Source organism: Actimicrobium sp. GrIS 1.19 (assembly GCF_035984655.1).
Taxonomy (GTDB): domain Bacteria; phylum Pseudomonadota; class Gammaproteobacteria; order Burkholderiales; family Burkholderiaceae_D; genus Actimicrobium.
The window spans coordinates 56,004-113,674 of the sequence record NZ_JAXCHT010000011.1 but is presented as its reverse complement, the minus strand read 5'-3'; the positions used below and the strand labels follow the sequence as shown (position 1 = coordinate 113,674).

The window sequence follows — 57,671 nt, the reverse complement described above, 5'->3', positions numbered from 1 at the left end:
CGACCAGCAGGGCCATCGTATAGCCGAGTGTCACGTGCAGCAGCCGCCAGCTTTCGCTTTCGGCGGTGAGATACGCCCCGCCAAAACTGAGCACCAGCAGCCAGTGAAACAGCCTGGTCGGGACGTCCCACACCAGGATGGTGCGCTGGTGGGTTTCTGCCGGTGCGGCCTTAGCGGGGGATGCGGACATGCCGTTCATTGAAATCTCCTTGGTCGGATTGGGTGTGGCAGGCAATGCAGTTGGCGGCACTTTTCACTGCGGGTAATTTCCAGGTGGCCGCCGGTACTTCATCGTGCTGCCGCAGGAACCACGATGAACGCGTAATGCGATCGTCGGGCGGCGTTGCCGTCGCGCGCCGGTCGGTGCCAGCGTGGCTCGCGAGCCAGCTCGCAATTTGCTTCGCGGTGGCCGGATCGAGCGACGCATCGGTGCCGAAGTGGCGCGGCAGATTGGCCATCAGCCGCTGCCACGACGCGGCGGGAAGCAGCTCGGGTGGATAGGCGATGTGGCAGGCCGCGCATTCCTGCTGGTACTTCGGCAACAGCGGCAGTGGTTGCGCGCGCCGGTCATTGTCGGCCATGGCGGGCGCCGCGATGCCGACCGTGGTGAGCAAACCGAACAGCAGTCGGGCGATGCCTGCATTCAAGAGATGTGTCATGGCAGTCCTCATGGCGAATTGAAGGGGCGTGGTTGTCATGGCTTCAGCGTGATTAGCCAGGCCAGGATGTCGGCCTTCTCGGCGCCAGTGCATTCACGGCCGATGACGTCGTTGCAGTTACGCCGAAACCACTTTTCGCTCTTGGCCGCGTCGGTGAAGCGCTCGGGATTGGCGGCCGGTGCCATCGGATGGATGGGCTTGCCGGTGGAGGCATGCTTGCCGGCTCCGATGGGCACGGCGCCATGGCAGGAGGCACAACTCCATTCGCGGCCGTGGCGGGTGGTAAAGAGTTGTTGTCCACGGGCCGGGACGGCGGGCGCTCCGGCCTGGGCGGAATACTGCGCGAGCAGTTCCGCCGGTGTGGCGGCATGCACCGGCGCCGCCAGCAGTGCGGAAGCGCACAGCATGAGTGCACACGCTAGCGGTTGAATTAATGGCTTGGAAAACGGCGACAGATGCATGGCACGATCCTCATCGAGTGATGGCTATTTCGTGGGATCGATGATGCGGCTGTTTCCTTAACGTTTTCTTAGCATGCCGCGACTTGCCGGCATGCCAGGCCGCCATGGCGATTATCCGAAGCAGCGATCAGTCTGGCTTGCGATGCAAACTACGGCGCCACCGCCGCGCCCACACCCGCGCCACCAAGCGTGAATGACGCTGTCGCAACGCCCCCGGACGGCACAGCGAACACGGCATCCGCGGCGATCAGGGACAGGCCGCCAAGACCGAGCGCCCACTTCCTGATCTGCGTACGGCGCGATTGCTGCGCTTCCTCCGCGTCGTTCGCGTCGGCCAGTATCTTCGCGCCCTTGCAGGTCTCGACGCGCAGCTTCTCGATGTTGGCCAGCAGCCGTTGCGCCGACAGCGGCTCCCGCAACGCGTCCCTGGAGAGTGCCGCTGCGATCAGGATGTCGGCGCTCGCGCCCGGTGAGGCGCCCGACTTCAGCAGGTATTCCTGCTCCTGCGGCGCGAAGCTGTCCATGAAGAACACCAGGTCATTGGCCAGCTGGCGATGAAACGCGAGGTTCTTGTGCGAGGCCGAGGCCAGCGCCTCGATGTCCTTTTTGAAATTGGGATCCTTGTCCAGCAGGATGATCAGCGTATTGCAGGCCCGGCTGGCAACCGCCGCGACGTCGGCCGGCGAAGGCTTCATCGCCTTGCGCTGGATCTCGAGGATTTCTTCGACTGTCTTGTGCAGGTAGCCGTAGCGCGATTGGGCGTGCGCCGCGCCGGCGACAAGCGCGAGAAGCAAAAGCAGAAGCATGCGAATGGACTTCATCGGATTCTCCTTCAGCGGTCGGGGCAGTAGGGATGGCAAACCGTGTGAATGTGATTTTTCAGCGGTCGGACAATGTCAATTTAGCAGGACTTGCGTCGCTTTGACATGGCTATCGGACGCTGCCCCGCCGTGCCTGCCGGCGGAGTTTCCGCTCGCTCTGCACTGGTAATGCGCGGTATGCCCCACGCTGTCAACGTGCGCAAATTCGTTCGGGCCGCATTTTCGAACGAATCTTGATACCAACCGCATTTCGCGCCGCCGCAACACACGCAGGTGTTGGTATCGCTCTGGCCGGCAGGAAAAATGCAATTGCCGAAGGGTGGTTCGCGGCATAGTGCAGTTAGTTAAAGTTGCTAACTGACAGTTGGCATCAAGGTAATTATGATCAAAAATCAGCTGGCCTTTTACCTGCGTCCTGGTGCGCAAACCGGCAGTCCGTCCGTATCCATCCAGATGATTAAAGCAATCCTTTGGTCGCACTGCACCCAGACAGGCACAGCCATCATCATGCAACCGAGCCCTCAACATCGCATCCTCGTTCTTTCGTCCAGTGAGGCGGACGTCGAGATCCTCAAGCGGGTGCTCAGCAAGGCGCATGACGGTCCGTTCCGCATCGAGTCGGAGAACAGTCTTGCCGCTGGGCTCGCCCGACTCGCCGATGGCGCTATTGATGTCGTGCTGGTTGACCTGACGCTTGCCGATAGCCGTGGTCTCGACACCTTCGACGGCTTGTTCGCCGCGTATCCGCGCACGCCAATCATGACGCTCACTTCGCTTGAAGAAGAGGAAGAAGCAATTGAAGCGGTCACGCGCGGGGCCCAGGGTTATTTGCTGAAAGGGCATTTCGAACGCAATCTGGTGCCGCAGGCGCTGCGCAGCGTGATCATCCGCAAGGAAGTCGAAGAAGCGCTGTACCTGGAAAAAACGCGGGCGGAAATTGCGCTCAATTCCATCAGCGATGCAGTCATCTGCACCGACATCGCGGGACGGGTCAATTACCTCAACGTCGCAGCCGAAACGATGACCGGATGGTCGCGCCAGGACGCGGATGGCCAGCCGATCGCGGCTGTCTTCCGCATCATCAACAGCGTCACGCGCGAGGCCGAGGTCAACCCGGTCGACCTGGTTCTGCAACAAAACGAGGCGATGGGGCTGGCAGCAAATACCGTGATGATCCGGCGCGACGGGGCCGAAGTGCCGATCGAGGATTCGACGTCGCCCATCCATGACTCGAACGGCAAGCTGACGGGCGCGGTGGTGGTGTTTCATGATGTCGGTGCAGCCAAGGCCATGTCGGAGAAAATGGCATACCTGGCGCACCATGATTTCCTCACCGATTTGCCCAACCGGCTCCTGCTCAACGACCGTATTTCGCAGGCGATCACAGCGGCACGGCGACGCGGTACCAAGGTCGCCGTCCTGTTTCTGGATCTCGATAATTTCAAGCACATCAATGATTCGCTTGGCCATGCCACCGGCGACCTGTTGCTGCGGTCAGTGACCCAGCGCCTGAGTGCTTGCGTACGGTCGAGCGACACCGTGAGTCGTCAGGGCGGCGACGAGTTCGTCATTCTGCTGTCGGACTGCAGCGACGAGAGCCACATTGCCAGCACGGCAGAAAAGATCCACGCGGCGCTGTCGCTGCCGCATCTGATTGCCAAGCGCGAGCTGCATGTCAGCACCAGCATGGGCATCAGTGTCTATCCGGCCGATGGCGCCGATGCCGAAGCGTTGATCAAAAGCGCCGATACCGCGATGTACTACGCCAAGGCCAAGGGACGCAACAATCACCAGTTCTTCAGCAACGAGATGAACACGCGTGCCGTCGAGCGGCAATTCATCGAATCGAATTTACGGCGCGCCCTGAAGGAGCAGGAATTCGTCCTGCATTACCAACCCAAGGTGAACCTGGTTACCGGCAAGATCATTGGGGCGGAGGCGCTCCTGCGCTGGCAACATCCGGAGTGGGGCATGCTGCTGCCGGAGCGCTTCGTGGCGATCGCCGAGGATTGCGGCCTGATCGTGCCGCTCGGACAATGGGTCTTGCGCGAAGCCTGCAGCCAGGCCCAGCGCTGGATCGACGCCGGCGTCATGCCGATTTCGATGGCGGTGAACATCTCTGCACTGGAGTTTCGGCAGAAGAGTTTTTTCGAGAATCTGGATGCGATTCTGAAGGAAACCGGGTTGGCGCCCGCATTGCTGCAACTGGAGATCACCGAAGGCGTGCTGATGCACGACGCCAGCGCCAGTGCCGCGATCCTGCAGCAGCTCAAGGACCTCGGTTTGCAACTGGCCATCGACGATTTCGGTACCGGCTATTCGAGCCTGAGCTATCTGAAACAGTTTCCGATTGACGTGCTCAAGATCGACCAGTCGTTCGTGCACGACATTGGCGGCGATGACGACGAAGGCATCATTGCCAGCGCGGTGATCGGCATGGGCAACAGCCTGAAGCTGAGAGTGGTCGCAGAAGGGATCGAAAACCAGAAACAGCTGGCGTTTCTCAAGATGCAAAATTGCGAAGAGGGACAGGGTTTCTTGTTCAGCAAGCCGGTTGATGCCGAGCAGTTCGCGCAGCTGCTTGCTGCCAACGTGGAGCAGGTCGGGTAGTGTTTCGGCAGTGCGCGAGAACCCGGCCGGCACGCTGATCCCGGCCAATCGTCAGGCCGGCGCCGCAGGCCAATCGCACCCGGTTGAGCCGGGATGCGATACTGCCGCAATCCCGTCGCCCGTGTTGTCCACCCATGCCGTTTGCCAAACTCGCCATCCTGCACCAGCGCGCGCCACTGCAGATCCAGCTGATCGATTGCAGCGACGCGCCCGGACTCAGCCTGATCGGGCTGGCCGAGCCACTGCGGCTGGCCGAAAAACTGCTTGGCCCGACGCGCTTGGAATTGCGCGTGGGGCCGCCCGCCAGCGCGACCCTTGCGGCTGATCTGACGCTGCTGGTGGCCGACGGCGTCGGCCTCGCGCCCGATCTGCATGGCGCCGTCGCACTCTGTCGCCAGTCGGTATTCTGGGGTGCGGTCGGCGCGGCCGTGCTGTGGCTGGCCCGCGCCGGCCAGTTCGATGGCGTGCGGGTCGCGTTGCCATGGGCGCTGTACGCCCAGGCCGACGATGAACGTGCCATCCTGACGCCGCAACTGTTCGAACTCGATGGCAACGTGCTGACCTGCTGCGGCGGCAGCGCCAGCGTCGATCTGGCGATGACGCTGATCGCGGCGCTGTTCGGCCCCGAACTTGATGCGACCATTCGCGCCGCACTCTGTATCGACCGCGTGCGCGCGCCGCAGGAACGACAGCGGCTGGCCTTGCAGGAACGCATCGGCGCCGTGCAGCCAAAGCTGGCCGAAGCGCTGGCCCTGATGGAAGCCAACCTGGAGGAGCCGCTCGCTGCCGATGATCTGGCCAGCCTGGTCGGCCTGTCGCGCCGCCAGCTCGATCGCCTGTTCAAGCAGCATCTGGCCAGCGTGCCATCGCGCTATTATCTGGAGCTGCGCCTGCAGCGAGCGCGCCAGTTATTGCTGGAATCGCACCATTCGATCGTGCAGGTCGGGCTGATGTGCGGATTTTCGTCCGGCTCGCATTTTTCGACGGCCTACGGCGCGTTGTTCGGCATCACGCCGCGCCAGCAGCGCCAACGCCAACCGGGTGCTTTGTGAAAATCCATGTCCGATTTTGAAAAGTATTTCGCGCAGCCCTTGCCTATAATCTTCACACCTTGTCCTTGCCGGAGCCGTCCATGAATGCTGTTGATGCCGTTTTCACTTCCCCGCCCGTGTCGCGCCAGACCTTTGATGAAGTCATGGTGCCAACCTATGCGCCCAGCAACGTCGTGCCGGTGCGCGCACTCGGGCTGGATGTCTGGGACCAGGCCGGCAAGCAATATCTGGATTTCACCGCCGGCATTGCCGTCACCAGCCTGGGGCACGCGCATCCGGCGGTGGTCGAGGCGCTGACGGCCCAGGCGCAGCAACTCTGGCATGTCAGCAACGGCTACACCAACGAACCGGTGCTGCGCCTGGCCAGTGCCCTGATCAAGGCGACCTTTGCCGAACGCGCTTTTTTCTGCAATTCCGGCGCCGAAGCCAATGAAGCCGCCTTCAAGCTGGCGCGCAAATACGGGCATGACAAATTCGGCCCGCAGCGCTCGCGCATCCTGTCCTGCCTGAATGCCTTTCACGGCCGCACGCTGTTCACGGTCAGCGTCGGCGGCCAGCCGAAATACACCGAAGGCTTCGAGCCGCTGCCGCCAGCCATCAGCCACATTCCTTTCAATGACATCGCCGCCGCCCGTGCCGCCATGGGCGACGATGTCTGCGCCATCGTGGTCGAACCGGTGCAGGGCGAGGGCGGCGTGATGCCGGCCGATGCGGCCTATCTGCAAGCGCTGCGCGCGTTGTGCGACCAGACCGGCGCGCTGCTGATTTTTGACGAAGTCCAGTGCGGCATGGGACGCACCGGGGCGCTGTTTGCCTACATGCAGTACGGCGTGACGCCGGATATCCTGACCTCGGCCAAGGCGCTCGGCAACGGCTATCCGATTGGCGCAATGCTGACCACCAGCGCGATTGCCGCCACCTTCGTGCCCGGCACCCACGGCACCACCTACGGCGGCAATCCGCTGGCGGCGGCGGTGGCACTGAAGGTGCTGGAGATCATCGACACCCCGGTCTTCCTGACGCGGGTGCAAGAGGCCGGTGCGCTGCTGCGCCGCATGCTCGATGCGCTGGTGGTCGACTATCCGCAGGTGTTTGCCAGCGTGCGCGGGCGCGGGCTGATGCTGGGCATGCTGCTGGCCGACGGTTATCGCGGGCGCGCCAAGGAAATCACGAAATACGCCGAGGCCGAAGGCTTGATGATCCTGATCGCCGGCATGGACGTGTTGCGCTTCGTGCCGGCGCTGACCGTGTCGGACGCGCAGCTCGGCCGCGCTGACCAATTGCTGCGCACCGCGCTCGACAAATTTCTCGCCGCGCCAAAATGACGCCGACCGTGCGCCCGGTGGCGCTGGCCGATATTCCGGCGTTGGTGGCGCTGGCGGCCGGTGCGACCAGCGGCGTGCATACGCTGCCGAAAACACCCGAGGCGATCGAGCGCGCAGTGCGCCATTCGCTGGCCTCGTTTGCGGCGGATGTGGATATGCCGGGCGACGAGTCGTACACCTTCGTGCTGGAAGACAGCGACGATCAGCGCATTCTCGGCAGTGCCGCGCTGGCGGCGTCGGCCGGGGTCAACGGCACCTTCTTTGCGTTTCGCAACGACGTCATGCAGCAGGTCTCGCGCGAGCTCAACATCGGCCACAGCGTGCATGCGCTGACGTTGTGTTCCGGCCTGACCGGGCACTCGCAGCTGGCCAGTTTTTATGTCGCCAGCGATGACGAACAGCATGCCGTGCTGCTGTCGCGCGCGCGCCTGATGTTTGCAGCCAGTGCGCCGCAGCGCTTTGGCGACCGCTTCTTTGCCTCGCTGGCCGGGATCACCGATGATGCCGGCCGCTCGCCGTTCTGGGAAGCGCTCGGACGCAAATTCTTCCAGATGGATTTCCTGGAAGCCGAACGCCTGATCGAAGGCGGCCGCAACCGCAGCCTGATCGTCGAGTTGATGCCGCACTATCCGGTGTATGTGCCACTGTTGCCGGGCGCGGCCCAGGCCGCGATGGGGCAGGTCCATGCGGAGGGCGAATTGCCGTTGCAGATCCTGTCCGACGAAGGCTTCGAAGCCGATGAATTCATCGATATCTTCGACGGCGGCCCGATCCTGCAGGCGCACAAGCATGCGCTGCGGTCGTTTTCGGCGGCCTTGCCACGGCGCGTGAAGGCGGCCGACGGCGGCGCCGGCGAGCCCTCCTATCTGGTTTGCCATGGCGCGCAAAATGCGTTTTGTGCGATTCTGGTCAGCGCTGCAACGCTGGAAACCTCCGACAGCATCGGCCTGTCGGCGCAATCGCAACGCAGTCTGAACGTGGCTGTCGGCGATACCGTTACCTGTGTCAGATTGTGAGGCCCGCGATGCTGGTTGTACGTGCAATTCAGGAGCGTGACCTCGACGCCCTGCTGACGATGGCGACCCAGGTCGGCGGCGGCATGACCACCTTGAAGCCGGACCGGCAGATGCTCGGCAAGCGCGTCGAAGTGGCGTGCGCCTCGTTCGCAGAAACCATCCCGCCGGAGCAGCGCGACTACCTGTTCGTGATGGAAGACACCGGCAACGGCCGATTGGTGGGCGTGTGCGCCATCAAGGCGGCAGTCGGACTGACCGAACCGTTCTATAACTACCGCATTGGCACGCTGGTGCATTCGAGCACCGAGCTCAATGTGTTCTCGCGCATGGATACGCTGTATCTGTCGAATGACCTGACCGGGTGCGCCGAGCTGTGTTCGCTGTTCCTGCATCCCGATTACCGCAGCGGCAGCAACGGCAAGCTGTTGTCGAAGAGCCGCTTCCTGTTCATCGCCCAGTTCCCGCACCTGTTTTCGACCCGGCTGATCGCCGAGATGCGCGGCTTCCAGCAGGCCGATGGCACCTCGCCGTTCTGGGACCACCTGGGCCAGCATTTCTTCCGCATGGACTTCGACCGTGCCGACGAACTGTCGGCGCTCGGCAAGAAATCCTTCATCGCCGAGCTGATGCCGCGCCATCCCTTGTACGTGGCCTACCTGCCGCAGGAAGCCCAGGACGTGATCGGCGTGGTGCATGTCGATACCGCGCCGGCGCGCCGCCTGCTGGAACAGGAAGGCATGTATTACGAGGGCTACGTGGATATCTTCGATGCCGGGCCAGTGCTGCAGGCGCGCGTGTCGGAATTGCGCTCGATGCGCGAAAGCACGCTGGTCACGGTCGACGCCGCCGCGCCGGCCGACAGCGATCCGTTGCTGCTGGTTGCCAGCACCAGCCTGCAGGACTTCCGCGTGGTGGCGGCCCAGGCCGACGTCAGCCAGCAGCGCGTGACGCTGTCCGGCCACAGCCGCACGCTGCTGGGCTGTGCGGTTGGCGATCCGGTGCGCACCATGTCTCTCAATCCTTCCAGAAAATAATCATGCTCAGTCATTTCATCAATGGTCACTGGAGCGCCTCGCAGGGTGCGGCGCTGACAGTCGTCAATCCCGCCAGCGGCGACGCCGTGTGGCACGGCAACCAGGCTGGTGCCGCCGAAATCGATGCCGCCTGCCGCGCGGCGCGCGGTACGTTTGCGGCATGGGCGTTGACGCCGCTGGAACAGCGCTGTGCGATCGCGGCACGCTTTCGCGATCTGCTCAGGCAGCATGCCGAGGCGTTGGCCCGGACCATTTCGCAGGAGGTCGGCAAGCCGCTGTGGGAAGCCCGCACCGAAGTCGCCTCGATGGCCGCCAAGGTGGATATTTCGATCCAGGCCCATACCGCCCGCACCGGCACCGTCAGCGGCCACATTGCCGATGGCGACACGGTGTTGCGGCATCGCCCGCATGGCGTCTTCGGCGTGTTCGGACCGTACAATTTTCCGGGCCATTTGCCGAACGGGCATATCGTGCCGGCGCTAATCGCCGGCAATACGCTGGTGTTCAAGCCGAGTGAGTACGCGCCGCAGACCGCCATCAAGACAGTCGAGCTGTGGCAGCAGGCCGGCTTGCCGGCCGGCGTGCTGAATCTGGTCAATGGCGCGCGCGATACCGGCGCGGCGCTGTCGCAGCATGCAGAACTCGACGGCATCCTGTTCACTGGCAGCTACCAGACCGGCGCGATCCTGCACCGCCAGTTCGCCGGGCAACCGGACAAGATGCTGGCGCTGGAAATGGGTGGCAACAATGCGCTGGTCGTGTGGGATGTGGCCGAGCTGGACGCTGCCGTGCACCATGCGATCTTTTCCGCCTTTGTCAGTGCCGGGCAGCGCTGCACCTGTGCGCGCCGCCTGGTCGTCGAGGACTCGCCGCGCGGCGCCGCCTTCATCGCGCGACTGGTCGAGGTGGCCGGCAAGATTCTGGTCGGCGCGCCCGATGCCGATCCCGCGCCGTTCATGGGTCCGGTGGTGTCGGCCGCAATTGCCGGCAAATTGCTGGCGGCGCAGGCCGACCTGATCGCGCGCGGCGGCACGGCCCTGCTGACGATGCGCCAGTTGCAGGCCGATACCGGCTTGCTGTCGGCCGGGATCATCGATGTGACCGGCGTGGCCGGCCTTCCCGACGAAGAGTTTTTCGGGCCGCTGCTGCAAGTCGTGCGGGTCGCGGACTTCGACGCCGCCATCGCCGCCGCCAATGCCACCAGCTACGGTCTCGCAGCCGGTTTGCTGTCGGACGACGAGATGCTGTGGAAGCGTTTTCTGAACAGCGCACGCGCCGGCATCGTCAACTGGAACCGTCCCACCACCGGCGCCGCCAGCAGCGCACCGTTCGGCGGCATCGGCAACTCCGGCAATCATCGCCCCAGTGCGTATTACGCCGCCGACTATTGCGCCTATCCGGTGGCCTCGATCGAGAATGCGGCGCTGGCGATGCCGGCGCAGCTGTCGCCCGGCCTGACTTTCTGACCACGAAGAGCATCCATGCCAACTGCACGCGAATATAACTTCGATGGCCTGGTCGGGCCGTCGCACAACTACGCCGGACTGTCGTTCGGCAATGTCGCCTCATTCAACAACGTCAAGAGCGTGTCGAATCCGAAGCAGGCCGCGTTGCAGGGTCTGGCCAAGATGCGCGCGCTGGCGCAACGCGGCTTTGCGCAGGCGGTGCTGCCGCCGCAGTTGCGGCCGGATTTCAGGCTGTTGCGCAGCATCGGCTTCACCGGCAGCGATGCCGATGTGCTGGCCCGGGCGTTCCGCGATGCCCCGGCGATCCTGTCGTCGGCCTGGTCGGCCGCGCCGATGTGGAGCGCCAACGCCGCCACCGTGAGTCCGTCGGCCGACACCGGCGATGGCCGCGTGCACTTCACGGTCGCCAATCTCAACAGCAAGCTGCATCGTTCGTATGAACACCTGCAGACCGAGCGCACGCTGCGCGCGCTGTTTTCCGATGCGCGCCATTTCGCGGTGCATCAGGCCTTGCCGGGCACGCCCGCTTTTGGTGACGAAGGCGCCGCCAATCACACCCGCCTGTGTGCCTCGCATGGTGCTGCCGGCGTCGAGATGTTCGTCTATGGCCGTGTCGAATTCAATCCCGAAGCGCCCGCGCCGAAGCGCTTTCCGGCGCGCCAGACGCTCGAAGCGAGCCAGGCCGTGGCGCGCCTGCATGGGCTGCAGCCGCAGCACACCGTGCTGGTCGCGCAGGACCCGGCGGTGATCGACATGGGCGTGTTTCACAGCGATGTCATCGCGGTCGGCAACGGCAACGTGCTGTTCTATCACGAGCAGGCGTTTCTGGATGAGGCCGGCATGCTCGCTGCGCTGCAGCGCGGCATGGCGTCGGTCGGCGCCGAACTGGTGCCGGTGCGGGTCGGTTTTGCGCAGGTGTCGATGGCCGATGCGGTGGCCAGCTATCTGTTCAACAGCCAGTTGCTGAGCAAGCCGGAAGGCGGCATGGCGCTGGTGGTGCCGCAGGAGTGCCGCGAGAATTCGCGCGTGGCGACCTATCTCGACGGGCTGGTCGCCAGCGGTGGCCCGATCGACGAGCTGATCAGTTTTGATTTGCGCCAGAGCATGCGCAATGGCGGCGGTCCGGCCTGCCTGCGCCTGCGCGTGGTGCTCGACGAGGCCGAGGCGGCCGCCATGCACCAGGGCGTCATCATGACCGAAGCGCTGTACGCCGAATTGGTGCAATGGGTCGAGTTGCACTATCGTGATGCACTGGCGCCGGCTGATCTGGCCGACCCGCAGCTGGCGATCGAAGTGCAGACGGCACTCGACGCGCTGACAAAAATTCTTCAGCTGCCGCAACTTTATTCGTTCCAGTAAGACCATAATACGGCGTCCAATCCAGCCCACCGAATGCATCTTACCGAGACAGGAAAGTCATGAAACGCTGCATGCCCGTCGTCACCCTGATCGTTGCACTGATCGCCGGTCTGCTGACCGCCACTGTTACCGAAGCGCGCACGCTAGACCAGATCAAGGCCTCGGGTACCCTGATCGCCGCCACCGAAGGGGCCTACCCGCCATTCAATTTCTACCAGGGCGCCAAACTGACCGGCTTTGAAGTCGAGCTGGCCGAAGCGATGGCCAAGAAGATGGGGCTGAAAATCGAATGGAAGGCGCTGTCGTTTGACGCCCTGCTGGCCGGACTGGGCCAGGACCGCTGGGACATGGTGATTGCCTCGTTCGGCGTCACCGAAGATCGCGCCAAGGCGGTCAGCTTTACCAATCCACACTACTGCAGCGGCGGCGTGATCGTCTCCAAATCAGCTGCGATGAAAGATGCCGCATCGCTGGCCGGTAAAACCGTGGCGGTGCAAACCGGTTCGACCTACATGGCCAATGTGAAGAAGATTGCCGGCGTCAAGGAGGTCAAGAACTTCCCGCAGGATACCGATGCCCGTTCCGCGCTGGTGGCCGGCCGGGTCGATGCCTGGGTCAGCGACCGCTTCGCCGTCAAGACCATGCTGGAAAATAATCCGGCGCTGGGGCTCAAGGCCGGTGGCTACCTGTTCGTCGAACCGATCGCCACTGCCGTCAAGAAAGACAACACGGCGCTGATCGGTGCACTCAACAAGGCGCTGGCCGACGTGATGGCCGATGGTACCTACAAGACGCTGTCGGAAAAATACCTGAAAGAGGACATTCGTTGCAAATGACCACCGGGGTATTGCCGCGCAGCTGGTCGCGCCGCCGCCGCAGCGCGGTGACCATTGCGATCGCATTCATCGGCCTGTTGCTGTTCCTGTGGCTGATGGCGATTCCGATGGCATGGCTGCCGCCGCCGATTGGCGAGGCCGCGCAGCAGTTCGCCGAAGGCGCCCGCGTGACCGTGATGCTGACCGTGGTGTCCGGCCTGATCGGCATCGTGCTCGGCATGCTGGCGGCCCTGGGCAAGTTGTCGGCGCTGTGGCCGTTGCGCTGGATCGCCGGTTTTTATATCTGGGTGATTCGTGGCACGCCATTGCTGGTGCAGGTGCTGTTCGTGTTCCTGGCCTTGCCGGCGATGGCGCCGGGCTTGCAGCTGTCGGATTTCTATTCGGCGGTGGTGGCGTTGTCGCTCAATGCCGGCGCCTACAATGCCGAGGCGATTCGCTCCGGCATCCTGGCGGTCCACAAGGGCCAGAGCGAAGCCGCGCGCTCGCTCGGGCTGTCCGCCTTCCAGACCTTCCGTGATGTGATTTTTCCGCAAAGCATGCGCATCGCCTTGCCGCCGCTGGTCAACAATTTTGTCTCGCTGCTCAAGGATTCCAGCCTGGCCTATGTGATCGGGGTGGTGGAGCTGTCGAACATCGGCAACCGCATTCAATCGGTCACGTTCCAGCCGATCCCGGTGTTTTTGACGGTGGCGGCGATCTACCTGATCCTGACCTCGGTGATGACGCAGATCTCCGGCGCCATTGAACGACAACTCGATGTGGAGCGTCACCATTGAAGGCCGATAGCAAGCAGCCGCTGATCAGCGCCACCGCCGTCAACAAGCACTTCGGGCCGGTGCACGTGATCAAGGACGTCTCGTCCAGTTTTTATCAGGGCGAAGTCGCCGTCATCATCGGCGCGTCCGGTTCCGGCAAGTCGACCTTCCTGCGCATGCTCAACCGGCTGGAGACGCATGACTCCGGTCGCATCGTCATCGACGGCATCGAACTCAACGACAACCTCAAGAACATCGACGCGGTGCGGCGCGAAGTCGGCATGGTGTTCCAGAGCTTCAACCTGTTTCCGCATCTGACCGTGCTCGACAACATCACGCTGGCGCCGCGCCGCCTGCGTGGACTGACACGCGAACAGGCCAATGTGGTGGCGCTGGAATTGCTCGGCAAGGTAGGACTGGCCGGGCATGCGCACAAGTACCCGCACCAGATGTCGGGCGGGCAGCAGCAGCGCGTGGCGATTGCGCGCTCGCTGGCGATGCAGCCGAAAGTAATGTTGTTCGATGAACCGACCAGCGCGCTCGACCCCGAAATGATCAAGGAAGTCCTCGACGTCATGAAGGACCTGGCGCGCTCCGGCATGACCATGATCGTGGTCACGCACGAGATGGGATTTGCGCGCGAGGTGGCCGACCGGGTAATTTTTTTCGAGCACGGCAGAATCCTGCATGAAGCGCCACCCGAGGAATTTTTCGGGAACGCGCACAATGACCGCATACGCGCGTTTCTCGGCCAGATTGCCAACCAGTAATGGTGTGATCACGCAACACCACTACCCCGCACCGGCGGGTTTTTTTTCAAGGTGACGCAACGCAGGCAGCAATCCGAATGGACTGACACAAATCAGGTAAATTCAGCAGCACACGAGGCGCCGCTACCCGCAGCGCCGACGCAGCAGCAACGCCCAACCATTATTCGATTGAGGATGTCATGAAAGAAATCTCGCAGAATCTGCGCAAGCAAACCCTTGCTCTGGTACCGCCCCAGGCCGCCCCGGTGTCTGGACTGATCGAACTCTGGCTGAACTCGCTCGATGAAGAGGATTTGAGCGGCATCGCGCCGGCCAGTCTGGCATCGGCACTGGTCGAGCCGTTCACGCGGGCGCAGCAGCGCATTGTCGACGGTTGCCAGATCGATGTCGGCAGCTACGATGACGGCCGCGGCGGCCAGGCCACTGCGCTGCTGATCGTCAATCCTGATGTGCCGTTCCTGGTCGATTCTTTCGTGATGGCCCTGCGTAAGCTGGGCATTGCCTCACGCTCGGTGCTGAATGCGGTGCTGTCCGTGAAACGCACCGCCAACGGCGAAATCGACCAGCTGGCGTCGGCCAGAACCGGCGCCCCCGCGCTCGAATCATGGGTGCTGTGCCTGCTTTCGGAAGCGCTTGATGCGGCCACGCTGGCGGCGCTGGACAAGGCCATCCACCTGGTCGCGGCCGATGCCGCCACGGTCCATCGCGACGCCGCCGTGCTGGCCGAGCGCATGACCGGCGTGGCCGCACTGGCCGCCGCCAACCGCACCGACGAGGGCAACGAAGTCGCTGCCTTCATCGAATGGGCGCGCGACGGCGGCTTCGAGCCGTTCGGTTACGCCTACTACCGCGCCTTGCCGGGCGAACGCGAGCTGGTGCGCGATCTGGGCAGCCGCAGCGGCCTGCTGCGCGATGTCTCGCACCCGGTCTACGACACCTGCCTGGCCGGCATCCCCGGCGAGTTCGATACGCTGGCCGCCCGCAACGACACGCTGTCGGTGGTCAAGGCCGACGTGCAATCGACGCTGCATCGCGACCTGCATCTGGACTTCATCGGTGTGCGCGATGTCGATACCGAAGGCACCCTCAAGGGCGAGCACTGTTTCATCGGCCTGTTCACCCGCGCCGCCGCCGCCACTGCACTGGGACGGCTGCCGTTCGCGCGCGGCCGAATCAAGCAGGTATTGACGCTGGCCGGGGTGCGCCGCGAGGGGTTTCGCGCTGAAAAATTTCTTGAAATTCTTGAATCGCTGCCACGCACCGAAGCGTTCGAAGCCGATCCAGAGTGGCTGGCCAACCTGTGCACCAGTGTGGTCTCGCTGTACAAGCAACCGCGCACCAAGGTCTTCGCCCGCCGCGACGTGTATGACCGCCACCTGAACGTCATCGTGTATCTGCCCAGCGAACGCTTCAGCGCCGCGCTGGTGAAAACCATCTCGCGCCAGCTGCAGCAGCTCACCGGCGCTTCCGATGTGCGCGCCGACACCCAGGTCAGCGACGGCCCGCTGGCGCGGATCTACCTGATTGCGACCGCGGCGCGCGCCGACATCGATCTGGAAACCGAAATTCGCCAACCGCTGATCGATGCGGTCGAAGGCTGGCACAACCGCTTCGACACACTGGTCGAGAATACCGCTGACGCCGCCAGGCGCAGCGCGCTGCACCGGATGCTGGCAGCCTTGCCGGGCACTTATGTGACGGCCACCGCACCGCAAGTGGCGTACCGCGATCTGCTGAGCCTGCTGCGTGCGTCGCCGGCGGCGGCAGTCAGCGTGCGCATCGAAATCGACACGGCCCACGGCGTGAGCGTGCGACTGTATTCGGTCAACAGCGTGCCTGCGCTGTCGGCGATCCTGCCGGCGCTGCACAATGCCGGTGTCGAAATCGAACGCGAACAGACCTTCCGGATTGCCGTTGGCGAGACCTGCTGGTTCATTACGGAGCTCAGCACCGACGCGGCCAGCGCCGCCAAACTGGCGCGCCCGCAGGTGGCCGACGCAGCGCAGGAATTGTTCGAGGCACTGTTCAACAATGCCGCCGAAGACGGCCGCATGAATGGCCTGGCGATTGAGGCCGGCCTGCGCATGCGTGAAGTGCAGGTGATCCGCGCCTATGCCAGCTATTGGCGTCAGGCCGGCAGCCGCTTCAGCCTGCGCTATATCGCCGACTGCCTGCGCAAGCAACCCGGCCATGTGCGCACGCTGGTCGAAAGCTTCCAGACCCGCTTCAACCCGGCGCTCGATGCCGCGCAACGCGACGCCGGCACGGCCGCACTGGCGACCTTGCGTGCCGATCTGGTCGAGGTCAATCACGCCGACACCGAAGACATCCTGCGCAGCATCGCCGACCTGATGCTGGCCACGCTGCGCACCTCGTATTACCAAACTGCCCAGACCGGCGACACGCTGTTGCTGAAGTTCGATGCCAGTGCGCTGGCGCTGCTGCCGGAGCCGCGTCCGTATCGGGAGATCTTTGTGTTCTCGCGCCGCTTCGAAGGCGTGCATCTGCGCGGCGGGCCGGTCGCGCGCGGTGGCCTGCGCTGGTCCGACCGGATGGAAGACTATCGCACTGAAGTCATGGGGCTGGTCAAGGCACAGATGGTCAAGAACGCCGTCATCGTCCCGGCCGGCGCCAAGGGCGGCTTCGTCTGCAAGATGATGCCGAAAGACGCTGCGCGCGATGTCATCGCGGCCGAAGGCGAAGCGGTGTACCGGCTGTTCATCGCCGGACTGCTCGACCTGACCGACAACCGCGTGCAGGGCGCCATCGTTCCACCGGCCGAGACGGTCTGCTACGACGAACCCGATCCGTATCTGGTGGTGGCGGCCGACAAGGGCACCGCCACCTTCTCCGATATCGCCAACGGCATTGCGGTCAAGCGTGGTTTCTGGCTGGGCGATGCATTCGCCTCGGGCGGCTCGAACGGCTACGACCACAAGAAACTCGGCATTACCGCCAAGGGCGCCTGGGAAGCCGTCAAGCGGCACTTCTATGAAATGGGTCACGACATCAACACCACGCCGATCACCATGGTCGGCGTGGGCGACATGTCCGGCGACGTATTCGGCAACGGCGTGCTGCTGTCGCGCCAACTGAAGCTGGTGGCGGCGTTCGACCATCGTCATGTCTTCATCGACCCGAACCCGAATGTGGTGACCTCCTTTGCCGAACGCACGCGCATGTTTGCGCTGCCGCGCTCGTCGTGGGAAGACTATGACAAGTCGCTGATCTCGGCCGGCGGCGGCGTCTGGCCTCGCAGCGCACGCAGCATCGAGCTGTCGCCCGAGGCGCGCGCCGCGCTCGGTATCGAAGCCGACAGCCTGGCGCCGGAAGCGCTGCTGCACCAGATTCTGCTGGCGCCGGTCGACCTGTTCTACAACGGCGGCATCGGCACCTACATCAAGGCCTCGACCGAAACCCATGAACAGGTCAAGGATCGCGCCAACGACGCCATTCGGGTCAACGGCAATGAACTGCGCTGCAAGGTCGTGGCCGAGGGCGGCAATCTCGGCGCGACGCAAAATGGCCGGATCGAATTCGCCGTCAAGGGCGGCAACATATTCACCGACGCCATCGACAACTCTGCCGGCGTTGATTGCTCCGACCATGAAGTCAACGTCAAGATCTGGCTCGACACCGAAGTCAACGCCGGCTTGCTGACGCCGGCCCGGCGCAACGAGGTGCTGGGCGAAATCACCGATGACATCGAAGCGCTGGTGTTGCGCGACAACACGCTGCAAACCCATCTGCTGACACGCGAAACCCAGGCCCAGAACGATCCGCTGGTGCAGACCGGGTATGCCGCGCTGATCGCCGATCTGGAACAGCAGGGTGTCATCTCGCGCGAACTGGAACAGCTGCCAAGCGAATTCGAACTGTCGCGCCGGCAGGTCGCCGGGATCGGCCTGGCCGCACCGGAACTGGCGGTGGTGATTGCCAACGTCAAGAACCACTACAAGGCCGTGCTGGCGCAGGCGCCGCTGATCGAACAAAGCTGGGCGCGCACATTATTGACGCCGTATTTTCCGGGCGCGCTGGTAGCCAGTCGCAACGGGCTGGCCCATCCGCTGGCCAATGCCATCCTCGCCACGGTGCTGGCCAACGAAGTGGTCAACCGCTGTGGTCCGCTGCTGGTGCCGGCGCTGGCGCGCCTGCATCATGTCAGCCAGACCGAGGTCATCTGCGCCTGGGCGCAAGCCTGGGCAGCGCTCAATCTCGCGCCATTGTTCGGCACGCTCGATCGCCATGCGCTGACGGTGCCGGTGGGCGTGTCGAAGGCGGTCGATCAGCGCACCCGCGCCTTGCAGCGCGCGGTCATGACCGGCGTGCTGTCGGTGCCGGCGGAGCAGCGCAATGCGCCCGGCAGCATGGATGAACTGACGCAGTTGTTCAGTGCTGCCGATGCCGCCATCGGGCTGGGGTCCGGTGCGGCGCAGACGCTGTCCGGACAATCCGGGCTGCCCGCCGATTTTGTCGCGGCGGTGGCGTCGGTCGACGCGCTCGAAGGCGTGGCCAACTTCCTGTTTTCTGCCCTGTCGGTGCCACGTCCGGCCGGCATGAGCCTGCCGGCGTTCCTGCAGGCCGGCATGGCGCTGCGCCAGCAATCGGGTATCGACGTGATGGAGCGCACGCTGATGCAGGCCAGCGGCAATCCGACCCAGGAAGCGCTGCGCGGTCACGCCTTGCAATCGCTGCGTCGGACCCAGCAGCGCTTGCTCACGCAAGTGTTGCCGGAGCTGGGCAACAACGCCGGTCAGGCCATCAGCGCCTTGCTCGGCAAGCTCAACCTGAGCCGGCGCGAGGAAGATGCTTCGCTGGATAATGTCGTGCTGGACGTCTGGTCGATGGCCGACCTGACCGCTGCTGCGGCATGATGCCGAGCGCGTCAGTCGCTGCGCTGGCGGCGGCCGATTTCAGTGCGCTGGCGGCGCGCTTTGCGGCCGCCGGCGTGCCGGTCGCGCTGCCCGGACCCGGCATGCTGCAGCTGGGCGCCGATCCGCAGCGGCTGTCGCTGCTGATCTCGGTCGGCGTGCACGGTGATGAAACCGCGCCGATCGAATTGCTGGCGCAACTGCTGGCGACGCTGGCCGAGACGCCCGGGCAACTGGCGGTCAACCTGCTGGTCGTGGTCGGCAATCCGGCCGCGATTGCGCTGGCCAAACGCTTCATCGACGTCGACCTGAACCGCTTGTTCCGGCGTGATCAGGGCGACCTGGCAACGGCGCGGGAAGCAGCGCGGGCGCACCAGATCATGGCCGCTGCCAGCGCTTTTTTTGCAACTGGCGGCGCGCGCTGGCATCTGGATTTGCATACCGCCATCCGTGCCTCGCGCTACCCGACCTTTGCCATCATTCCCGCCTGCATCGCGCCGCCGCAGCAACGGGCGCTGACCGGCCTGCTGGGCGACGCCGGGATTGCCGCCGTCATCCTCAACCCGACCTCGGCGGGCACCTTCAGTGCATTTACGGCAGAACAGCTGGCGGCCACCAGCGCCACGGTTGAATTGGGGCAGATCGGTTTGCTCGGCGACAATGAACTTGCTGCTTTTGCCCCTGCCGCAGCGACTCTGGCCTTATTGTTGCGCAGCGGCGTGGTCGCCGCCGGCACTGCCACGCCGCTGGTCTTCACGGTGGCGCAGGAAATCATCAAGCACAGCGAGGCGTTTGCCATGAGCTTCGACGGCAGCACGCAAAATTTCACGGCGCTGGCAAAGGATCAGGTCATCGCCACCGATGGCGCCATCGTGTATCGGGTGCAGCATGACGAAGAGCTGGTGGTGTTTCCGAATCCGAACGTGCGGGTCGGTCATCGCGCTGGTCTGATGGTGGTGCAAAAACAGTAACCGGGAACGCTTGAAAAAAGAGGGAGATGCGGGATGCGGACGCGATTTCATCACATGCTCGACAGTGCGCTGGCCGTGCCCGGCATCCGGGACTTGCGCATGCAACGCTTCGATGCCGACTTCAGCCGCGGCAACTACAACGGCACCTGTCGTGGCGTGTATCACAGCTATGCCGAAGCCGCCGCTGCCGCGCCCACCACGCTGCTGCTCGGCTACGACCATGCCGGACCGGCCGGCATGTACCGCGACCGCATCGAACGGGTGTCGCCGGGCGATTATCCAATGATGCTGTGGCTGCAGAAGGCCTTTGCCGCCGGTGTCACGCGCGTGGTGGACCTCGGTGGTCATGTTGGCGTCAGTTACTACGCCTACCAGAAATACCTGGACTATCCCGACGGCCTGCGCTGGCAGGTGTTCGACGTGCCGGCGGTGGCGGCAGCCGGTTGCGAGATTGCGCTGGAGCGTGATCCGTCCGGCCACCTGTCGTTCATCGACAGCTTCGCGCCGGCCGCGCAGGCGGACCTGTTGTTCACGTCGGGTTGCGTGCAGTATCTGGAACAGACGCTGGCCGAGAAACTGGCGGCGCTGCCACGGCAACCGGAATGGTTGCTGGTCAACCTGCTGCCACTGCACGACTCGCTCGCGTACTGGACCGTGCAAAGCATCGGCAAGGCCTTTTGCCCGTGCCGGATTCAGCACAAGGCCAGCTTTTTCAGCGCCCTCGAACAACTCGGCTATCAGGTGCTGGATGTCTGGACCAATGCCGAGAAACAGTGCGAGATTGCCTTTGCGCCCGAGCACAGCCTGAACGGCTATGTCGGCGCGGCCTTGCGCAAGACGGGTTGATCTACATCCCGCCCAGGCACAGATATTTGATCTCCAGATACTCGTCCATGCCGTAGCGCGATCCCTCGCGCCCGAGGCCCGATTGCTTGACGCCGCCGAACGGCGCGACTTCATTCGAAATCAGGCCGGTGTTGATGCCGACCATGCCGTATTCGAGCCGTTCTGCCACGCGCCAGACCCGGCCGATGTCGCGCGAATAAAAATAACTCGCCAGTCCGAAGTCGGTATCGTTGGCCGCTGCAATGACTTCGGCTTCGGTCGAGAAGCGGATCACGGCGGCGACCGGGCCAAAGGTCTCTTCGCGCATGATCTTCATGTCGGCGGTCAAGTTCGACAACACCGTGGCGGCGTAAAAGTGCGGACCACGCGGGTGGCGCGCGCCACCTGTCACCAGCGTCGCGCCTTTGGCGAGCGCGTCGCGCACGTGATCTTCCACCTTGGCGATGGCCTGGTCGTCGATCAACGGACCCAGCCCGACGCCGGCTTCGGCGCCGTCACCGACCTTGATCGCCGCGGCGCCTGCGGCCAGCCGTTCGACGAAGCGGTCGTAGATCGAGTCATGCGCATAAAAGCGGTTGGTGCAGACGCAGGTCTGGCCGGCATTGCGGTACTTCGACTGCAGGGCGCCTTCGACGGCGGCGTCCAGGTCGGCGTCCTCGAACACGATGAATGGCGCATGACCGCCCAGTTCCAGCGCGAGTTTCTTGACCGTCGGCGCGCATTGCTGCATCAGGATGCGGCCGACCGGGGTTGAGCCGGTGAACGACAGGTGGCGCACGATCGGACTGTCGCACAGCACCTTGCCGACCTCGATGGAATTGTCGGCGTCGGCGGTAATGATGTTGATGACGCCCGCCGGCATGCCGGCACGCTGCGCCAGCGTCGCAATCGCCAGCGCCGACAGCGGCGTCTGCTCGGCCGGCTTGATGACGATGGTGCATCCGGCCGCGATGGCCGGCGCGACCTTGCGGGTAATCATGGCGATCGGAAAATTCCACGGGGTGATCGAGGCACACACGCCAATCGGCTGCTTCAACACCACCATGCGCTTGTCGCTCCAGGTCGACGCCATGACGTCGCCGGTGACGCGCTTGGCTTCTTCGGCAAACCATTCAATGAAGCTGGCGCCGTACAGCACTTCGCCTTTGGCTTCGGCCAGCGGCTTGCCCTGTTCGGCGGTCATCAATGCGGCCAGGTCGTCGGCGTTGGCAAGGATCAGATCGAACCACTTGCGCAGCACGGCGGCACGCTCCTTGCCGGTTTTGGCGGACCAGGCGGGCAGGGCGGCGGCAGCGGCGTCAATGGCCTGGCGGGTGGCCTCGGCGCCGAGGTTGGGCACCGTGCCGATGCGGCTGTTGTCGACCGGATTGGTCACGGCAAAACTGCTGCTGCCGCTGATCCATGCGCCATTGATGAGGGTCTGTTCGCGCAGCAGCGTGGGGTTGTTCAGGGTGAGGCTGGTTGAGGACATCGTGGACTCCGCGGCGGGTGAAGGGTCGAGGATAACCGAAAGGCGTCAATGCAGCCGACGGATGCGCTGCTGCGCCGGCGCCGGCATGCTGTCGCGCGTGCGGAACCAGGCCACCGTCGCATCCAGATCGACCACGCCCTGTTGCGCGTTCTTGCCTTCGGTGAGCACGCTGAAGCGGTCGCCGCCCGAAGCCAGATAGCTGTTGACGGTGACCCGATAGGTTTGCTGCATATCAATCGGCACTCCCTGCAGCCGCATTGAGCCCGGCACCACGCGCTGGCCGCGGCCGGCCGCAGCGCCTTCCAGCTTGGCCGCATCCCAGCTGTAGCTGAAGCCCTGCGACACCGGCAGGATGCGGCCCCCGGCGGGCTGCGGCGCCTCCCACTGCTGCTCCAGCAAACGCAGCAGTTGCGCACCGTTCAGATCGAGCGTGATCAGGTTGTTCCCGAACGGCATGACCGCATACAGCTGGCCGTAGCTGACCTCTGCCGAACCGGCCAGGTCAGCGCGTACGCCGCCCGGATTGGTAAAGGCGATCTGCGCCGGGCGCGCGCCGTACGAGGCGTCCGATGTTGCCGCCAGAAAGGCATCGGCCACCACCGCGCCGAGCGTGCTTTCGCCCGCCGCGTTGGCTGTGCGCGTCAGCGGCCCGGCCAGCTTGCCGACCACGGCGCTGGTAATCGGGCCGACCAGATCGGCGTAGCGCGTCACCAGGGCGTCGATGGCCGCATCCTTGCTGTCGCGCAGCGCCACCACGTTGTCGGCGCTTTTGCGCAGCACCTTGCGCGCCACCGGATCGATGGTCAGCTCGATCGCGCTGGCGACGCGGCCGTACGATCCGGTTTGCGTGACCAGTCTGCCGTCGGGGCGGGTGCACACATATTCCTGATGGGTATGGCCGCTGATGACGACGTCGACCGCCGCATCGAAGCGATCGACGATGGCGACGATCTCGCCCGTGAAGCCGGGGCAGGTCTTGTCGTTGACGCTGGTGGCGGTGGTGGCGCCGCCCTGATGGATCAGCACCACGATGGCGGCCGCACCGGCGGCCTTGAGCTGCGGCGCCAGCGCGTTGACTGTGGCGACTTCGTCTTCGAAGCGCAGTCCCGCCACGCCCGCTGGCGTGACCACCGAGGGCGTGTCCTTCAGGGTCAGGCCGATGAAACCGATCTGCACGCCGCCCACCGTGCGCATTGCCGTGGCGGGCAGCAGCGTCTGGCCGCTGCGCTGGTCGATCACGTTGGCGGCCAGATAGGTGAATTTCGCGCCGCTGAACTTGCCGTCGTTCATGCAGGTGTCGACCCCGACCCGGCCCAGCCGGCCGTCAGCCGACGGCGCAAGGCAGCCGCCGCGTTGCAGCCGCAGCAGTTCGTCGCGGCCCTTGTCGAATTCATGATTGCCGACCGAGCTGATGTCCAGCCCCATCTGGCCGAGCGCGTCGATGCTGGGTTCGTCATGGAACAGGGCGGACGCCAGCGGCGAGGCGCCCACCATGTCGCCGGCGGCGACCACCAGCGTGTGGCCCGGGTTGCGCGCTTTCAATTGGCTGATCAAGGCGGCCAGATGCGCGGCGCCGCCGGCCGCCACCTTGGTGTCGCCGAGCGTGACGCTGCCGGCGGGCGGCTGCAGGTTGCCGTGAAAGTCATTCAGGCCGATCAGCGAGACTTGCACCGGGGTGGTGTTGACACTTGCACAACCCGCCAGGAAAAGGGCTGCCAGGGCAGCCGCACTGCGCGCAATTCGACTGCTGATTTTCGTGCTCATGTCCGCCTCCCGAGCGCGCCGCTGCGCGATTGAAAACCGCAAGTCTACCGGCCGCCAACAACTCGGTGATGACATTCATCGCCGCGCGTTTTGATGGGCGCTTCTTTGCTATAATCCGCCCCCTTCTGCTTCGCCAATGCGATTTCCTTCCACGTGCCTGTCGGTGCGCTCCCTGGAATGCGTCTTGACCGCTGCATCCATCGCACGTCGCAACTGATTCTGGCCCGAATTTTGAACATGACTCTTCGCATTAAAACGCTGTCGCTGAAGCCGCGCCTTGCCGCGCCTGCCAACCCCGTATTTTTTACCGACAATCCGGCGCTCGCGCCGGACGGGGAGGTAGTGGCCGGTCCGGTGGTGGTGGTGCGCAAGACGCGTGCCGTGCGACCGGATCGGGAAGCCGACAGCGCCTCCAATGACGTTAGCGACAGCGTGCCGGTGGTGGTGCAAAAAGTAGTGCGACGCGTGCTGGTGGCTGCGGTGCAGCCCGTGCCTGTGGCCGGCAGCGTGGTCGTTGCCGTTGCGCCCGTGGCCGCCCCGGTCGCTGCCGTGGTCAAGGCGCCGCGCGTGAAGAAGGTTGCTGCTGCAGTAGTGATCCCGGTCATCAGCCCGGTCGTGATCACCCAGGTGGCGCCGGAAGCGATTGCGGCCTCTGCCGCGCCGCGTGTCGTCAAGAGCAAGTCGGGTGCCGCGCGCAGCGCGATCCCGGTGCCGGGACTGACGCCGCAGGAGCAGGAACTGCGCCTGCAGAAGATCAAGACCCTGATTGCCATCGGCAGCGAGCGCGGCTTCCTGACCCACGCCGAAATCAACGATCACCTGCCCGACGAAGCCGCCGAGGGCGAGCCGATGGAACGCATCGTCGCGACCTTCAACGACATGGGCATCGCCGTCTACGAAAAAGCGCCCGACGCCGATACGCTGCTGCTGTCCGACAAGGTGGCCTCGGCCGATGATGGCGCGGAGGCGGCGGTCGCCACGGCACTGTCGTCGATCGACGCCGACTTTGGCCGCACCACCGATCCGACCCGCATGTATCTGCGCGAAATGGGTTCGACGCCGTTGCTGTCGCGCGCCGAGGAAGTCGAGATCGCCAAGCGCATCGAAGCCGGCCTGGCCGACATGATGCAAGCCATTTCAGCCTGCCCGATGACGCTCGACGCCTTGCTGGCCGCGGCCGACCGGGTCGCCGCCGATCAGTTGTCGATCGACGAAGTGGTCGATGGCGTGGCCGACACCTCGGCCCGCCAGGCTAGTTCCGACAGCGATGTCGAAGACAGCAGCGAGAGCGACAGCGAACCCGATGACACCGAAGAAACCGACAGTGCCGAGCTCAGCAGCGCCGACAGCGATGCCCTGTCGGCGGCCCAGCTGGCAGCGCTGAAGAAATCCAGCCTGGCGCGCTTTGCCACGATTGCCGAGCAACTGGCACTGATGCGCGCGACCAATGACTTCCATGACCCGGCCTACAGTGCAGCGCAGGCCAACATTTCACGCGAACTGCTGCGCATGCGCTTTACCGCCAAGATGGTGCAGAAGCTCAGTGAATCGTTGCGCACGCAAATGGGCGACATGCGCGCGATCGAAAAACAGGTGCTGGAGCTGGTAGTGAACAAGGGCGGCATGCCGCGCAGTCACTTCATTGCGGTCTTCCCGGGCAACGAGACCCGGCTCGACTGGATCGACCAGGCGGTGAGCGTGCCCGAAGCGTATTGCGTCACGCTGGCGCGGCAGATCCCGGCCATCAAGGAATGCCAGCAGAAGCTGATCGCGCTGCAGACCCGCGTCGGCTTGCCGTTGCCGGAGCTGCGCCGGGTCTCGCGTCAAATGTCGACCGGCGAGCTGCGCGCGCGTCACGCCAAGCGCGACATGACCGAAGCCAACCTGCGTCTGGTGGTGTCGATCGCCAAGAAGTACATCAACCGTGGCATGCAGTTCCTCGATCTGATCCAGGAAGGCAATATCGGCTTGCTCAAGGCCGTCGACAAATTCGAATACCGGCGCGGCTACAAGTTTTCGACCTACGCCACCTGGTGGATTCGCCAGGCCGTCTCGCGTGCGATCGCCGATCAGGCGCGCACCATCCGGGTGCCGGTGCACATGCTCGAAACCGTCAACAAGCTCAACCGGATTTCCCGTCGCATCCTGCAGGAAACCGGGGTCGAAGCCGATCTGGCCACGCTGGCGCTGCACATGGAATTGACCGAGCAAAAAGTGCGCGAAATCATGAAAATCGCGCGCGAACCGATTTCGATGGAGTCGCCGGTTGGTGACGACGGCGATTCGCAACTGGGTGACTTCATTGCCGATACCGCCACGGCGGCGCCGCTCGATGCGGCGGTCGATGTCTCGATGCGTTCGGCCATCAAGGAAGTGCTTGATGCCCTGCCGCCACGCGAAGCCAAGATCCTGCGCATGCGCTATGGCCTCGACACCGTCTCGGACCATACGCTGGAAGAAGTCGGCAAGCAATTCGAGGTCACGCGCGAGCGCATTCGGCAAATTGAAAGCAAGGCGCTAGCCAAGCTGCGCCATCCGTCGCGCGCCGACAAACTGAAAATATTCGTTGAATGAAAATGACGTGATGTCAAGCAATGACTGCGCCTGATCGCGTTGCCAGGCCTTGTTGTACACGTTTTTCCCGACGCTCGAAATCTCCGATTGCGCGCCCTTGGATTCTGGGTAAAATCTGACAAAGCATTGCTATAAAACAAGGTCCTGCGTCGGAGACACCATGCGTTCGCCACACTCAACGAGATTTCATCAGCGGTGCTGAATCGCTTGCGCACTTGCCGGGATCGACTCGGTTCGCTGCTCACCCTGCGCATGCGCATTGCCCTCGGCGTTACGCTGGCGGTGCTGCTGACCACCGCACTGGTCAGCGTGGCGTTTCTCGCGCTCGTACGCAGCGACATGAAACAGGTGGTGCTGCAGCAACAAAACAATCTGCTGGCGCATGCCGCCAACGTCATCGATGAACAGCTGACATTTCGCAGTGATGTTCTGAGCGTGCTTGCCGATAACATGCCGGCCGCGGCGCGCGGCGATGCGGTGCGCATGCAACGCTATCTGGCCGAGCGGCCGGCGCTGAAAATCCTGTTCGACAACGTGCAAGTCATCGGTCCCGGCGGCGTCATACTGTTCGACCTGAACCATCCCGAAAAAAACGGCCAGCATGACCGGCTCGGCATCAAGATGTTCAACGACACGCTGGCGCACCAGGGCGGCGTGATCTCGGCGCCGATTCGCGGCGAGGCATCGCAACCGCCGGCGATCCTGATGACCGTGCCGATCCACAACGCCGCCAACGCCATCGATTGGGTCGTGGTGGGCACCGTTGGGCTGGATCACAACAATTTCCTGGACAAGGTGACCATTGCCGGCACGGGCGCGTCCGGCTATTTTTTCGTCGTCACGTCGGATCTGATCGTGGTGACGCATCCGGCCGCGGACCGGGTGTTGCAATCGGCCCGCACCTTGCTGCCCGGTGACGCCATGCTGCGCGTCGCCGCTGGCGGCCCCATGGGCAGCATGGAAACCGCGCTCAATGAGGGCGTTGCCGGTGTGGTGCTGTTCAAGCGGCTGCAGCAGACCAACTGGATCGTCGCATCGGTGCTGCCGGCCAGGGAGGCCTTCGCCGCCATCGACCGGATGGAACAACGCGCCGTTTGGCTGGCACTGGCGCTGGCGTTACTGGCCGGTCCGCTGGCATGGTGGGTGACGCGCCTGCAGGTGCGCGCGCTCGACCGGCTGGCGCAGCGCATCGATGCGGTGCGCCGCCGGCCGTCGCTGGTGGCGGTGGCGGTGAGCTACCCCGATAACGAAATCGGTCGCCTGACCGCGTCGTTCGATGAGTTGATGCGCGAACGCCTGTTCGCGGAAACGCGCTACCAGTCCAATGCCGAGGAGCTGCGCGCCGCCACCGACAGCACGCTGGATGCGTTCTTCGTGCTGCAGGCGGAACGCGACACCACGGGACGCATCACCGATTTCCGGGTGCGCTACCTGAACGAAAATGGCGCGCGCATCTTAAATGTCACGCGCGAGCAGGTCATGCATCGTTGCCTGCTGGAGGTGCTGCCGATTACCCACGGTGCCGGGTACTTTGACAAGTACGTCGCGGTGCTCGCCTCGGGCAAGGCATTGCAGGAGGAAGTCCCGGTCACGATACCCGGCATTCGCACGCGCTGGCTGGCGCAGCAGATCACCGCGCTGGCCGATGGCGTGGCCATCAGCGCGCGCGATATCACGCAGCGCAAGCGCGATGAGGGCGAGCTGCGCAGCAACCGGGCGTTCCTGCAATCGCTGGTCGACCATCTGCCGGTGATCGTCTACTCGAAAAGCCTGCATGGTCCGTCGCGCGGGCGCTTCGTCCTGTGGAACAAGGCGGCCGAACGGATCACCGGCTACAGCGCCGCCGAGGTCATCGGCAAGACCGACCGCGAGATTTTTGCGCACCGCGTCGCGCTCGCCTACGAACAGCACGACCGCGACATTCTCGATCGTCGCAGTGCCATTGATGTGCCGCTGCAAATGCTGCGCCGGCCGGACCGCGGGGTGCGCATCCTGCACACCCGCTCGCTGCCGTTGTTCGATGAGGACGACACGATTACCCATGTGCTGGGGATTTCCGAGGACATCACCGAACAACGCGCGCGCGATCGTGAACTGGCGCGCAATCAGGCGGAGCTCAATGCCGTCAATGACGCCTCGCCGCTCGGGCTGTTGCGCACTGACCGGCTCGGCCAGTGCCTCTACGCGAACAAGGCATTTGAAGCGATTTCGGACCTGACGCTGCCGCAGGCGCGTGGCTACGGCTGGCTGCGCGCCATCCATCCGGAGGATGTCGAGCGCGTGACTGGCCATTGGGCGGACGACGCCGCGCGCCGTGACGACCAGGGCGAGTACCGCTTCGTTCATCGCGACGGCAAGCTGGTCTGGATCTCGATCCGGTCGGCGCCGATCCTGGTCGGGGGCCGCACCACGGGGTATGTCGGCAGCGCCGAAGATGTCACTGCCCGTCGCGCCGCGCGTGCCGCGCTCGAATTCAGCGAGCAGCGCCTGCGCCTGATTACCGACAGCCTGCCGGCGCTGGTGGCGTACATCGACCGCGACGAACGCTACAGCTACTGCAATCAGTATTACCAGCAAAGCCTGCAGCTCGACCCGGTTGCGCTGATCGGAAAATCGGTGCGCGAGGTGTTCGGCTACCGCTGGCATCAACTGCTGGCGGTGAACATGACGGCGGCGCTGCGCGGGGTGCGCCAGTCCTTTGAAATCGATGCCGATACGCCGCGCGGCTGGCGCCATTTCCAGTACGAATACATTCCCGACGTGCGCGCCGACGGCGACGTGCCGGGCTTCTATTCGATGGTGACCGACATCACCCAGCGCAAGGCGATGGAGCAGGCTCTGCTGGCGGGCAAGGAGCAGTTGCGCGTGACACTCAATTCGATTGCCGACGCGGTCATCACTACCGACATGGAGGGCGCGGTGTCCTACATCAATGCGGTGGCCGCGACGATGATCGGCTGGAGTCAGCAGGAAGCCGTCGGCAAGCCCCTCGTCGACCTGTTCCATCTGGTCCACCCGCAAACCCGACAGGCGCTGCCGACACCGGTCGCGCTGGCGATTTCGGGCGGACTGGCCACGGGCATGTCGGGCAGCGCATTGCTGGTGACACGGGATGACCGGCGTGTGCCGGTGGAAGAGTCGACCGCACCGATCCGTGATGCCAACGGCGTCATGCTGGGGGTGGTGCTGGTGTTTCATGATGTCAGCGCGGCGCACGTGATGGCCGAACAGATGACGCATCTGGCCGCACACGATGCCTTGACCGGGTTGCTCAACCGGCGTGAGTTCGAGCACCGGCTGGAGCAGGCGGTGCAATCGGCGCACCTTGAGCAACGCGTGCATTCGGTGCTGTATCTGGACCTGGACCAGTTCAAGATCGTCAATGACACCTGCGGCCACGTCGCCGGCGATGAACTGCTGCGGCAGCTGGCGGTGCTGCTGCTGGACCGGTTGCGCTCCAATGACACGCTGGCGCGCCTCGGCGGCGACGAGTTCGGCGTGCTGCTGGAAGGGTGTGCACTGGAGCCGGCGATGCGGGTGGCGGAAAGCCTGCGCCAGGTGGTCAGCGATTTCCATTTTGTCTGGGAAGACAAGGTATTCCCGATCGGCGTCTCCATCGGGCTGGTCAATTTCGGCAACAACGGCGCGACCACGGCGGACATCCTGCGCATGGCCGACAGCGCCTGCTATGTGGCCAAGGACAAGGGCCGCAACCGGGTCCATGTGTTCACCGAAGAAAATGCCGAGCTGGTGCATCGACATGGCCAGATGAGCTGGGTTGCGCGGATTCGGCACGCGCTCGACAACCAGCGCTTCGTGCTGTATCGCCAGGCCATCCTGGATCTGCGCCAGCGCGAGCCGGGCGAGCACTACGAGCTGCTGCTGCGCATGCACGATGAAGACGGCACCCTGATTCCGCCCATGGCCTTCATTCCGGCGGCCGAACGCTATGGCCTGATGCCACTGCTGGACCGCTGGGTGATCGAGCAGGCGCTGTCGACCCATGCGCTGCGTCATCCGGCCGGCACGGGCGGAGGAATGTGTGCAATCAACCTGTCGGGCACCTCGATTTGCGATGAAACCTTCTTGCCGTTCGTGCTGGCACAGTTTGCGCGTTGGGATGTCGTCCCGCAGCAGGTGTGCTTTGAAGTCACCGAGACTGCCGCCATCGCCAACCTGAGCCAGGCCGCGGTGCTGATTCGCGAGCTCAAGGCGATCGGCTGCAAATTCTCGCTCGATGATTTCGGCAGCGGCATGTCGTCCTTTACGTACCTGAAGCACCTGCCGGTTGACTACTTGAAAATCGACGGCAGCTTTGTCAAGGACATGCTCGACGATCCGATCGATCGCGCCATGGTGGAGTCGATCAACCATATTGGCCACGTGATGGGACTGTGCACGATTGCCGAGTTTGTCGAGAACCCGGAGATCGTCGCGGCGCTGCGCGAAATCGGCGTCGACTACGCCCAGGGCTATGCGATCGACAAGCCGCATCCCTGCTGACGCGGTATTTCATGAAAACTAACCTTTGGTTGCTTTTTGTCGGTATGCTCTCTGCAAATAAAAACTTGCGAAGGCTACGCCCATGCCAATCTCAGCCAGGAATGCCGACCCGTCCGGGCCGACGCCAACGACCGCTGAGCAACGCAATCCACTGCTGGGGGCGCTCCTCGACAGCACTGACATCGCACTGATTTCCACTGACGCGACGGGCATCATTACGGGACTCAATCGCGGTGCGCAGATCCTGCTCGGCATTGCTGCCGACGATGTGGTCGGACTGTGTACGCCGCAGTGTTTTCACGACCCAGCCCGATTGCCCTTGCTGCTGGCGGCCGACGATGCGGCGGCGCAGCCACCGCACGGCTATGTCGGTCAGATGCTGGCGCTGGCAGCGCAGCCCGACAATCCGTTCGACGACTGGCAGTTTGTGCGTGCCGACGGGTCCATGGTGGCGGTCAGCCTGTCGGTCACGCCGATTCGCTCTACGGAGGATGAGATTGCCGGTGTCCTGCATGTCGCGCGCGACATCAGTCAGCGCAAACACACCGCGCAGGCCGAACGCGAAACCGCCGATTTCATCCGCAAGATTGCCACCCGCGTGCCCGGGGTGATTTGCCAGTTCTGCCTCAACGCCGACGGCACCTATGGCTTTCCCTACGCCAGTCAGCAGTTGCGCCAAATCTATCGCACCAGCCCGGAGACGGTCGAACGTGATGCGAATACCGTATTCCGGATCATCCATCCCGACGACGTGCAGCAAGTACTGGACTCGGTGCGCCTGTCGGCGACGCAGCTGTCGCCTTGGCGGCAGGAGTACCGGGTGCGCTTTGACGATGGTGTGGTGCGCTGGCTGTTCGGCAATGCGGTGCCGGAACGCAGCGGCGACGGCAGCATTCTGTGGCATGGCGTGGTCACCGATATCACCGAGCGCAAGCTGATCGAGCTGGCCGCGGCACGCAACCAGCAGTTCCTTGAAACGCTGATTCATGCGCTGCCGCTGATGATCTTTTCCAAGCGCGTGCAGAACGACAGCGGCGGCGGCTTTGTGTCTTGGAACCGCGCCGCCGAACGCATCACCGGACGCGTGGCGCAGCAGATGCTCGGCAAAACCAATTGCGAAGTGTTTCCGCCGGCGCTGGCCAGTCAATACGACGAGCATGACCGGCTGGTGATCGTCGGCGGTACGCCAAGACGGCTGCCGGTCCATCATGTGCAGCGCCCCGACGGCAGCTGGCGCACGCTCGACGTATCGATGCTGCCGGTGCGCGACACCGACGGCAAGGTTGAATATCTGGTCGGTATTGCCGAAGACATCACCGAGGCGCGCCAGCAGCAGGCGCAGGTGCAGCACCAGCAGGCCGAGCTCAGCGCGGTCAGCGATGCCTCGCCGCTGGGATTGTTTCATGCGGATCACGATGGCATCTGCACCTATGTCAACCGGGCCTACGAAATCATCAGCGGCCAGGCCCTGGCGCAGGTGAAGGGCCATCCGTGGCAACTGCCGCTGGCCGAGGATGAGCGCGCTGCCGTCGATCTCGCCTGGAAGTCGGCGGTGCAGGCCGTGGCGCGCTTCGAGCAGGTGGTGCGCTTCGTGCATGCCGATGGCCATGTGGTGATCGCGCGCGTGGTCGCGGTGCCAACCGAGGTCGACCAAATCTGCACCGGATTCGTCGGCACCATCGACGACATCACGTCACGCCGGCGCGTGATCGATGAACTGCGCGACAGCGAGAAACGACTGCGCACCATCACGGATAATTTGCCGGTGGGGATCGCGTATATCGACCGCGAGCAGCGGCTACGCTTCGCCAATGCGACCATGGAACGATGGATGGGCCTGGCGCCGGAGCAGGTGCTGGGCCGACGGGTGGAGGAGGTCGTCGGGCCGACAGTGTATGCGACGCGACGGCCGTGGATGGAACGTGCGCTGGGCGGCGAGCGGGTCGAGTTCGAGCTGGTGATCTCCCATCAGGAGGTCCGCCGGTTCGTCAAGACGGTCTATATTCCGGATCAGGGGCACGATGGTGTGGTGCAGGGAATTTATGCGTTGAGCACCGACATCACGGCGCAGAAGGAGACGGAAAACAAACTGCGGGTGATGGCGCAATCGGATGCGCTCACGGGTTTGCCGAATCGCTATCGGCTGGATCAGAAGTTGCGCGAGGCGTTGGCGCGCCACAAACGCACCACCGATTGCGTGGCCGTGCTGTACCTCGATATCGACCATTTCAAACGCATCAACGATACCTTCGGGCATGGTACCGGCGATGCCGTGCTGGTTGAGTTTGCCGCGCGGCTGCTGGCAACGGTGCGCGGAACCGACACCGTTGCACGCCTGGCCGGCGACGAATTCGTGGTGGTGCTGGAAGGGCTGAAAGCCGAAGCCGAGGCCACCCTGGTCAGTCAGAAAATCATGGCCATGGTCGAACGCCCGTTGCGGGTGCAGCATCATCAGTTGCTGATGTCGACCAGCATCGGGATTGCCTACGCCCATCAGAAGGATGCCACGCCGTCCGAACTGCTGGCGCTGGCCGACCAGGCGATGTACCGCGCCAAGCAGCGCGGCAGCGACGGCTTGCGCGATGTGATGGCGTAAGCCGCAAGCAGCGCCAGACTGCCCGGTGCGGTACGATCGGGGCTGTTGCGCCTGGCGGCACCGGCGCTTTCCACCAAACCTTCATTTTTATAGCCCATGAACAAAGCTACCGAGCCTATCGGCGATCCGCTGGCGGCCAGCATGACCGGGTCGGTCATGGTGTTGATCAATGCCGCATCCGGTACAGGTTGTACGCAGGACTGGGCCGACCAGCTGGCCGAAAAATTTGCCGCGCACGGGATGACCGCGCACGTCACGCTGACCGATAGCGGCGAGCGCATGCGCGAGCTGGCCAGCGCGGCCGTGGCGCAGGGCGCCGGCTGTGTCGTGGCCGGCGGCGGCGACGGCACCATCGGCACGGTCGCGGCCTGCCTGATGGGAAGTCGCACCGCACTGGGCGTGCTGCCGATGGGAACCCTGAACCATTTCGCCAAGGACTTGCAGATTCCGCTGACGCTCGACGAGGCGGTGCGGCTCATCGCCGAGGACGTCCGCATTGCGATCGATGTGGCCGAGGTCAACGGTCGCACCTTCATCAACAATTCCAGTCTCGGGTTGTATCCGGATATCGTGGATCGGCGCGAGCAGATGCAACGCCGCTATGGACGCTCCAAGTGGGTCGCCTTTTTCTGGGCGCTGGTGGCGGTGCTGCGGCGTTATCCGTTCCTGCAGGTCACGGTGACGCTCAACGGCGTGGCGCATCGGCGCAGCACGCCGTTCGTCTTCATCGGCAACAACGACTATGTGATGGAAGGCGTGCGCATGGGGCAGCGCAGCCGGCTCGACGCCGCCACGCTGTGCTGTTACATGACCAACCGCACCGGCCGTTTCGGCCTGCTGATGCTGGCGCTGCGGGCGCTGTTCGGACGGCTGCGCCAGACCCGCGATGTCGATGTCGTGCTGGCCAGCGAGGTACTGATCGAAAGCCGGCACCGGCTGCTGCGCGTGGCCACCGATGGCGAAGTCAATCCGATGCCGACGCCATTGGCATACCGGATCCGGCCGCGCAGTCTGCACGTCATCGTGCCCAGGCCGCAGGATGGCAACGCGTAATGCGCACCATCGTCCATCTGTCGGACCTGCATTTCGGCCGCGTCGATAATGCCTTGCTGGCGCCCTTGACTGCGCTGGTGAACCGCCTGCAGCCGGATGTGGTGGTGGTCTCCGGCGACCTGACGCAGCGCGCCCGCACGCTGCAGTTCCAGCAGGCGCGGGCCTTCCTGGACGGGTTGCCGGCGCCGCAGATCGTGGTGCCGGGCAATCACGATATTCCGCTGCACCACCTCTTCAACCGTTTCCTGCGACCGCTCGACAAGTATCGCCGGCTTGTCACCGAGGATCTGGCGCCGAGCTTCATCGACGACGAAATTGCCATCGTCGGCATCAACACCGCGCGCTCCATGACGTTCAAGAACGGGCGCATCAACACCGCGCAAATTGCGCAGGTGCAGCAACGCTTCGATGGACTGGATGCCGGTATCACGAAGATCGTGGTCACCCATCATCCGTTCGATCTGCCGGCCAATTTCGACAGCAAGCATCTGGTCGGGCGCGCGCCGCAGGCAATGCAGGCGTGGTCGAACGCGGGCGCCGACCTGTTCCTGGCCGGCCATCTGCATGCCAGCGTCACGGCCAGCACCACGGCGCGCTATCCGATCGACCGCTATGCGGCGCTGGTGGTGCAGGCCGGCACGGCCACCTCGACACGCGGTCGCGGCGAAGTGAATTCGTTCAATGTGTTGCGCATCGCCTCGACGCGGATCGAGGTGGAACGCTGGCGCTGGAACGGCAGCGGCGACTTTGAACATGATGTGACCGAGTCCTTCGCGCGGCATGCCAACCAGTGGAGCGCGACGGACGCCGTCAGCGCCCAGGACGGGGACGTTCCAGATGCATGAACAGCGCGTTCAAGCCGATCACCCAGGCCAGTGAGGCACTCCATCCGGCCAGAATGTCGGAAGGAAAATGGACGCCCAGATAGACCCGCGACAACCCCACCAGCAGCACGAACACGACGCCGGCGAGCAGTGCCGGCAGGCGCCAGCGGCCGTGCCACACCAGGATGAGCAGGGCGAGCGTGACGGCCATCGACTGCATCGCGTGACCGCTCGGAAAACTGAAGGTGGTTTCCGGCGCCAGTGACAGCCACAGGTCCGGCCGCACGCGCTGGAAGGTATGCTTGGCCAGCAGATTGAGCAGTGCCGCGCCGCCGGTGGCCAGCACCCAGAACAGCGCGCGCAGGCGATTCGGTTGCCGCAGCAGCAGCACCATGACCGCCAGATCCAGCGGCAGCAGCACCAGCGCCGAGCCGAGCCGCGAAAACGTCAGCATCACGATGTCGAACGCCGGGCGGGCGAACTGATGCACCGCCAGCTGGATCGGTCGATCGAAGCGGAAAATTTCCTGTTCCAGAATATCTTCGGCCAGCTTGCCGAATGCATACAGCGGCAACAGCACGCCAAAGAACAGCAGCAGGAGGCCGCCGGCGTGCTTGCCCAGCCAGTGCAGGACGGGGCGCATCAATGCCTCAGGCAACGGGTTTAGGCTTGGCCTCTTCGCGCCGGTTATAGCCTGCCACCATGTCGAATCGAAACAGCCGGCATTCCAGCGCACCATTGAAGAACGGCGTCTTGCGCGCTTCTTTCAGGCGCAACAGGCGCGGCACCCCGAGGTCGGCGGTGAACAGGAATACTTTCCAGCCGGCGAAGCGCTGCTTGAGCGTGGTGCCCAATTCGTTGAAGAACACCTTCGCCATCTCGTCGTCGGCGACGTTGCTGTCGCCGCGCAGTTCGATCCGTTCGCCATACGGCGGATTGGTCAGCAGGATGCCGGGCGTCTCGGAGGGCGGCTTGACTTCCTGCGCTTCGATCTGCTTGAGCGAGACGGCGAACGGGATGCCGGCCTGGTTCAGATTGTTGCGCGTCATGACGATCGCGTCGCCGGAAATATCGCTGCCGAAGATGGTCGGCTCGGCCGGCAGCACATTCGGCTTGATGGCGGCCTTCAGCGCGGCCCATTCGGCGGCCATGAAGCCGTGGAATTTTTCAAACGCGAAGCTGCGGCGCGAGCCGGACGGAATCCCCGCCAGCATCTGCGCGGCTTCGGCCAGAATGGTGCCGCTGCCGCACATCGGGTCGAACAGCACCATGCCGGGCTTCCAGCCGGCCACCCGCAGCAGGCCGGCGGCGAGATTTTCACGCAGCGGCGCGTCACCGGTTTCCAGTCGCCAGCCGCGCTTGAACAGGGCCTCGCCGGAGGTGTCGAGATAGAGCGTGAAATTGCGCGCGTCGAGAAAACCGACGATGCGCATGTCGGGGTTCTTGGTGTCGACCGACGGCCGCTCGCCGAACTGGTCGCGGAAGCGATCGCAAATCGCATCCTTGATCTTGAGCGTGGTGAATTCGAGGCTGCGCAGCGGCGACTTGATCGCCGTGACATCGATGCGAATGGTGCGGTTGACGCTGAACCAGTCTTCCCAGCATTGCGCCAGCGCCAAATCGTAGATGTCATTTTCGTTCAGGTAGCTGGCGTGCGCCATGCGCATCAGCACGCGCGACGCGATGCGCGAATGCAGATTGAGCGCATAGGCGTCGATCAGTTCGCCCGAGCAGTGCACGCCGCCGGGCACCTGGTTGTGCACCTTGAGCGTCGGATGGCGCAGCGCGATTTCGCCGATTTCTTCGGCCAGTGCGGCTTCCATGCCACGCGGGCAGGGACAGAAATAAGAATGGGATGCTTGTGCCATGGGGGAACCCTTTGTCCGTGTTGAAATGAAACTGCCGCCCTCGTGGGCGGCAGGTGCTGCCTGCTACCTTGTTGCCTGTTACTTGTTCAGTGCGCGTTCGACAAAATCGAGCCGGTCCTGGCCCCAATAGCCCTCGCCATCAACCACATACCACGGCGCGCCGAACACATTGGCCGCCATCGCCGCGTCGGTGTGGCGGTCATATTCGGCTTGCACCGCTGGCGTGTCGGACGACTTCATGAGTGACTTGCCATCGAGTTCGAGCAGGTTGGCGATGCCAACCAAGGTGTCGGTATCGGCGATGTTTTTTTCGTCCACCCACACCGCCGTCATGATGGCGCCGGTCAGCGTCATGGCGGTGTCGGTGCCCAGCGCAATCTGTGTCGCGATAATCAGCCGCGCCGCCGCATCGCCCGAGACCGGAAAGTACTTTGGCTGAATATTCATCGGCAAGCCAAGGAATTCACTCCAGCGCTGCAACTCGATCAGACGGTAAGCCTGCCGCTGCGGCGCGCGCTTGGCCAGCGGCAGGCCGCCCGAGCCGCTGAAGACGCGACCGAGATCGCACGGGCGGATTTCGATGCGCGCATTGGTGGCCTTTGCGATGGCGACAAGACGCGCATGGCCGAGGTAGGCGTAGGGCGACTGCGGTGCAAAAAAATATTCACAGACTTTGCTCATGATGGCTCCGTGCGGGATCAGAAGGGTTTGACGATGACCAGGATGACAATTGCCAGCAACAGCACGACCGGCACTTCGTTGAACCAGCGGTAGTACACGTGGCTGCGCTTGTTGATGCCGGCCTCGAATTTTTTCAGCAACGATTCGCAGGCATGGTGATAGCCGATCGCCAGCACCACGAAGGCCAGCTTGGCATGCAGCCAGCCGTTGCCCGGTCCCTTGCCAATCCCGTAGCCGAGCCACAGCCACAGGCCGAACACCAACGCCGGCACCATCAGAATCGAGGTAAACCGGTACAGCTTGCGCGCCATCATCAGCAGCCGTTCGGTGGTCGCGACATCGTTCACGTCGGCCAGGTTGACGAACAGGCGCGGCAGGTAAAACAGACCGGCGAACCAGGAAGTGACGAAGACGATGTGCAGTGCTTTAATCCAGAGCATGGAAGATTCCCGTAAGTTAGTTGCGCACTTCGCCGTGGCCGAACACCACGTATTTCAATGACGTCAACCCCTCCAGCCCAACCGGGCCACGGGCGTGCAGTTTGTCGTTCGAGATGCCGATTTCGGCGCCCAGTCCGTATTCGAAGCCATCGGCCAGCCGGGTCGAGGCATTCACCATCACCGAGGCCGAGTCGACTTCGCGCAGGAAACGCAGGCTGTGCGAATAATTTTCCGTGACGATGGCGTCGGTGTGGTGCGACGAATACGTGTTGATGTGATCGATCGCTTCATCCAGATTGTCGACCAGCTTGATGGCCAGGATCGGCGCCAGATATTCGGTGTGCCAGTCTTCCTCGGTCGCCAGGCTCAGCTGCGGATAGCCTGCCAGCAGCTTGAAGGCGGCGGCATCGGCGCGCAGCGCGACCTGCTGCTCGGCATAGCGCGGCGCCAGCAGTGCCAGCATCTGCGGCGCGACGTCGCGCGCCACCAGCAGCGTTTCCATCGTGTTGCAGGTGCCGTAGCGATGGCATTTGGCATTGAACGCGATGTTGCCGGCCTTGACCGGATCGGCGCTGCTGTCGATGTAGACGTGGCAGATGCCGTCGAGATGCTTGATCATCGGCACCGTGGCGTCGCGCATCAGGCGTTCGATCAGGCCCTTGCCGCCGCGCGGCACGATCACGTCGACATACTGCGGCATGGTGATCAGCGCACCGACTGCGGCACGGTCGGTGGTGTCGACCACTTGTACCGCGTCGGCCGGCAAGCCGGCACCGGTGAGACCTTCGATGACCAGCTTCGCCAGCGCGCGATTGCAGTGGATGGCTTCCGAGCCGCCGCGCAAAATGGTGGCGTTGCCGCTCTTGATGCACAGCCCGGCGGCGTCAACGGTGACGTTCGGACGCGCTTCGTAGATGATGCCGATGACACCCAGCGGCACCCGCATCTGGCCGACCTGAATCCCGCTCGGCCGCGATTTCATGTTGCTGATTTCGCCGATCGGATCGGGCAGTGCGGCGATCTGTTCGAGGCCTTCGGCCATCGCCGCGATGGTCTTGGCCGACAGGCTGAGGCGATCCAGCATGGCCGCAGACAGGCCGGTGTCGGCGGCGCTGTCGAGATCCTGCTGGTTGGCGGCGATCAGCAGTGCGGCGTCGCGCCGGATGGCGGCGGCAATCAGCTGCAGCGCATGGTTGCGCGTAGCGGTCGCGGCCTTGGCCATGGCGCGTGAGGCGTGGCGTGCCTTCTTGCCGACTTCGGTCATGTAGTCGTGGATGTGCATGTGGATCTGGTTCGGTTGGGTGAATGGGTGAAGTGCGTCAGCGTCCGCGCGCGACCTTCAGGCTTAACTGTAGCATTGCATCCCAGGCATCGCCGGCAAACGCCTTGGCGCGCAAGCCCTTGATCAGCTTGTCGACCTGCGCGGCCTGCTGCAAGGCGGCTTCCAGCGTGGCCAGCGACAGGCGGCGCAGCGCCGGTTCCATCAAGCGCTCGCGCGGGCCCCAGATGCGGTGTTCCTTGAGCAGCATGCCCAGCGCCTTGCCCTGTTCGACGCCGGCCTTGACCTTGAGCAGGGTGCGGATTTCTTCGGCCACCGCCCACAGCACCAGCGGCAGCGCTTCGCCTTCGCCCTGCAAGCCGTCCAGCATGCGCACCAGTCGCGCCGTGTCGCCGGCCAGCATCGCTTCGTTGAGCTTGAACACGTCGTAGCGCGCCACATTCAGCACGGCATCGTGGATCTGTTCGAAGCTCAGTTTGCCTTCCGGGTGCAGCAGGCCAAGCTTCTGGATTTCCTGATGCGCAGCCAGCAGATTGCCTTCGACCCGCTCGGCGATGAAGGCCAGGCTGTCCTTGTCGGTGCTCTGCCGTTGCGCCGCCAGCCGCGCGCCGATCCAGCCCGGCAACTGGCTGCGTTCGATCAAGGCAATCTCGATATACACCGCCGCCTGTTGCAAGCTGCCGACCCAGGCCGCCTTGGCGGTGGCCCAGTCGAGCTTGGGCAGGGTGATCAGCGTGACGTTGTCCGGGTTGGGGTTGGCGGCATACTGCTGCAGCGCCGCGCCGCCATCCTTGCCGGGCTTGCCGGTCGGGATGCGCAGTTCGATCAGCTTGCGGTCGCCAAACAGCGATTGCGCATTGTTGGCGGCGTTCAGTTCGCCCCACTTGAAGCTGCGATCGACCTGCAGCACTTCGCGTTCGGTCAGCCCTTGCGCGCGCGTTGCCTTTCGGATCTTGTCGGCGGCCTCCAGCGCCAGCACATGTTCATCGCTGCTGATCACGTACAACGCCGCCAGCGGCTTGCCGAGGTGGGCGTCGAGGGCGTCGGGACGCAATTGCATGGCCGCTCTCAGACGGCCGGTTTCAGCGCTGCCAGGCGGCGCAGGATCTGCTGCACCAGGTCGGTTTGCATGTCGCGGTAGAGCAGGCCTTCTTCGGCTTCCTTGGCCAGTACCGCCGATTCGTTGAAGCTGATGTCACGCTTGAGCACGATCTCGGTCGGCGCCAGCAATTCCACGTCCTTGTTGTCCTTGACGCGAAAACGCAGCTTGTAATACAGCGTGTATTCGCGCACCCGGCCGGCGCTGTTGAGCGACAGGACAATCTTCTCGCGGGTTTCGGACAGCACTTCGAGGATGGCTTCGGCGGCCTTCGGATCGGTCACGATCAGCGTGCCGTTGGCACGGATGTTGCGCTTGAGTTCGGTGCCCAGCGGCGAGGTGTCGGTAAAGCCCAGCATCATCGACCGGAACGGCAGATTGGCTTCGCCATTCGATCCGCGCAGATGAAAGCCGCAGGCCGACAGCATCACGAGCGCGCTGGCGGTGGTGGCATAGGTGAGAAAGGTGCGGCGATTCATAAGCGTCTTTTCGGTTGGAGAGAGTGGGCGGTTCAAACCACGATGTTGATCAGCTTGCCGGGCACGACAATGATTTTTTTCGGCGTGCCGCCGTCGAGATATTTCTGCACATTCTCGTTGGCCAGCGCGGCGGCTTCGATGGCGGCCTTGTCGGCTGTCTTTGGCAGCGTGATGCTGCCGCGCAGTTTGCCATTGACCTGAATCATCAGCTCCACCTCGCTTTGCTCCAGCGCGGTCGCATCGACTTGCGGCCATGGCGCGTCAAGCAGGTCGCCAAGGCTGGCGGCGTAGCCAAGCTCCTGCCACAACGCGAACGTGATGTGTGGCGCAATCGGATACAGCACCCGCAGGAAGATCGAAAAGCTCTCGGCAATGACGCCATTCGATGCCTTCGCGGTGTCGAATTTCGCCGCCTCCAGTGTGTTGAGCATCTTCATGCAGGCCGACACCACGGTGTTGTACTGGATGCGCTTGATGTCGTGATCGGCCTGCTGCAGGATCTTGTGGACTTCGCGGCGCAGCGTGCGCTGCGCGTCGTTCAGGTCGGCTGCCGACGGCTGGCCGGCGGCAAGCGCGCTGCTGATGCGGCTGGCGTTGGCGACGCCAAAGGCCCAGACCCGGCGCAGGAAACGGTTCGCGCCTTCCACCCCGGCGCCCGACCATTCCAGCGTCTGCTCGGGTGGCGAGGCAAACATCGTGAACAGGCGCGCGGTATCGGCGCCGTACAAATCAATTTGCGCTTTCGGATCGATGCCGTTGTTCTTCGACTTCGACATTTTTTCGGTGCCACCGATTTGTACCGGCTGGCGGTCGGATTTCAGCGTCGCCGCGACCGGGCGGCCCTTGTCGTCCAGCGTCAATTCGACATCGTCCGGATTGAACCAGGTCTTCTTGCCGGTGGCGTCTTCACGGAAGTAGGTTTCGTTGAGCACCATGCCCTGCGTGAGCAGGTTGGTGAACGGCTCATCGAACTTGATCAGGCCGAAGTCGCGCATGACCTTGGTCCAGAAACGCGCGTACAGCAGATGCAGCACGGCGTGTTCGATGCCGCCGATGTACTGGTCCATCGGCATCCAGTAATCGTTGCGCGCGTCGACCATGGCGTCGGTGCTGCCGGGCGAACAGTAGCGCATGAAGTACCAGCTCGAATCGACGAAGGTATCCATCGTGTCGGTTTCGCGCCGCGCCGGCTTGCCGCATTTCGGGCAGTCGACGTGCAGGAATTTTTCGTGCTTGTTGAGCGGATTGCCGCTGCCATCGGGCACGCAGTCTTCCGGCAGCACGACCGGCAGATCCTTTTCCGGCACCGGCACGTCGCCGCAGCTGGCGCAATGGATGATCGGAATCGGCGTGCCCCAGTAGCGCTGGCGCGAGATGCCCCAGTCGCGCAGGCGGTAAGTGATTTTCTTCTCGCCCAGGCCGAGCCCGGCCATCACGCTGGCGACCGCTTCCACGGCCTCGGCGTAGTTCATGCCATCGAACCGGCCCGAGTTGACGCAGCGGCCGCCTTCCTTGTCGCCGTACCAGTCGTGCCAGAGCTCGGCATTGAAGGTCTTGCCTTCGAAGGCGATGACCGGTTCGATCGGCAGCACGTATTTTTGCGCGAACGCAAAGTCGCGCTCGTCATGCGCCGGCACGCCCATCACTGCGCCGTCGCCATAAGTGATCAGCACGTAATTGCCGACCCAGACGTCGATCTGGCGACCGGTCAGCGGATGGGTGACCTGCAAACCGGTCGGCATGCCTTTCTTTTCCATCGTTGCCATGTCGGCTTCGATGACGCTGCCCAGCTTGCATTCGGCGATGAAAGCCGCCAGCTCCGGATTGGTCCTGGCGGCGAGGGTCGCCAGCGCGTGCTCGGGGGCGACTGCGCAAAACGTCACGCCCTTGATCGTGTCGGGACGGGTGGTGAAGACCCACAGCTTGCCGTCGTCGATCAGCCGGTCGCCATCACTGATGGTGTGCTTGAATGCGAAACGCACGCCGGTCGATTTGCCGATCCAGTTGGTTTGCATGGTGCGCACGCGCTCCGGCCAGCCGGGCAATTTGTTATCGACGTGATCGAGCAGTTCTTCGGCGTAGTCGGTGATGCGGGCGTAGTACATCGGAATCTCGCGCTTTTCGATCAGCGCGCCGGAACGCCAGCCGCGGCCGTCGATGACCTGCTCGTTGGCCAGCACGGTTTGATCCTGTGGGTCCCAGTTCACGTTACCGGTCTTTTTGTAGATGATGCCTTTTTCGAGCATCTTCAGGAACATCCACTGGTTCCACTTGTAGTAGTCCGGCTTGCAGGCGGTCATTTCGCGCGACCAGTCGATTGCCAGGCCCATCGACTGCATCTGCTCTTTCATGTGCGCGATGTTGGCGTAGGTCCATTGCGCCGGCGGCACGTTATTGGCCATCGCGGCGTTTTCGGCCGGCATGCCGAAGGCGTCCCAGCCCATTGGCATGAGCACGTTGTAGCCGCTCATGCGCAGGTGGCGGTACATCACATCGTTGATCGTGTAATTGCGCACATGGCCCATGTGCAGCTTGCCGGACGGGTAGGGCAGCATCGAGCAGGCATAGAATTTCTTGCGCTCGTTGCCGTCCTTGTCCCGGGCGTGTTCGACCGCCTTGTAGGCGTCGGTGGCGGCCCAGTGGTCCTGCGCGGATTTTTCGATGTCGGCGGAGGTGTATTTCTCTTGCATGACGGCGGCTACCAATGAAGAAGTGAAAGGGCGAAGCGAGCCGGTGATTATACTTGGCGGGGCGGGACGCGCCGGAGCATTATCGGCCGGTAGCTGGTGTTGCCTTGGGCTCGGTGACAAATCCCAGCCTGGTCATGCCGTTGCCCTGGGCTGCGGCCATGACTTGGGCAATGACTTCGTAGCGGGTCGATTTGTCGGCGCGCAGCTGCAGTTCGGGTTGCGGCGTGCGTTTGGCGGCGAGGCGCATCTTCTGGTCCAGTTCCGGCACGGTGGTGGCGACATCGTTCCAGAACAGCGTGCCGGCGCCATCGATGGCCACGCTAATGGTTTCCGGTTTCTCGGGCGTCGGCGCGGCGGTGGCCTGCGGCAGGTCGAGCTTGACCGCATGGGTGAACAGCGGTGCCGTAATGATGAAGATCACCAGCAGCACCAGCATCACGTCAACCATCGGCGTGACATTGATCTCGGCCATCGGCGCCTGCTGCTTGCTGTCGTTGAATCCGCCGAAGCTCATTTCAGGCTCCTACCCGGGCGCCGGTGGTCAGGAAGGCGTGCAGGTCATGCGCAAAGGCATCGAGTTCGGCCAGCGTGATGCGATTGACGCGGGTGAAGGCGTTGTAGGCCAGCACCGCCGGAATCGCCACTGTCAGGCCCATCGCGGTCATGATCAGGGCTTCGCCGACCGGTCCGGCAATCTTGTCGATCTGGACGGTGCCGCTGGCCGACACCGCAGCGAGCGCATGATAAATGCCCCACACCGTGCCCAGCAGTCCGACAAAGGGTGCGGTGGCGCCGACCGAGGCGAGCAGGGTCAGGCCACTTTCGAGACGGGATGAAACACGGTTGATTTCCTGGCGCAGGGTGCGGGTGATCAATTCGCCCCGTTCGCTGGCGGCATTGAGCGAGCCGGCTGCCGGCGTCAGGGTGGCGGCGTCGGCACTGCGCGCGGCCAGCGGCGTGTAGACATTCTCGGGATCGGCCAGCCGCACCATCGCCACGGCATCGCCGATGCTGGGCGCTTTCCAGAAGGCTTCGAGCGCACCGGCGCTGCGGCGGATGCGCCAGGCGCTCCAGCTCTTGGACAAAATGAAATACCAGCTGACCACCGACATCGCGATCAGCAAATACGCCACCGCATGCGAGATGGCGTCACCCTGGGCCCAGTAGCGGGCAAGTTCTGGCGAAAGGTTCATACGACTCCGGGTTGAAAAATCATTCCTGCAGTCTAAACGGAATGGGGATCTGATACCACTCGGCGACCGCCTTGCCGTCCATTGTGGCGGGCTGGAAGCGCCATGACTGCACCGCATCGCGCGCCGCCGCATCGAGTAGCGGATAGCCGCTGCTGGTCTTGATCTGCACGGCGCCGGCGCTGCCATCGGGGTTGACCAGCACGCGCAGCACGACCGTGCCCTGTTCTTCGTAGCGGCGCGACATGGCCGGATACACCGGCTTGCGATTGGCGGCTGCGTAGCTGGCCGACAACGATACCGCGGTCTTGACCGGTGGCTGCGGTGCGGGCACCGGCGCCACCGGTTCGGGCGCCGGTGGCGCGCTGGCCGTGGCTGGCTCGGGTGCGCGCACCGGCACATCGACGGACGCGCTCGCGACGACGCGGGGCGCTGGCGAGGGTCGGATGGTGGGTCGGACGATGGCGGGTGCGGGTTTGGCGGCGGGTGCTGCGACGGCGACCGGTTGCGGCCGCGGCGGTGTTGGCGTGGGCACGATCCGGACGAACACCGGCTTCGGATCCGGATGCAGATCGATCCTGTCGGCATGCGAGAGCGTCAGGAACAGGATCGCGCCCACGTGCAGCAATACCGTGGCAATCAGCACAAGTGGCGCGCGTTGCGATGTCATGTTGACGCGGGTGACGACAGAACAGCCTTAGCGCAGTCCGAGCACGTCCTGCATGTCGAACAGCCCGTGCGTCTTGTCAGCCAGAAAACGCGCCGCGCGCAGGCTGCCGGTGGCATAGGTGATGCGGCTCGATGACTTGTGCGAAATTTCAATGCGTTCGCCGATGCCGGCAAACAGCACGGTATGGTCGCCGACGATATCGCCGCCGCGAATGGTGGCAAAGCCAATCGACGACGGATCGCGCGGGCCGGTGACGCCGTGACGCGCAAACACGCCAACTTCATCCAGATCGCGGCCCAGCGCGCCGGCAATGACTTCGCCCATTTGCAGCGCGGTGCCGGACGGCGCATCGACCTTCAGGCGGTGATGCGCTTCGACGATTTCAATGTCGTAACCTTCGGCGAAACTCTTCGCGGCCAGTTCGAGCAGCTTCATCGTGACATTGACGCCGACGCTCATGTTCGGCGCGAACACGATGGCAATGCGTTCGGCAGCAGCAGCGATGGCGGCCTTGCCGGCGGCGTCGAAGCCGGTGGTGCCAATGATCATCTTGACGCCATGATCCACGCACCACGCAAGATGGTCGAGCGTGCCTTCGGGCCGGGTGAAATCGATCAGAATGTCGGCATTGGCCAGGCCTTGCGCCAGATCGGCACTGATCAACACGCCGCTGTGCGTGCCCAGAAACGCCGTGACGTCGCTGCCAATGGCGTCGGCCCCGGCCATGTCGAGCGCACCGCTCAGTTGCACGCCATCGGTGGCGAGAATGGTCTCGGCCAGCATGCGGCCCATGCGGCCGGAAGCGCCGGCAATCGCGATGTTCAGATCAATCATTGGAGGGAAACGTGCCTGCTTATTGGGTTGGACGGGCTTCGGATGGCGCCAGCGCTGGCGTCGGCGACAGCTTCAGGTTGCTCGGCTTCTTGGCCGCGGATCCGGCAATCAGTGCCAGGTAGTCGGCTTCGTCAGGCAGATTGCCGCCTTCGAAACGACTGACCTTGCCGTCCTTGAAAAACACCGTTACGCGGCTGGTCAGCACATCGTCGTTGGATTTGAGCAGGCGGAAGATATAGTCCCAGCGTTCGGCATGAAAGATATCGGCCACCAGCGGCGTACCCAGGGCAAAGCGTACCTGATCGGTCGTCATGCCTTCCTTGAGCTGTCGCAGGTTTTCTTCGGAAATGAAATTGCCTTGTGCGATATCCACGCGATACGGCGAGACGATGCCGAGCACGCGGCGAATGCCGGTGCGCTCGGTGCGTTGCAGGCCGGCGTTGGCCGCTGCGGCACTGGCGCTCTGGGCCGCTTCTGAATTGGCTGCGGGCGGTTCGATCAACGGGTTCTTGGCGGCGCAACCGGCCAGCAAGGCGACGGCCACAACGGCACTGGCGCGCAGCCATGCGGCGGAGGTTTTTACAGGGAAGGACAGCATGGGCATGAGAGTCTCAATTGATTGAGCAAGGACGCTAAAACGCTATATCATAAAGCACATCTACTCTACCCGGCCCGGAACATGTCCAACAACCCTTCCGATCTGAAAGCCAGCGGGCTCAAGGCAACCCTTCCGCGCATCAAGATTCTCGATATTTTTCACAACAGCCAGGTGCGTCATCTCAGCGCGGAGGATGTCTACAAGGTGCTGCTGGCCGAGAACATGGACGTCGGGCTGGCCACGGTGTATCGGGTGCTGACCCAGTTCGAGCAGGCCGGACTGCTGCACCGCAATCATTTTGAAACCAGCAAGGCCGTGTTCGAACTCAACGAGGGCACCCACCACGATCATCTGGTGTGCCTCGATTGCGGTCTGGTCGAAGAATTCTTTGATGCCGAAATCGAGCATCGTCAGCAGAAGGTCGCGCTGGAACGCGGCTTCAACATTGCCGAGCATTCGCTGGCACTGTACGGTCACTGCACCAAGCAGGACTGCGTGCACCGCAACCGCTGATCAGGAATGACTCAGCGCATTCGACAGTAATTTCGCCGTGATATCGACAATCGGAATCACCCGCTCGTAGGCCATGCGGGTCGGTCCGATCACACCCAGCGTGCCGACCACGCGCCCGTTGATTTCATAGGGCGCGGTGACGATGCTCATCTGGTCGAGTGGCACCAGGCTCGATTCACCGCCGATAAAGATCTGCACGCCCGAAGCACGGTGCGACAAATCCAGCAATTGCATCAGGCTGGTTTTTTGTTCGAACAGTTCGAACAGCTTGCGCAGCGAGTTCATGTTCGACGACAGGTCGCTGACACTCAGCAAATTGCGCTCGCCCGAAATCACCACCTCGTCGCCCTGATCGGTCATGGCATCGCTGCCGACCTCGACGGCGGCATGCATCAGTGGCGTCATGTCGTCGCGCAGCTGGCGCAGCTCATCCTGCAAGCGATGGCGCACTTCGTTGAAACTCAGCCCGCCGTAATGCAGATTGATGAAGTTGGCGGCCTGCACCAGTTGCGCCGGGGTGTAGTCGACGTCGGTCAGCATCAGGCGGTTCTGCACGTCGCCGTTGGGCGCCACGATCACCAGCAGGATGCGCTTCTCGGACAGTCGCAGGAATTCGATTTGCTGAAACACGGATTCGCGCCGCGGCGTCAGCACCACGCCGGCAAATTGCGACAGCGACGACAGTACCTGGGCGGCATTGGCGATGACCTTCTGCGGCGAGTAGCTGTGAATGCGCGATTGCAGTTTCGACTCCAGCGCACTTTCATCGATCACATCCACCGTCAGCAAGGTGTCGACGAAGATACGGTAACCGCGCGGCGTCGGCACCCGGCCGGCCGAGGTGTGCGGGCTGGAGACAAAGCCCATTTCCTCGAGGTCGGCCATGATGTTGCGGATGGTCGCCGGCGACAGGTCGAGGCCCGACAGCTTGGCCAGCGCGCGCGAACCGACCGGCTGGCCGTCGGTGATATAGCGCTCGACGAGGGCTTTCAACAGGGTTTGGGCGCGGGTATCAAGTTGCATCTGGGTATTCTAGCGAGCGTCAGGTCAGGCGACCAGCTTTATCAGCCGGGTACATGGATGCCAGCAGCCATTCTTCGAGTTCGAGCAGGGTGGTGCAACTGGCGTCAGGCCGGACATGACCGGGCAGCGCGCGGTCAAACCGGTTCATCCAGACGGCGCGCAAGCCGGCCTTCTGCGCGCCTTCGATATCGAGCAGCGGATCATCGCCGACGTAGACGGCCTCGGCCGGACTGACGTCCAGCGCCGCGCAGGCGGCGCGAAAGATCGCCGCATCGGGCTTGGCGCTGCCAAACTCATGCGCAGCGATGGACACCTTGAAATGTTCTGCCAGACCAATCGCAACCAGATTGGCCGAGCCGTTCGAAATCGTGCCCAGCGCCACGTGACCGCCGAGCCGCCTCAGGCCCGGCAAGACATCGTCATACAACGTCACTTCACTGCGCGCGGTGTCGAACACCGCCATTGCCGCGTCGACATGGTGCAGCTCGACTCCGCTGGCCTGGAACGCCTCGCTCAAGCCGGCGTGGCGCAGCGCCCGCATGTCGATCTGGAACCGCGGCTCGGCCGCCATCAGGGCCAGCCGCCGCTGCCGCAGGCTGTCGATGTCATGTTGCTGCGTGACCGCCGGCGCATGGGTCTGCAGCCAGGCAAACAGTGCCACTTCGGCGCGCAGGATGACCGGGACGATCGGCCACAGCGTATCGTCGAGGTCGAACAGTACCGCTTTGATCGGCGTCTGGTTCACGGTCGGGCGGGAAGAGGTGACAATCATAGTTGGGGTCCGATCAGGCTGGCTTCAAGAGTGCAGCGAAGTATGGTCTAATCCGGGGCATGTCGCTGCCCATTCCCTCCGCCCTGCCGGTCCGTCCGCTAAAGACCATTGCCATCATCGGCAAGCCGCTGGCCGTCGGGATGGCCGAATCGCTGGCCGAAATCGCCAATTTCCTGGTCTCGACCGGCCACCATGTGGTGCTGGAGAACGACACGGCGGCGAACACCGGCATCTCCGGCTTCGCCCAGATGACGCCGGCGCAGATCGGCGCCAACGTCGATGCGGCGATCGTCATCGGCGGCGACGGCACCATGCTCGGGATTGCCCGGCAACTGGCGCCGTTCGATGTGCCGTTGATCGGTATCAATCAGGGCCGGCTGGGTTTCATGACCGATATTCCGCTGGAACGGGTGTTGCCGGTGCTCGGTGACATGCTGTCCGGAAAAATCGAATCGGAGCGACGCAGCCTGCTGGAAGGCATCGTGATGCGCGACGGCGTGGCGATTTTCAACGCGCTGGCCTTCAATGATGTGGTGGTATCGCGCGGCGCCGGTTCCGGGATGGTCGAGCTGCGCGTGCATGTCGATGGCTGCTTCATGTACAACCAGCGCTCCGACGGGCTGATCGTGGCCACGCCCACCGGCTCGACCGCTTATTCGCTGTCCGCCGGCGGCCCGTTGCTGCATCCCAGCCTGGGCGGCATCGTGCTGGTGCCGATTGCGCCGCACGCCCTGTCGAACCGGCCGATCGTGGTGCCGGACTACAGCGAAATCATCGTCACCGTCATCAATGGCCGCGACACCAGCGTCAATTTCGACATGCAATCGCTGGCCAATCTGCAGGTGCAGGACCAGATCGTGATCCGGCGCTCGGCGCACACCATTACCTTCCTGCACCCGCAAGGATGGAGTTACTACGACACCCTGCGCGAGAAACTCCACTGGAACGAATATCCGTCCGTCGAAGGCCGGTTAAAATAGGCAGCCCGATCAGCGCCCGACCCGGGCCGCGATTCACCTGACCCCATTGCACATGCTGCGTACCCTTTCCATTCGCGACTTCGTTATTGTCGACCTGATTGAACTCGACTTCGCCGCCGGGTTTTCCGTGCTTACCGGCGAGACCGGCGCCGGCAAGTCGATCCTGATCGACGCGCTGGCGCTGGCGCTGGGCGGACGCGGTGATGCCAGCGTGGTGCGAGACGGCGCCGCCAAGGCCGACATCAGCGCCGATTTCGCCACCCATGCCGAGGCCGACGCCTGGCTCGCCGTCAACGAATTCAGCAATGAAGAGGGCGGCGTGCTGCTGCGCCGTGTGATCGATAACGCCGGCCGCTCCAAGGCATTCATCAATGGCACTGCCGCGACCGCCACGCAACTGCGCGAGTTGGGCGAGCTGCTGGTCGATATCCATGGCCAGCACGCCCATCAATCCCTGCTCAAGGGCGATGCGCAGCGCCAGTTACTCGATACCCAGGCCGGCTTGCAGGACGATGTCAAAGCAGTCGGGATTGCCTATAAAAACTGGCGCGCACTGGCGCGGCAACGCGAAGAATTCGAAGCCAACGCCAAGAGCGTTCTGCAGGAACGCGAACGGCTGGAGTGGCAGGTCGGCGAACTGGACAAGCTGGCCGTCAAGGAGGGCGAATGGGCCGAGATCAGCATCGAACACAGCCGGCTCGCCCATGCGGCCAGCCTGATTGAAGGCGCGCAGGAGGCACTCGAAGCGCTGTCGGAATCCGATAACCGGCCGATGCTGTCGCAACTCACCACGCTCAATCTGAAGCTGGGCAAGCTGGTCGATATCGATAGCGGCCTGCAACCGGTGCTCGATTTGCTGGAGCCAGCCCGTATCCAGTTGCAGGAAGCGGTGTACGCCCTCAATGACTATCTGGGCCGGGTCGAGCTCGATCCGCGTCGCCTGCAAGTGGTCGAGCAGCGGCTCAGCGACATTCATTCGACCGCCCGCAAATTTCATGTCGCGCCGGAGCAGCTGCCGCAGGAGTTTGAATCCCTGTCGGCGCAATTGCGGCAGCTGGCCGACGCCAGCGATCTGGACGCCTTGCGCGCGCACGAAGAAAAATTGAAAGAGGCCTACCTGAAGCTGGCGCAAAAACTGTCCGCCGCGCGCGCCAAGGCAGCCCGGGCGCTGGGCGATGCCGTCACTGGCGCGATGCAGGAACTGAGCATGGCCGGCGGACGTTTTCAGGTCGCACTCAATCCTGCTGCGCCTGCGGCGTACGGGCTGGAGCAGGTCGAGTTTCTGGTCGCCGGACACGCCGGGACGGTGCCGCGCGCGCTGGCCAAGGTGGCCTCGGGCGGCGAACTGGCCCGCATCGCGCTGGCCATTTCGGTGATCGCATCGAGCGCCACGGCAACCCCGACGCTGATTTTCGATGAGGTCGATAGCGGTATCGGCGGCGGTGTCGCGGAAGTGGTCGGCCGGCTGCTGAAAAAGCTCGGCCAACAGCGCCAGGTGCTGTGCGTGACCCATCTGCCGCAAGTGGCCAGCCAGGCCAACTGGCATTTGCAGGTCAGCAAATTCAATGCGGGTGGCAAGACGGTGTCGCGCATCGATGCGCTCGACGCCAAGGCGCGCGTGGAAGAAATTGCCCGCATGCTGGGTGGCATTGAAATTACCGCAACCACACGCAAACACGCCCGCGAACTGCTGGCGTCCTGATTTACCTCCTGACTCAATCTGAAAAAGGCATTCCCCGATGGCATTCAATGACGAGCCGAAGTACACCCATGGCAGCGCCAGCAAAACCGCCATCGTGCTGGTCAATCTCGGCACGCCCGACGCCCCCGATGCCAGCGCGGTGCGGCGTTACCTGAAGCAGTTCCTGTCGGACCCGCGTGTGGTCGAAATCCCGCGCGCCATCTGGTGGCTGATCCTCAACGGCATCATCCTGCCGATCCGCGCCAAGAAGTCGGCCAAAAAATACGCGCTGATCTGGACCAAGGAAGGTTCGCCGCTGAAAGTCCATACTGCCCGCCAGGCCATGCTGCTGCGTGGCCAGTTGGGCGAGCAGGGTCATGCGGTGCAGGTGGCATACGCCATGAGCTATGGCAATCCGGGCCTGCCCGACGTGCTGAATCAGCTGCAAAAGGACGGCTGTGACCGCATCCTGGTTGTACCGGCCTACCCGCAGTATTCGGCCACCACGACCGCGTCGATCTTCGATGCCGTGTCGACGCACTATCGCAAGGTGCGCAATATCCCGGAGCTGCGCTTCATCAAGCATTATCACGACGACGCAGCCTATATCCATGCGCTGAAAAACTCGGTGCTGGCGCATTGGCAAACCCACGGTCGCGGCGAAAAACTGGTGCTGAGCTTTCATGGCGTGCCCAAGCGCACGCTGATGCTGGGCGATCCCTACCATTGCGAATGCTACAAGACCGCCCGTCTGCTGGCAGAACAGCTGGGACTGGCCAAGGATGACCTGCTGGTGACGTTTCAGTCGCGTTTCGGCAAGGCCGAATGGCTGCAGCCGTACACGGCGCCGACCTTGCAGAAGCTGGCGAAAGAGGGCCTGCAACGGGTTGACGTGATGTGCCCGGGCTTTACCAGCGATTGCCTCGAAACACTGGAAGAGATTTCGCTCGAAGCGAAACAGGAGTTCCTGACCGCCGGCGGTAAGGAATTCCACTACATTCCCTGCCTGAATGAGTCACCGGACTGGATCGCCGCGCTGGCGGTCATCGCCACACGGCATCTGAAAGGCTGGCCAACCCGCTTGAGTGCCGCTGAAAGCGAAGCCCTGCGGGCGCAACAGGCTGTCAGTTCGGCCGAGGCAAGGCGGTTGGGCGCGGCACAATAACAGAGTTGCAAAAATTCCGTCGAAGTGTGTGGTAATCCCCTTGTAATAGTGTGTTATCGCCCCACTTGGATGTCAGTTTATTCTTCGCTTTGTCCCTAAGTTACTGATTGTTGGAGGATTTTTACATGCAAGATCAAGAAAAACCGAGCCATGACAACCTGCCTCCTGACGACAATGTGGAGCAGGAAGGCGCCCCCGTGGCCGTCGAACCAGGTCTGGAAGAAAAGCTTGCCGAGGCGGAAGCCCGGATTGTGGAAATGCAGGATGCGTTCCTGCGCGCCAAGGCCGACGTGGAAAATTTCCGCCGGCGGGCACAGGAAGACATTGCCCGCGCCCACAAATTCGCCATCGAGAGTTTTGCCGAAGCGCTGGTGCCGGTGATGGACAGCCTCGAAATGGCCGTGAAGATCGAAACGCCGTCGGTCGAGTCCCTGAAAGAAGGCGTCGAGATGACGCTCAAGCAGTTGTCGTCCGCATTTGAAAAGAACCGTCTGATGGAACTCTCCCCGAAAGCCGGTGAAAAGCTCGATCCAATGAAACACCAGGCCATCTCGATGGTGCCTGCCGAACAGGAAGCCAACACGATTGTCAGCGTGCTGCAAAAGGGATACATGATTGCCGACCGTCTGTTGCGACCGGCTCTGGTCACCGTCGCCCAGGAAAAAGCGTCTTAAAAAACAGTGCTTGAAAGCCGTCCGCGGCTCCTTATATTCAAGTCAGAAAATTTCGTTAATTGGTCAATAAGCAGTCACTAAAGGAAAAAATCATGGGCAGAATCATCGGTATTGACTTGGGCACCACCAATTCGTGCGTGGCCATCATGGAAGGCGGCCAGCCAAAAGTTATTGAAAACTCCGAAGGCGCGCGCACTACGCCATCAATCATCGCCTATCAGGAAGACGGCGAAATCCTGGTCGGTGCACCGGCCAAACGCCAGGCGGTGACCAATCCGAAGAACACGCTGTATGCGGTCAAGCGACTGATCGGCCGCAAGTTCGACGAAAAAGAAGTGCAGAAGGACATCGGGCTGATGCCGTACCAGATCGTCAAGGCCGACAACGGCGACGCCTGGATTTCGGTGCGCGAGAAAAAACTCGCCGCCCAGCAGATTTCCGCTGAAGTGTTGCGCAAGATGAAAAAAACTGCCGAAGACTACCTCGGCGAAGAAGTCACCGAAGCCGTCATCACGGTGCCGGCCTATTTCAACGACGCACAACGCCAGGCCACCAAGGATGCCGGTCGCATCGCCGGCCTCGATGTCAAGCGCATCATCAATGAGCCAACCGCTGCCGCTCTGGCATTCGGTCTGGACAAGGGCGGCAAGGGCGATCGCAAGATTGCTGTGTATGACCTCGGTGGCGGTACCTTCGATATCTCGATCATTGAGATCGCTGATGTCGATGGCGAAATGCAGTTCGAAGTGTTGTCGACCAATGGCGACACCTTCCTTGGCGGCGAAGATTTCGACCAGCGCATCATCGATTTCATCATCGACGAGTTCAAGAAGATCAATGGTCTCGACCTGTCGAAAGACGCGATCGCACTGCAGCGCATCAAGGGTTCGGCCGAGCGCGCCAAGATTGAATTGTCATCGGCGCAGCAAACCGAAATCAATGAGCCGTACATCGCCATGGCCAATGGCGCACCGGTCCATCTGAACCTGAAGATGACCCGCGCCAAGCTTGAGTCCCTGGTCGAAGAGCTGATCTCGAAAACCATCGAGCCATGCCGCATCGCCATCAAGGATGCTGGCGTGAGCGTCGGTGACATCGACGACATCATTCTGGTCGGCGGCATGACCCGGATGCCAAAGGTGCAGGAAAAGGTCAAGGAATTCTTCGGCAAGGATCCACGCAAGGACGTCAATCCGGATGAAGCCGTGGCCGTTGGCGCAGCGATCCAGGGTTCGGTGCTGTCCGGCGAACGCAAGGATTTGCTGCTGCTGGATGTGACGCCGCTGTCGCTGGGTATCGAAACCCTTGGCGGCGTGATGACCAAGATGATCCAGAAGAACACCACGATCCCGACCAAGTTCAGCCAGGTATTCTCGACCGCCGATGACAATCAGCCTGCGGTGACGATCAAGGTGTTCCAGGGCGAACGCGAAATGGCCGCCGGTAACAAGGGCCTGGGCGAATTCAATCTGGAAGGCATTCCGCCATCCTCGCGCGGCACGCCGCAGATCGAAGTCACCTTCGACATCGACGCCAATGGTATTTTGCACGTCGGCGCAAAAGACAAGGCCACCGGCAAGGAAAACAAGATCACCATCAAGGCCAACTCCGGTCTGACCGAAGATGAGATCCAGAAAATGGTGCGCGACGCCGAAGCCAATGCCGAAGAAGACAAGCGCCTGAAAGAACTGGCTGAGACGCACAACCAGGGCGATGCCCTGGTGCACTCGACCCGCAAGGCCTTGACCGAGCATGGCGACAAGCTTGATGCAGCGGAAAAAGAGAAGATCGAAGCCGCCATCAAGGATCTGGAAGTAGCCTTGAAGGGCAGCGACAAGGCCGATATCGATGCCAAGTCCGCGACACTCTCGACCGCCGCGCAAACGCTGGGCGAAAAGATGTACGCCGATGCACAGGCGCAGCAGGCTGCGGGCGCCGCTGCCGGTGGCGCCGAGCAGGGCGGTGCTGGTCCTTCAGCAGAAGCCAAGGCCAATCAGGAAGACGTGGTTGACGCCGACTTCAAGGAAGTCAAAGACAGCAAGTAATTTGCTGGAACTGCAACGCCGCACGGCGCAGGCTGTTGTGGCTCGCCGAGTTGAGTGGGGAGCCTGCGCGGCAGAAGCAAATCGGCTGCAATTGGTGGAGAAAAGGCCCACTTCGCCCCCGTTTTTCCGGCTGTAGCTGGGCTACAGTCCTCAAAAGCGGAGGCGAATTGGACTCTTTTCCCACCAATTTCGCTTCGATTCGTTTCTGCCGCGCAGGCTCCTGGGCTTGCGCCGCTCGACTCGGCGTTTTTGTTTAGATCTCAGAGGGTGCCGACAAGATGGCAAAACGCGATTTTTACGAAATACTGGGTGTAGCCAAGAACGCTTCTGATGAAGAGATCAAGAAGTCGTATCGCAAGCTCGCCATGAAGCACCATCCCGACCGCAACCCGGACAGCAAGGGCTCCGAAGACAAGTTCAAGGAAGCCAAGGAAGCGTACGAGATGTTGTCCGACCCGAAGAAGCGCGAAGCGTATGACCGGTATGGCCATGCCGGCGTCGATCCCAACATGGGTGGCGGCGGTGGCGGTTTCGGCGGCAACGGCGCCGGCGGCTTTTCCGACGCCTTCGGCGACATCTTCGGCGATATCTTTGGCAACGCCGCACGCGGCGGCGGTGGTGGCGGCCGCGGCGCCGGACCGCAGGTGTATCGCGGCGCCGATCTGCGTTACAACCTCGACATCACGCTGGAGCAGGCGGCGCACGGTTTCGACACCACCATCCGGGTGCCGTCGTGGGACAGTTGTGAAGTGTGTCACGGCAGCGGCGCCAAGCCGGGTACGCAACCGACCACCTGCCCGACCTGTGCCGGCCACGGACAGGTACGGATGCAGCAAGGCTTCTTCAGCATCCAGCAGACCTGCCCCAAGTGCCACGGCACCGGCAAGATCATTCCGGAACCGTGTGCGACCTGCGCTGGAGCCGGCCGCATCAAGCGCAACAAGACGCTGGAAGTCAAGATCCCGTCCGGGATCGACGATGGCATGCGCATTCGTTCATCCGGCAATGGCGAGCCGGGCATGAATGGCGGACCGCCGGGCGACCTGTATGTCGAAATCCACATCAAGCAGCATCCGGTGTTCCAGCGCGAAGGCGACGACCTGCATTGCGAGATTCCGATTTCGTTTGCCAAGGCGGCGCTGGGCGGGGAAATCGAGGTGCCGACCCTGAGCGGCAAGGCATCCTTCACGCTGCCCGAAGGCACCCAGTCCGGCAAGACGTTCCGGCTGCGCAGCAAGGGCGTCAAGGGCGTGCGTTCCGGTTACGCCGGCGATCTGTTCTGTCACGTCGTGATTGAAACGCCGGTCAAGCTGACCGAGCGCCAGCGCGACCTGTTGCGCGAACTCGAAGAAC

46 protein-coding genes (2 of these 46 cut by a window edge) are annotated in these 57,671 nt (G+C 63.2%); 25 read left to right on the top strand and 21 right to left on the bottom strand.

Features of this window, described 5'->3' with window-relative positions:
* From RCH09_RS10050 to RCH09_RS10035, 4 genes are all read right to left on the bottom strand, one after another.
* Positions 1-199 carry the 5' portion of a cytochrome b/b6 domain-containing protein gene (locus RCH09_RS10050; RefSeq protein ID WP_326940940.1) on the bottom strand. 536 nt of this gene lie to the left of the window's left edge, so 199 of the gene's 735 nt are visible here — the first part of the coding sequence; its start codon is at positions 197-199; its stop codon lies beyond the left edge, outside the window.
* Positions 171-659: a diheme cytochrome c gene (locus RCH09_RS10045; protein ID WP_442785027.1), complete on the bottom strand. Its 489-nt coding sequence runs from the start codon at positions 657-659 to the stop codon at positions 171-173. Before RCH09_RS10045 ends, RCH09_RS10050 begins: the two co-directional genes overlap by 29 nt.
* Before the next feature lie 35 nt (positions 660-694).
* Entirely contained in the window at positions 695-1,066 is a 372-nt protein-coding gene (locus RCH09_RS10040; RefSeq protein WP_326940951.1) for a DUF1924 domain-containing protein, read from the bottom strand.
* A gap of 203 nt (positions 1,067-1,269) precedes the next feature.
* Entirely contained in the window at positions 1,270-1,941 is a 672-nt protein-coding gene (locus RCH09_RS10035; RefSeq protein WP_326940939.1) for a hypothetical protein, read from the bottom strand.
* Positions 1,942-2,448: 507 nt separating this feature from the next.
* Between RCH09_RS10035 and RCH09_RS10030 the strand changes: the two genes are divergently transcribed.
* The 13 genes from RCH09_RS10030 to RCH09_RS09970 all read left to right on the top strand — a co-directional run bounded on the left by RCH09_RS10030 (position 2,449) and on the right by RCH09_RS09970 (position 20,852).
* Entirely contained in the window at positions 2,449-4,551 is a 2,103-nt protein-coding gene (locus RCH09_RS10030) for a putative bifunctional diguanylate cyclase/phosphodiesterase (protein ID WP_326940938.1), read from the top strand.
* Positions 4,552-4,685: 134 nt separating this feature from the next.
* Positions 4,686-5,603, top strand: coding sequence for a GlxA family transcriptional regulator (locus RCH09_RS10025; RefSeq protein WP_326940937.1), 918 nt, complete (start codon positions 4,686-4,688; stop codon positions 5,601-5,603).
* Between the two features lie 80 nt (positions 5,604-5,683).
* A complete protein-coding gene (locus RCH09_RS10020; RefSeq protein WP_326940936.1) occupies positions 5,684-6,928 on the top strand; it encodes an acetylornithine/succinyldiaminopimelate transaminase in 1,245 nt (414 codons plus the stop codon).
* Positions 6,925-7,944, top strand: coding sequence for an arginine N-succinyltransferase (locus RCH09_RS10015; RefSeq protein WP_326940935.1), 1,020 nt, complete (start codon positions 6,925-6,927; stop codon positions 7,942-7,944). The genes RCH09_RS10020 and RCH09_RS10015 overlap by 4 nt, the downstream gene beginning before the upstream one ends.
* Positions 7,945-7,952: 8 nt before the next feature.
* On the top strand, positions 7,953-8,978 hold the full coding sequence (astA, locus tag RCH09_RS10010) for an arginine N-succinyltransferase (protein WP_326940934.1): 1,026 nt from the start codon (positions 7,953-7,955) through the stop codon (positions 8,976-8,978).
* Between the two features lie 2 nt (positions 8,979-8,980).
* Entirely contained in the window at positions 8,981-10,444 is a 1,464-nt protein-coding gene (gene astD, locus RCH09_RS10005) for a succinylglutamate-semialdehyde dehydrogenase (protein ID WP_326940933.1), read from the top strand.
* 15 nt (positions 10,445-10,459) lie between these two features.
* Positions 10,460-11,803 (top strand): N-succinylarginine dihydrolase, encoded by a 1,344-nt coding sequence (gene astB, locus RCH09_RS10000; protein ID WP_326940932.1) that lies wholly within the window; start codon positions 10,460-10,462, stop codon positions 11,801-11,803.
* A gap of 71 nt (positions 11,804-11,874) precedes the next feature.
* Positions 11,875-12,639, top strand: coding sequence for an ABC transporter substrate-binding protein (locus RCH09_RS09995; protein ID WP_326940950.1), 765 nt, complete (start codon positions 11,875-11,877; stop codon positions 12,637-12,639).
* Positions 12,636-13,415, top strand: coding sequence for an amino acid ABC transporter permease (locus tag RCH09_RS09990; RefSeq protein ID WP_326940949.1), 780 nt, complete (start codon positions 12,636-12,638; stop codon positions 13,413-13,415). Before RCH09_RS09995 ends, RCH09_RS09990 begins: the two co-directional genes overlap by 4 nt.
* Positions 13,412-14,164, top strand: coding sequence for an amino acid ABC transporter ATP-binding protein (locus RCH09_RS09985; protein ID WP_326940931.1), 753 nt, complete (start codon positions 13,412-13,414; stop codon positions 14,162-14,164). Before RCH09_RS09990 ends, RCH09_RS09985 begins: the two co-directional genes overlap by 4 nt.
* A gap of 179 nt (positions 14,165-14,343) precedes the next feature.
* Positions 14,344-19,038: an NAD-glutamate dehydrogenase domain-containing protein gene (locus tag RCH09_RS09980; RefSeq protein WP_326940930.1), complete on the top strand. Its 4,695-nt coding sequence runs from the start codon at positions 14,344-14,346 to the stop codon at positions 19,036-19,038.
* Positions 19,035-20,006 carry a succinylglutamate desuccinylase gene (locus tag RCH09_RS09975; protein ID WP_326940929.1) on the top strand — a complete coding sequence of 324 codons (972 nt, stop codon included), beginning with the start codon at positions 19,035-19,037 and terminating at the stop codon, positions 20,004-20,006. The genes RCH09_RS09980 and RCH09_RS09975 overlap by 4 nt, the downstream gene beginning before the upstream one ends.
* A 33-nt stretch (positions 20,007-20,039) precedes the next feature.
* On the top strand, positions 20,040-20,852 hold the full coding sequence (locus RCH09_RS09970; protein ID WP_326940928.1) for a methyltransferase, TIGR04325 family: 813 nt from the start codon (positions 20,040-20,042) through the stop codon (positions 20,850-20,852).
* 1 nt (position 20,853) lies between these two features.
* Here the strand turns inward: RCH09_RS09970 and RCH09_RS09965 are convergent, their stop codons facing one another.
* Together RCH09_RS09965 and RCH09_RS09960 are read right to left on the bottom strand one after the other, a co-directional pair.
* Positions 20,854-22,323, bottom strand: coding sequence for an NAD-dependent succinate-semialdehyde dehydrogenase (locus RCH09_RS09965; protein WP_326940927.1), 1,470 nt, complete (start codon positions 22,321-22,323; stop codon positions 20,854-20,856).
* A 45-nt stretch (positions 22,324-22,368) separates the two neighbouring features.
* Positions 22,369-24,087, bottom strand: a complete 1,719-nt coding sequence (locus tag RCH09_RS09960; protein WP_326940926.1) for a bifunctional metallophosphatase/5'-nucleotidase — start codon at positions 24,085-24,087, stop codon at positions 22,369-22,371.
* Positions 24,088-24,324: 237 nt separating this feature from the next.
* Between RCH09_RS09960 and rpoD the strand changes: the two genes are divergently transcribed.
* The 5 genes from rpoD (at position 24,325) to RCH09_RS09935 (ending at position 35,658) form a co-directional block, all read left to right on the top strand.
* Complete coding sequence (gene rpoD / locus RCH09_RS09955) at positions 24,325-26,661, top strand: RNA polymerase sigma factor RpoD (RefSeq protein WP_326940925.1); 2,337 nt, start codon at positions 24,325-24,327, stop codon at positions 26,659-26,661.
* A 252-nt stretch (positions 26,662-26,913) separates the two neighbouring features.
* Positions 26,914-31,164, top strand: a complete 4,251-nt coding sequence (locus tag RCH09_RS09950; protein WP_326940924.1) for a PAS domain-containing protein — start codon at positions 26,914-26,916, stop codon at positions 31,162-31,164.
* Positions 31,165-31,246: 82 nt separating this feature from the next.
* On the top strand, positions 31,247-33,760 hold the full coding sequence (locus tag RCH09_RS09945; RefSeq protein WP_326940923.1) for a sensor domain-containing protein: 2,514 nt from the start codon (positions 31,247-31,249) through the stop codon (positions 33,758-33,760).
* A 96-nt stretch (positions 33,761-33,856) separates the two neighbouring features.
* The gene (locus RCH09_RS09940) at positions 33,857-34,813 is read left to right on the top strand and encodes a diacylglycerol/lipid kinase family protein (RefSeq protein WP_326940922.1); all 957 of its coding nucleotides are present in this window, start codon (positions 33,857-33,859) and stop codon (positions 34,811-34,813) included.
* Entirely contained in the window at positions 34,813-35,658 is an 846-nt protein-coding gene (locus RCH09_RS09935; RefSeq protein WP_326940921.1) for a metallophosphoesterase family protein, read from the top strand. The genes RCH09_RS09940 and RCH09_RS09935 overlap by 1 nt, the downstream gene beginning before the upstream one ends.
* On the opposite strand, the gene RCH09_RS09930 is transcribed toward RCH09_RS09935, so the two are convergent.
* From RCH09_RS09930 to RCH09_RS09870, 13 genes are all read right to left on the bottom strand, one after another.
* Positions 35,624-36,280 (bottom strand): phosphatase PAP2 family protein, encoded by a 657-nt coding sequence (locus tag RCH09_RS09930; RefSeq protein WP_326940920.1) that lies wholly within the window; start codon positions 36,278-36,280, stop codon positions 35,624-35,626. The genes RCH09_RS09935 and RCH09_RS09930 overlap by 35 nt on opposite strands.
* A gap of 7 nt (positions 36,281-36,287) precedes the next feature.
* Entirely contained in the window at positions 36,288-37,505 is a 1,218-nt protein-coding gene (locus tag RCH09_RS09925) for a THUMP domain-containing class I SAM-dependent RNA methyltransferase (protein ID WP_326940919.1), read from the bottom strand.
* A gap of 78 nt (positions 37,506-37,583) precedes the next feature.
* Positions 37,584-38,186 (bottom strand): 2-hydroxychromene-2-carboxylate isomerase, encoded by a 603-nt coding sequence (locus RCH09_RS09920; RefSeq protein WP_326940918.1) that lies wholly within the window; start codon positions 38,184-38,186, stop codon positions 37,584-37,586.
* Between the two features lie 17 nt (positions 38,187-38,203).
* Positions 38,204-38,626 (bottom strand): CopD family protein, encoded by a 423-nt coding sequence (locus RCH09_RS09915; protein WP_326940917.1) that lies wholly within the window; start codon positions 38,624-38,626, stop codon positions 38,204-38,206.
* Positions 38,627-38,642: 16 nt separating this feature from the next.
* Complete coding sequence (locus RCH09_RS09910) at positions 38,643-39,908, bottom strand: glutamate-5-semialdehyde dehydrogenase (protein WP_326940916.1); 1,266 nt, start codon at positions 39,906-39,908, stop codon at positions 38,643-38,645.
* A gap of 37 nt (positions 39,909-39,945) precedes the next feature.
* Positions 39,946-40,965 carry a DNA polymerase III subunit delta gene (holA, locus tag RCH09_RS09905; protein WP_326940915.1) on the bottom strand — a complete coding sequence of 340 codons (1,020 nt, stop codon included), beginning with the start codon at positions 40,963-40,965 and terminating at the stop codon, positions 39,946-39,948.
* A gap of 8 nt (positions 40,966-40,973) precedes the next feature.
* Positions 40,974-41,483, bottom strand: a complete 510-nt coding sequence (locus tag RCH09_RS09900; protein ID WP_326940914.1) for an LPS-assembly lipoprotein LptE — start codon at positions 41,481-41,483, stop codon at positions 40,974-40,976.
* A 32-nt stretch (positions 41,484-41,515) separates the two neighbouring features.
* Positions 41,516-44,173: a leucine--tRNA ligase gene (gene leuS, locus RCH09_RS09895; RefSeq protein WP_326940913.1), complete on the bottom strand. Its 2,658-nt coding sequence runs from the start codon at positions 44,171-44,173 to the stop codon at positions 41,516-41,518.
* A 79-nt stretch (positions 44,174-44,252) separates the two neighbouring features.
* The gene (locus RCH09_RS09890; RefSeq protein WP_326940912.1) at positions 44,253-44,687 is read right to left on the bottom strand and encodes an ExbD/TolR family protein; all 435 of its coding nucleotides are present in this window, start codon (positions 44,685-44,687) and stop codon (positions 44,253-44,255) included.
* A 1-nt stretch (position 44,688) separates the two neighbouring features.
* Positions 44,689-45,366, bottom strand: a complete 678-nt coding sequence (locus tag RCH09_RS09885) for a MotA/TolQ/ExbB proton channel family protein (protein WP_326940911.1) — start codon at positions 45,364-45,366, stop codon at positions 44,689-44,691.
* Between the two features lie 19 nt (positions 45,367-45,385).
* Positions 45,386-46,033: an energy transducer TonB gene (locus RCH09_RS09880; protein WP_326940910.1), complete on the bottom strand. Its 648-nt coding sequence runs from the start codon at positions 46,031-46,033 to the stop codon at positions 45,386-45,388.
* Positions 46,034-46,060: 27 nt separating this feature from the next.
* On the bottom strand, positions 46,061-46,867 hold the full coding sequence (gene dapB / locus RCH09_RS09875) for a 4-hydroxy-tetrahydrodipicolinate reductase (protein ID WP_326940909.1): 807 nt from the start codon (positions 46,865-46,867) through the stop codon (positions 46,061-46,063).
* 19 nt (positions 46,868-46,886) lie between these two features.
* Positions 46,887-47,471 carry an outer membrane protein assembly factor BamE gene (locus RCH09_RS09870; RefSeq protein ID WP_326940908.1) on the bottom strand — a complete coding sequence of 195 codons (585 nt, stop codon included), beginning with the start codon at positions 47,469-47,471 and terminating at the stop codon, positions 46,887-46,889.
* A 75-nt stretch (positions 47,472-47,546) separates the two neighbouring features.
* Between RCH09_RS09870 and fur the strand changes: the two genes are divergently transcribed.
* Positions 47,547-47,978: a ferric iron uptake transcriptional regulator gene (fur, locus tag RCH09_RS09865; RefSeq protein WP_326940907.1), complete on the top strand. Its 432-nt coding sequence runs from the start codon at positions 47,547-47,549 to the stop codon at positions 47,976-47,978.
* On the opposite strand, the gene hrcA is transcribed toward fur, so the two are convergent.
* Both hrcA and RCH09_RS09855 read right to left on the bottom strand, forming a co-directional pair.
* Entirely contained in the window at positions 47,979-49,001 is a 1,023-nt protein-coding gene (gene hrcA / locus RCH09_RS09860) for a heat-inducible transcriptional repressor HrcA (RefSeq protein ID WP_326940906.1), read from the bottom strand. It abuts the gene before it with no gap.
* A gap of 19 nt (positions 49,002-49,020) precedes the next feature.
* The gene (locus RCH09_RS09855; protein ID WP_326940905.1) at positions 49,021-49,773 is read right to left on the bottom strand and encodes an HAD family hydrolase; all 753 of its coding nucleotides are present in this window, start codon (positions 49,771-49,773) and stop codon (positions 49,021-49,023) included.
* Between the two features lie 59 nt (positions 49,774-49,832).
* On the opposite strand from RCH09_RS09855, the gene RCH09_RS09850 reads away from it, so the two are divergent.
* The 6 genes from RCH09_RS09850 to dnaJ form a co-directional block, all read left to right on the top strand.
* A complete protein-coding gene (locus RCH09_RS09850; protein ID WP_442785026.1) occupies positions 49,833-50,753 on the top strand; it encodes an NAD kinase in 921 nt (306 codons plus the stop codon).
* 52 nt (positions 50,754-50,805) lie between these two features.
* Positions 50,806-52,455: a DNA repair protein RecN gene (gene recN / locus RCH09_RS09845; RefSeq protein ID WP_326940904.1), complete on the top strand. Its 1,650-nt coding sequence runs from the start codon at positions 50,806-50,808 to the stop codon at positions 52,453-52,455.
* A gap of 37 nt (positions 52,456-52,492) precedes the next feature.
* The gene (gene hemH / locus RCH09_RS09840; RefSeq protein WP_326940903.1) at positions 52,493-53,599 is read left to right on the top strand and encodes a ferrochelatase; all 1,107 of its coding nucleotides are present in this window, start codon (positions 52,493-52,495) and stop codon (positions 53,597-53,599) included.
* Positions 53,600-53,724: 125 nt separating this feature from the next.
* Positions 53,725-54,273 carry a nucleotide exchange factor GrpE gene (gene grpE, locus RCH09_RS09835; RefSeq protein ID WP_326940902.1) on the top strand — a complete coding sequence of 183 codons (549 nt, stop codon included), beginning with the start codon at positions 53,725-53,727 and terminating at the stop codon, positions 54,271-54,273.
* 92 nt (positions 54,274-54,365) lie between these two features.
* Positions 54,366-56,318 (top strand): molecular chaperone DnaK, encoded by a 1,953-nt coding sequence (gene dnaK / locus RCH09_RS09830; protein WP_326940901.1) that lies wholly within the window; start codon positions 54,366-54,368, stop codon positions 56,316-56,318.
* Between the two features lie 278 nt (positions 56,319-56,596).
* On the top strand, positions 56,597-57,671 hold the 5' portion of the coding sequence (gene dnaJ / locus RCH09_RS09825; RefSeq protein ID WP_326940900.1) for a molecular chaperone DnaJ. Its footprint extends 77 nt past the window's final position; only the first 1,075 of its 1,152 coding nucleotides appear in the window; its start codon is at positions 56,597-56,599; its stop codon lies off the right edge, out of view.

Coding starts and splice junctions, on each gene's coding strand:
- RCH09_RS10045 (WP_442785027.1), bottom strand. CDS start 659: ATGACACATCTCTTGAATGCAGGCATCGCCCGACTGCTGTTCGGTTTG.
- RCH09_RS10040 (WP_326940951.1), bottom strand. CDS start 1,066: ATGCTGTGCGCTTCCGCACTGCTGGCGGCGCCGGTGCATGCCGCCACA.
- RCH09_RS10035 (WP_326940939.1), bottom strand. CDS start 1,941: ATGAAGTCCATTCGCATGCTTCTGCTTTTGCTTCTCGCGCTTGTCGCC.
- RCH09_RS10030 (WP_326940938.1), top strand. CDS start 2,449: ATGCAACCGAGCCCTCAACATCGCATCCTCGTTCTTTCGTCCAGTGAG.
- RCH09_RS10025 (WP_326940937.1), top strand. CDS start 4,686: ATGCCGTTTGCCAAACTCGCCATCCTGCACCAGCGCGCGCCACTGCAG.
- RCH09_RS10020 (WP_326940936.1), top strand. CDS start 5,684: ATGAATGCTGTTGATGCCGTTTTCACTTCCCCGCCCGTGTCGCGCCAG.
- RCH09_RS10015 (WP_326940935.1), top strand. CDS start 6,925: ATGACGCCGACCGTGCGCCCGGTGGCGCTGGCCGATATTCCGGCGTTG.
- astA (WP_326940934.1), top strand. CDS start 7,953: ATGCTGGTTGTACGTGCAATTCAGGAGCGTGACCTCGACGCCCTGCTG.
- astD (WP_326940933.1), top strand. CDS start 8,981: ATGCTCAGTCATTTCATCAATGGTCACTGGAGCGCCTCGCAGGGTGCG.
- astB (WP_326940932.1), top strand. CDS start 10,460: ATGCCAACTGCACGCGAATATAACTTCGATGGCCTGGTCGGGCCGTCG.
- RCH09_RS09995 (WP_326940950.1), top strand. CDS start 11,875: ATGCCCGTCGTCACCCTGATCGTTGCACTGATCGCCGGTCTGCTGACC.
- RCH09_RS09990 (WP_326940949.1), top strand. CDS start 12,636: ATGACCACCGGGGTATTGCCGCGCAGCTGGTCGCGCCGCCGCCGCAGC.
- RCH09_RS09980 (WP_326940930.1), top strand. CDS start 14,344: ATGAAAGAAATCTCGCAGAATCTGCGCAAGCAAACCCTTGCTCTGGTA.
- RCH09_RS09975 (WP_326940929.1), top strand. CDS start 19,035: ATGATGCCGAGCGCGTCAGTCGCTGCGCTGGCGGCGGCCGATTTCAGT.
- RCH09_RS09970 (WP_326940928.1), top strand. CDS start 20,040: ATGCGGACGCGATTTCATCACATGCTCGACAGTGCGCTGGCCGTGCCC.
- RCH09_RS09965 (WP_326940927.1), bottom strand. CDS start 22,323: ATGTCCTCAACCAGCCTCACCCTGAACAACCCCACGCTGCTGCGCGAA.
- RCH09_RS09960 (WP_326940926.1), bottom strand. CDS start 24,087: ATGAGCACGAAAATCAGCAGTCGAATTGCGCGCAGTGCGGCTGCCCTG.
- rpoD (WP_326940925.1), top strand. CDS start 24,325: ATGACTCTTCGCATTAAAACGCTGTCGCTGAAGCCGCGCCTTGCCGCG.
- RCH09_RS09950 (WP_326940924.1), top strand. CDS start 26,914: ATGCGCATTGCCCTCGGCGTTACGCTGGCGGTGCTGCTGACCACCGCA.
- RCH09_RS09945 (WP_326940923.1), top strand. CDS start 31,247: ATGCCAATCTCAGCCAGGAATGCCGACCCGTCCGGGCCGACGCCAACG.
- RCH09_RS09940 (WP_326940922.1), top strand. CDS start 33,857: ATGAACAAAGCTACCGAGCCTATCGGCGATCCGCTGGCGGCCAGCATG.
- RCH09_RS09935 (WP_326940921.1), top strand. CDS start 34,813: ATGCGCACCATCGTCCATCTGTCGGACCTGCATTTCGGCCGCGTCGAT.
- RCH09_RS09930 (WP_326940920.1), bottom strand. CDS start 36,280: ATGCGCCCCGTCCTGCACTGGCTGGGCAAGCACGCCGGCGGCCTCCTG.
- RCH09_RS09925 (WP_326940919.1), bottom strand. CDS start 37,505: ATGGCACAAGCATCCCATTCTTATTTCTGTCCCTGCCCGCGTGGCATG.
- RCH09_RS09920 (WP_326940918.1), bottom strand. CDS start 38,186: ATGAGCAAAGTCTGTGAATATTTTTTTGCACCGCAGTCGCCCTACGCC.
- RCH09_RS09915 (WP_326940917.1), bottom strand. CDS start 38,626: ATGCTCTGGATTAAAGCACTGCACATCGTCTTCGTCACTTCCTGGTTC.
- RCH09_RS09910 (WP_326940916.1), bottom strand. CDS start 39,908: ATGCACATCCACGACTACATGACCGAAGTCGGCAAGAAGGCACGCCAC.
- holA (WP_326940915.1), bottom strand. CDS start 40,965: ATGCAATTGCGTCCCGACGCCCTCGACGCCCACCTCGGCAAGCCGCTG.
- RCH09_RS09900 (WP_326940914.1), bottom strand. CDS start 41,483: ATGAATCGCCGCACCTTTCTCACCTATGCCACCACCGCCAGCGCGCTC.
- leuS (WP_326940913.1), bottom strand. CDS start 44,173: ATGCAAGAGAAATACACCTCCGCCGACATCGAAAAATCCGCGCAGGAC.
- RCH09_RS09890 (WP_326940912.1), bottom strand. CDS start 44,687: ATGAGCTTCGGCGGATTCAACGACAGCAAGCAGCAGGCGCCGATGGCC.
- RCH09_RS09885 (WP_326940911.1), bottom strand. CDS start 45,366: ATGAACCTTTCGCCAGAACTTGCCCGCTACTGGGCCCAGGGTGACGCC.
- RCH09_RS09880 (WP_326940910.1), bottom strand. CDS start 46,033: ATGACATCGCAACGCGCGCCACTTGTGCTGATTGCCACGGTATTGCTG.
- dapB (WP_326940909.1), bottom strand. CDS start 46,867: ATGATTGATCTGAACATCGCGATTGCCGGCGCTTCCGGCCGCATGGGC.
- RCH09_RS09870 (WP_326940908.1), bottom strand. CDS start 47,471: ATGCCCATGCTGTCCTTCCCTGTAAAAACCTCCGCCGCATGGCTGCGC.
- fur (WP_326940907.1), top strand. CDS start 47,547: ATGTCCAACAACCCTTCCGATCTGAAAGCCAGCGGGCTCAAGGCAACC.
- hrcA (WP_326940906.1), bottom strand. CDS start 49,001: ATGCAACTTGATACCCGCGCCCAAACCCTGTTGAAAGCCCTCGTCGAG.
- RCH09_RS09855 (WP_326940905.1), bottom strand. CDS start 49,773: ATGATTGTCACCTCTTCCCGCCCGACCGTGAACCAGACGCCGATCAAA.
- RCH09_RS09850 (WP_442785026.1), top strand. CDS start 49,833: ATGTCGCTGCCCATTCCCTCCGCCCTGCCGGTCCGTCCGCTAAAGACC.
- recN (WP_326940904.1), top strand. CDS start 50,806: ATGCTGCGTACCCTTTCCATTCGCGACTTCGTTATTGTCGACCTGATT.
- hemH (WP_326940903.1), top strand. CDS start 52,493: ATGGCATTCAATGACGAGCCGAAGTACACCCATGGCAGCGCCAGCAAA.
- grpE (WP_326940902.1), top strand. CDS start 53,725: ATGCAAGATCAAGAAAAACCGAGCCATGACAACCTGCCTCCTGACGAC.
- dnaK (WP_326940901.1), top strand. CDS start 54,366: ATGGGCAGAATCATCGGTATTGACTTGGGCACCACCAATTCGTGCGTG.